Raw genomic sequence first — 57671 nt, forward strand, 5'->3', positions numbered from 1 at the left:
GATGTCAAGCCCTGGTAAGGTTCTTCGCGTTGCGTCGAATTAAACCACATACTCCACCGCTTGTGCGGGCCCCCGTCAATTCCTTTGAGTTTCAGTCTTGCGACCGTACTCCCCAGGCGGAGTGCTTATTGTGTTAACTACGGCACTGGGGGGGTCGATACCCCCAACACCTAGCACTCATCGTTTACGGCGTGGACTACCAGGGTATCTAATCCTGTTCGCTCCCCACGCTTTCGCGCCTCAGTGTCAGTTACAGTCCAGATAGCCGCCTTCGCCACTGGTATTCCTCCCAATATCTACGCATTTCACCGCTACACTGGGAATTCTGCTACCCTCTCCTGCACTCAAGTTCACCAGTATCAGAGGCATCACGGGGTTGAGCCCCGAACTTTTACCTCTAACTTAATGAACCACCTACGCGCCCTTTACGCCCAGTAAATCCGGACAACGCTTGCTCCCTACGTATTACCGCGGCTGCTGGCACGTAGTTAGCCGGAGCTTACTCTTCAGGTACCGTCATTTGTTCGTCCCTGAAAACAGAGGTTTACAACCCGAAGGCCTTCTTCCCTCACGCGGCGTTGCTCCGTCAGGCTTTCGCCCATTGCGGAAGATTCCCCACTGCTGCCTCCCGTAGGAGTCTGGGCCGTGTCTCAGTCCCAGTGTGGCCGTTCGCCCTCTCAGGCCGGCTACCCATCGTCGCCTTGGTGGTCCATTACACCACCAACTAGCTAATGGGACGCGGATCCATCTGATAGTGATAAATCTTTCCTAATCAGAACATGCGTTCCGATTAGCGTATCCGGTATTAGCAGCCGTTTCCAGCTGTTATCCCGGGCTATCAGGCAGGTTATCCACGCGTTACTCACCCGTCCGCCACTAAGTTTAAGTATCACTAGGTTTCAACTTAAACTCCGTTCGACTTGCATGTGTTAAGCACGCCGCCAGCGTTCGTCCTGAGCCAGGATCAAACTCTCCATTAAATATCTTACAATATTTAAAGAGTTGATTAGCTCTTCTTTTACTTGTTTAGGAATTACTTGCTAGCGTTTTTATTAACGCTTGACGAGAATTCATTTGTGGTTGTCACAGTCTCGAGTTACCTCGACTTACGACTAAACCAAGTTTGCATTCATCATCTACTGTTTAGTTTTCAAAGACCGCCTGTCCTCTCGGCCAGGAATTACATCTTACCATGTCCCTCGCTCTGTTTCAAGTGCAAGTTTTTGGTAATTTCGTTTAATTGTCTTCAAGCAAGTGGTAATTTTTCTCTGTCACCTCGCAGCGACATTTGTTAGTTTACCATAATGATTAGTCATTTACAAGTCTCATTTTGTTTTATTTTTTAATAATTTGCCCAATAAATTTAATAAGATTAATTAAACTACACTAACATACATCATTTTTTGTTTTTTTTCATTAAATAGTCAAGGTTTTATCAAGTGCTCAGGTTTTAATATGCTAAAATTAGGCAATATACACTTGTTTCCTTACAGTAATGGAGGTTTTGATGATAATTGATCATGGGAAAGGTTTGGTCTTTCGCCCTCCTGCGGAGGCTAATAGCCTAATATTACGTATAACCATTGGTTGTTCCCATAATGCCTGTGCCTTTTGCGCCATGTATCGACGGACGAAATTTCTAGTTCGCACAGATGACGAAATATTTCATTTAATAGAATTGGCAGCTGAAAAATACCCACTTACTCGCAGAGTATTCTTAGCCGACGGTAATGCTCTTGTTCTGAGCACTGAGCAGTTGCTTTCTATTATTTCTAAGTTAAAGTCTACTTTCCCTAAATTAACTAGAGTAGCCTGTTATGGTGGCCCTAGGGATATTCTCAGAAAAACTGTTAATGAGTTGACAGTCCTTAGAGAGGCAGGTCTAAAAATAGTTTATCTTGGAATAGAGAGCGGTGATGATGGGGTTCTTATTAGAGTTAATAAGGGGGTTAATTCAATGGAAATGGTTGCTGCCGGGCAGCGTGTATTAAAATCAGGCATAAAACTATCGGCAATGGTTATTCTTGGCCTCGGGGGAAATGAAAAGTCAGCCCAGCATGCCCTAAATACCGCTAGGGTACTTAATCTTATTAACCCAACCATATTAAGTACCCTTACCCTAACCCTTTATGAAGGTACTCCATTATGGGAGTCTGTACAAAAGGGTGAGTTCATACCCCTATCAAAGGAGGAAACACTATTAGAGCTAAGGCAACTACTTTCTAATATCCAGTTTTCCAGACCCTGCATTTTCCGCAGTGATCATGCATCAAATTTATTACCCCTATCGGGCACACTAAACAAAGATAAAGATAAATTACTCTCGGAGCTTAATGATGTCATTGATTTTTTCCATGGGCGCTAAAAAGATTAACAAATAATTAATACAGTCTTCATCAATATTTCCATTTCCTTTGTTATTCTAAATCTCGTGATTTTATACAAAGGAGCGACAACATGAAGTTTCAGTATTATAAACCAGGGATACCAGCTCATATGACACAATTAGAGGCATATTTTTTAACCAACGAGCAAACAATGACATTTAAAAATAACCTGCTGGAATTATGGTCCAAGGAGACAGATAGGCTGCTAGTGGCAATAAAGGGTAAAAATATTGTAGGAGCTGCATGGTTAAGGAAAGAATCAAACATGATTTATATTAAATATATCCAGGTAAACACCCCTTGCAGGGGTGTTGGCCGGAAAATGATCGAGTTCTTAAAAAATGAACAAGAGGTTCTGGAATGTCGTGCCGTTTATGAGGCTAAGGGTTTTTGGCACAAGTTAGGTTTTTCAGCTAAAGATAATTACGGTGCCAGATTTTCAATCCACCCATAGCATCATAAACAATCAGAGCCTCACCTTAGGTGGGGCTCTGATTGTCGAGAAACTACCCATATTCGGGTTTTAATAATCCCTCACGACTCCTCTCTCCGCAGTGGACAGCGCTAATCCCTTGCTTCGGGCCAAAATGGGCCGCCTTCGAGTAAACATCGTGTTTACCTCAGGCTTGCCCGGACGTCCATGTCCAGGCACCCATTTTCGCATCCTCAGCTTCGCGAAGCGCTGTTTCCACTGCTCCGAATGTCGCTGTTCGGGATTATTAAAACCCAGTTGTATCTTTTTCAACAGTCTGAGAGTCCCACCTAAGGTGGGGCTCCATTGTTTATCTGCGCCAGATATTCCTGAAGGATATATCTGCTAATAAATTTTGACCAGTCTCCCGTCCCTTTTTCATAATATAGCCAATAAATGTGCCAAGAAAGCCTTCCCAAATCAAAGCTATAGCCTTCGCTTCGCTTTTACTGTTTGCCCTCATGGCAACGCTGGCGTCTACAGCTTTACGCAGTTCGCTCAGCACCTTTGATAAATGGGCTGTAAGCTCGTCCGTATTTGTCAACCAACCACCGCCTCCAAAAGCTTTTCTATTATTTTATGGGGGTATCTTTTTCTCCACCCATATTGGCCTGGTTGGCAACCGAGTCTTTAATCTTATTAAAGCTGGCTTCTGCTACAATATCTTCGAACTCTTCTTTGGCATGAGAGAATACACCTTGAGCTCTCTCTGCAATATCAATAGCCTCTTCCATTGCTTTTCTGGCTAAGGGACGCATAGACTTTCCTAAGCTAGGGAGCAAAAGCAATCCCAGGAGAGCTGCCCCCGCACCCCAGCCAAAACTTTTACGATCGATACCTCTAAATGGTCCAGTAATACGATCTAATAGTGCACCCGTATATCCTGGCTGATTATTCATATTAAGACTTTGCATTAGTTCTGGTACGTCCATCCCCTGCTGCCAGGCTTCCTGCAATAATTCGTTTAGCATCATTCGCACTTGGGGGTCTCTAACCTGCCCCATTCTTTGGTTAATTCTTTCCATTCCCTTTAGCTCTGTTTGCAGTTGCCTTCTTAGCATATTCATATTTCTCTGGTAGTCGTAATCTTCCCGATCCATCCACCAGTCAAAATCTAACTCAGGCTGCCGCCTGCTCCTATAGGGCATCGGAGGTGGAGCAGGACACCAGCCGTAATAACGTCCCGGCCCCATACCTCTCCCCATGCCAAAGCCTGGCCCACGCCTAGGATATCCGGCACCATAGCCATAGCCTCTTCTACCCCGACCATAGCCATAGTTTTCTCCATAGTTTTCGCCGTATTCTTCAGGCTCCCCATAGTATTTTTCCTGCCACTCACGTCTTACCTTAAGGTCATTCATAATCTCCTTCTTAAGCTGGCCTACCATTTCCGGATCATATTGGCTAGCCATAGGCTGCTGCTGTTGTTCTCTGTTAAGCAAAATTTATCCCCCTTTCTTAAGCGTAAGAATATTTTTTACCGAAGATGGTACAATTATTACAATCCTTTGTATTATTGGAAATATTTTTTAAATTTTAATTTAGTATGCCTTTTGAGGAATTGTAAAAAATAATTTCAAACTGTAGAAAGAGGTGATAAGATGAAATGGTTATTAGCAAGCCCTCTAGTAACACTACCTCCCCTAGGATTAGTGGCAGTTGGTGCAGTAGTGGGAGTTGTGGGTGTACCAATTGTTAAGAAAACAGCTCGAAGCCTTGCTGTTTTATCAGTCAGAGGAGTACTAGCAGTTAATGACGCCATAAAAGATTCAGGCTCCCAAGTTAGAAAAGGCTGGGAAGATATGGTTGAGAAGGCTCGGGATAGTGAATATAATATGAGCTATAATTACACTACTTCCAATAATGATTTAGACCACACCGTTGTTAAAAGAGAAGAAATCAAACAAGAAAATTCTCTGGCAGATGTTAATAAAAATAATAACGTTATAGCCGCAGATGATAATTCCCTCTAAATTAGTAAAGGGCTGCCAAGGCAGCCCTTTACTAATTTACGATTTTTGGCTTCCTACTTAACCATGCGGCAGTAATAAACTTTTCTACAAGATATGTTAAGCCAGATGCCCCCAAAATGTTTCCTATAGCATTTAACCCAAGGGGACTAGTCTTGAAAATTTGCCTACCATAGGGCAAGTAAACAGCCCCTGCCAGCATAGCCGCAGACAAGGCTACGGAGCCTATTAAATAACTGTTTTGTTTACCTTTCTTTTTCTCCCCGCACTCCAAGGCAAATAAAAGCTTACTAGCCGCAAAGGAAGCCATGGTTACTGTTCTTGCCAGTCCAACATCCCCATACTTTAAGAAACGACGGTATGTTTCTAAACCCACCAAACCAGTGGCAAGTCCTCTGCTGACAATTTGATCACCTAAGCCATCTGCAAAAAAGCTTTGACTCGCTGGTCTTGGCGGCTTATCCATTAGTTTCTTACCCGGTGTCTCAACCCCTAGGGCTAAAGCCGGCAAACCATCCCCTAATACGTTTAAGAAGAGTAATTGAATAGGTATTAATGGCATGGGCATGCCTAATACAACCGATAGGAACACTAGAAGAACCAACCCAACATTGGTTGATAAAAGGTATCTTACTGACCTTTTAATATTGCTGTATATACCTCTCCCCTGCTCCACAGCCGAAACCAGAGTAGCAAAGTTATCATCCATTAAAACAATATCTGCAGCCTGTTTAGTAACATCTGTCCCGGCCTGACCCATAGCTACACCAATATTACTTTCCTTAACCGCCGGAGCATCATTAATACCATCTCCCACCATGGCAAGGACCTCACCCCGATTCTTAAAGGCTTTCACCAACCTTAACTTATGGCCTGGCAAGACTCGAGCAAAAACCCTTACTTCTTTCAATACTGCTGCTAGCTCAAGATCACTAAAACTGTCAATATCCTGGCCGGTAATAACCATATCCTTTTCCGTTATGCCAACCTTCTTAGCAATTGCCAGGGCGGTATGGGGATGATCTCCTGTAATCATGACTACCTTTATACCTGCCCGATGACAAGTAGCAATTGCCCCTTTGACCTCTGGCCGAGGTGGATCAACCATACCTACTAATCCTAACAAGACTAATGATTTTTCAGGATCGGTTTCCTTGGATTCATCCAGGGGACGGTAGGCAATGGCCAAAACCCTCATGGCCTCACCGGTCATATTTTCATTGGCATCAAGATATTCCTTGCGGAGATTAGCATTCATACGTATATTCCGGCCATTTTTCTGTACCTTTGTACACAGCTTAATTACTACTTCTGGTGCTCCCTTAACGAAGGCAACGGTTCCCTTTTCCTCCCTTTGGCAGACGACTGTCATTCTAAGCCTTTCAGCATCAAAGGGAATTTCCCTGACTCGCTTCCATTCTTTGCGGATTTCTTTGTAATTAATATCTTCCCTGAGACCTGCCAGCAACAGGGCCCCTTCCGTAGGGTCCCCCTCAATCAGCCAATTTGGCTGATTACCCTTACCAGGTTTCTTCCCAGACCATTTTAGGTTTGCATCATTACATAAAATCCCAGCAGATAACAATGATATTAAATCCTGGGAATCCTTATTGTCTTCTAATTGCCTTAAAGGTTGACCAACTTTATGGGCCTGCCACCAGGAACCACCTGTAAATACAGCTTGTACTTGCTGCCTGTTCTGAGTCAAGGTTCCCGTTTTGTCAGTACATATCATGGTTGCACTACCCAGGGTTTCTACTGCTGGCAAATGTCTAACTACAGCATTTTCTTTAGCCATTCTCCTTACCCCGGAAGCAAGGGCAATTGTAACCACTGCAGGTAGCCCTTCAGGAATAGCAGCTACCGCCAAGCTAACTCCCGTTAAGAACATTTTAAACAGTGAACCACCCCGCAGGATTCCCGCCAGTACAACTAATCCACTTACCACCAAACAATATTTCAAAATTACATTACCTACATCGGCCATACGATTCTGCAAAGGGGTGGGACCATTCTCCTGACTGTCTAGCATACCGGCAATTTTACCAATTTCTGTAGACATGCCAGTGGCTATAACTACTCCCACTGCCCGCCCCCTGGTTACATTTGTTCCCATAAAGGCAAGGTTTTCACAGTCCAGCAGCGGTATACAATCAGCGAGCTGACTTGAGTTTTTAACTACTGGATAAGGTTCGCCGGTAAGGGCTGATTCTTCTATTTCTAAGCCGTGAGCCTCTAAGAGCCTCAAATCAGCCGGCACCCCATCGCCCTGCTCCAGGAGAACAATGTCCCCGGGTACAAGCTCAATAGCCGGGATACGCTCAACTTTACCCATTCGTCTAACCTTGGCTGTTGGTGCTGACAGCTTACCTAGGGAATTTAATGCCCCTTCAGCCTTTTGCTCTTGCAGTGCACCCAATAACGCATTTATGGCTAATATGGCAACAATAGCAAGGGCATCGCCGAATTCCCCCAGTAGAGCGCAAACTCCGGCGGACGCCATCAAGGTTTTAACCAAGAAATCTTTAAGTTGACCCCAGAGTCTAGAAAAAAAACTTGGTGGTTTTTCCTCAACCATTCTATTAGGGCCAAAATAGGCCTTTCGTTGTAAAACATCTCTCTCTTCAAGCCCCTGTTCTAGGTCAGTTTGTAATCGACTAAGGGTTTCTGCAAAGGAAAGGCTGTGCCAATTGCTGCATTTAGAAAAATTATTATTACCCTCACCAGAGTGCATTAAGGACTCCTCTAAGGCGGCGGCAATTTCCTGTTCAGCCTTGAGGTGTCTCGAGCTTCTCTTGCTTCCCGGCCTTTTACCCGAGAGCAGCCGTAAAGAATTAAACCCCAAGGCCACTGAGGTTAGATCTCCATATACCTTGGCAGCCATAGGATGCAGCCAACCACTGGCACCTAAAGCTAGGCCCAAAGCATTTGCCGCTTGAACCAATGCTATATTTTGCTTAACCCTATGCTTAGCCCTATGGGATACCCTAAAGACCTCGGGCAAAAGGGATAGTGAGGCAATTACAACATCCGCATGATTGTTTGGCAGTCCAGTAAGGCAAATTCCAGCACTGGCTTCCTTTAGGAGAGATAAATCATCCTGATTACCTAAAACTAGGGCGACCCTTTTTCCTTGCTGCCGAAGCTTCTTTAAAAGACTCTCCCTTTCACTAAAGGTTAATTGATCCCACGAATCCTGAACCTGGGTAATGCCTAATAAATGCAAATCCCTGATTATTCTTCTCCAGTCTTGCCCATGTGAGGGTTTTATGCCAATTATACCCACTACCCTGGCCTGATGGGCTACAAATAGGGGGACTTGTCCCAGATGTTCCAATCTCTTAGCCTTAAAGACACCCCATTTTGTTTCTATACCAGCCTCGATTAGCTCCTGTTCATTTCCTACCAATAGCTGGCTGTTCTTTTCTTGATGGTTCTCCAGTCCCTCTAAGTGGGTTAGCTTATGCCAACGGACAGCTAATTCCCTTTTAAGTGCTGGGGCATAAACATGTTCATTTTCTTTAGTTACCTCAACTGCCATCTCCAGGAGCCTTTTTCTACTAATACCAGGCATGGGTAAAATATCCCCCACCCGATAAGAGGTCTGAGATAGCATATCTTTGCCAGAAAAGATAATTGTATCGACCCCATCAAGAATTTCAAGGGTCTTGTTATCTCTAAAAAAGATTCCCTCTTTACCTGCCCTAGTCATGGCAGCCGTAACCGCTGTAGGTGCAGCTATCCTCACTGGTGATGGATTTGCAGCCAATAATATTGACAAGGCCCTTTGGAATCCCCCTGTCCCTTTTAGTCCGGCTACAGCAGCCAAACCCAACATTGGCATAACTGCTTTATTGGAATATTCCTGACCCAGACTACTCCAATTAGACTTTTCATCATACTCCGGCCTATGTATGGAATCACCAGGCAGTTCAGGTAAATCAGGCAAGGCACTTTGATAACCCTTCAGCAACAGGCTTTGCCCCAATGAAGTAAGGTTCGCCAGCAACATTACCGCTAGCCCAGGTACACTTTCCCTTAACAAGGTCGTCCCAATTGCCAAGGCAGATATGACCAGGTCGTGATTAACCCTTCCCTTAGACAGCCCTTTTATACCATTCCGTAAAACTGGGTATCCAGAGACAAGGGTAGTGGCTGCAGCCAGGTTAAATATATGTGGGTGTTTAGCCAAGGGGGTACGTCCTATGAAATAGTGTTTTAAACCTAGGTAGGCTAATACTCCTCCACCCAGAGCCACATTTAATAATTGTCTCTTAATAGATAATTCATCTTGGTCCTGTCTGGAGATTTTATGGCTCTTTTTAGTGGTATTTCCTTGGAAACAGTTCTTAAGCCTATATTGCTCCAAGTTTGCAATGATATTAAATTCACTGATTTTACCCGGATTAAAAATTACCAATACACGACCTGTCAGGAAATTTGCCTCAACCAGATAAATACCCTGTATGGTTTTTAGATTATCCATGATTATTTCGGCCATGGAATGATCACCTTTAAGTCCGGGTAACAACAATCGAATTCTTCCTGGCAATCTGTGAATTACCGTTACTCTACCCTTAATGATATTGTGATTAACAGTTTTACCAATCGAGTTCATTATTCACCCCCTCTCTTTAAGTATTAGAGGCTATTTTTCTCTCATTTTGTTAATTTTAGTCACCAAGATTTTGTTAAATATAGTACCTAAACTTAACATCTTTATCTTTGTAATTTATAGAATTTTTTGAAAATTAACCATATAGTTCCATGCATAAGAAAAAAATAAAAATGCCACTATATGGTTAATGTTTATGGGGAGGAAGATAATGAGGCAGGTTACTATTAGACATGAGTTGCCAGGTCGGATTAGGTTGGAAATTGAATCCTTAAAGCGAAACAGTCTCCTTTGTGGTAGCCTGACGCAATATTTGGCAAATATCCCTGGAGTTAAAATTATCCAGGTTTCTTCCAGAACGGGGACTGTACTGGTTTATTATAGTGCCGCACAAGTTTCAGTCAATGCTTTAATAGGTGCTGCTGGCAAATATATTAATGAATTGTCGGGGGAATTGTCTGATGCAGCTGCGGCAATAGCCCTTGAAAGGTCTCCTATACCTGTATCAAAGGGGCTAGCCAATACAAAAAATTATAGAGAACCTCAAGAGCTGCCTATTCCTTTCCAAATAGCTCAAGTTGCACTAAGTGGAATGGTGTTATTAGGCTTGACAGTTAAAAGTCTTTTTGGCAAAACTGCAGCAGTTACTGGCACAAAATTGCTTAACCTCTCCTCTGTAACCACCGCTTTAGCAAGCTACCCACTCCTTCGCAGTGGGCTAACTGAATTAGTGCAAAAAAAGAAGTTAAATAACGATATTCTAATAAGTGCCGCAACACTGGTAGCCTTACTGATGGGAGAAGGTCTAACCGCTTTAGTGGTGGTTTGGTTGGTTAATCTCAGCGAACTTTTACAAACCCTTACCCTGGATCGTTCTCGGCGTGCCATTGGTGACCTATTAAAAAATAAAAATGAACAAGCCTGGCTACTTGTTGATGGAACCCAGGTTTCTGTTCCCGTGGAGAGTCTAAAAGTAGGTGATACCGTTGTTATCCATCAAGGTGGTAAGATTCCTGTTGATGGCATAATTGTCTCTGGTACCGCAGCAGTTAATCAGTCTCCTATAACAGGTGAATCTTTACCCGTCTATAAACAGTTGGACGATCAAGTATATGCCGGCACCGTTGTCGAGCAAGGCAGCATACACGTATTCTCTGAAAAGGTTGGGGACAGCACGGCTTTAGCTAGAATCGTACATCTGGTTGAAGAAGCAAATAACAAGAAGGCTCCCATTCAAAATATGGCAGATTCCTATTCCTACAAAATTGTTCCCATTTCCTTCTTGCTGGCATCCCTTGTCTTCCTCTTTACTAAAGATATACATAGAACCATGACCATCTTAATCGTTGCCTGTCCCTGCGCAGCCGGTCTGGCAACACCTACGGCCATAAGTGCCGCTATGGGCAATGCCGCTAGCCGAGGAATACTAATAAAAGGCGGCTGTTATCTTGAGGCTGCAGGTCGATTGGATTCAGTACTTTTTGATAAAACCGGCACCCTTACAGAAGGCCGTCCAGAAGTAAGTAGCTTCGTATCTCTGGATGAGCAATACACCCCAGAACAGATCCTAACTCTGGCTGCAGCCGGCGAAATGCACACAAATCACCCACTAGCTCTGGCGGTGGTAAATAAGGCCCAGGAACAAATGGAACAAATCCCGGAATATCAAAGCAAGGAAGTAGTGGTTGGAAAGGGACTAAAGGTTATAGTAAATAATGTGGAAACATTAATTGGCAACCATAGGTTAATGCAAGATGAAAAAGTTGATTATGGAAATGCCCTTCACTTTGCTAATGAAATGAGCACTCGTGGCGAGTCAATAATCTATGTAGCCCGCCATGCCAAACTAATTGGTTTAATCGGCGTGAGGGACACCCTGAGACATGAAAGTAAAAGGGCTATCAATGAGTTGAAAACATCTGGTGTTAATGAAATCGGACTTGTCAGCGGGGATAATTATGAATGTGCCTGGGCTGTGGGACGAGGCCTTGGCCTCAAAGATATTTGGTCAAATATGTTGCCAGAAGATAAAGTAAAGGTGGTCCAGGAAAAACAGCGTAACGGGAAAATTGTTGCCATGGTTGGAGAAGGGATTAATGATTCCCCTGCCTTAGCAGCAGCAGATATTGGAATTGCCATGGGGGTTAAGGGCACCGATGTGGCAGTTGAGTCTGCAGATGTTGTGCTGGCTGGTGACGATCCTGTTAAGGTAGCCCAATTAATCAAACTGAGCCGACGAACCATGACTGTAATTCACCAAAACTTTGCCTTTGCCATAGGGGCAAATGCCCTGGGAATCGCCTTAGGTACACTTAAAATAATATCTCCCTTCACAGCAGCATTACTGCACAATGCAAGTACGGTTGCAGTGGTAATAAATTCTGCCAGATTGATGAAATATGGCAAATGAATAATTCTGGGTTTTGATCCGGTACCACTATTTACTAAATAGTACCGGATTATTTTAATTTAATTTTAATCATCAGTTAAAAATTATTAAGTATAATTAGTTTTATAGAAATAGAATAATTTTTACAAATTTATAAGAACTAGTTCTAATATATTGACCAAAAATGATAAATAAGTTACAATAATGATAATCATTATCAGTTTTTTGGAGGTTGTCAATATGGTAAACCATGATTCCATCTGGGAACCTGCTGATTATAAAAGTGAAATGTTTTTAAATAATATTATCGAGGCTAGTCATCGTACTATTGATTGGTCAGTTAATTTATATTTTAAAACCATGGAGAAAGCAGTTCCTCTGTTCTGTGAAAAGTTAGTTCAGGATGACAAGTTTGATTTTTATCATGGCTTTGCCTCTCATATTTTTAATGAAACCGAGATGGGTCAACTGATTCATGAGATCGAAAATCATATTAATAAAGATATCCTTTCTCTACAGAATAAATGGCTCCCATCAGTTAAGTTTAAGCACGAGAAGGTAATCCCTTCCTTCGAAATCATTAATGAGTCAATATATCAGCATAAAATTACATTGCAATTAGCAAAACATGCTGAAAAAGCTGTCTGTGACCTTACCACCAAAGCTTTGATTGGTATATCTCCAGTCTCTCTACCCAAGAAGCTTGTAGCTAAGGCTACCCCTTCCATTGGAAAAACCATAAGCCGTACTATGGCCATTGATAAAACAAAATGCACCTGTGAATATCAGACAAATGTTGAAAACCAACTTCACTGCATTCTACAAATTATCCTGCAGGATCTCAAAGCGAACCTTAAACATCAACTAGCTGAACAACTCTATAGCTGGTATGATAAACTTAGTAGTCAGCCTTTCGATTATCAAAACCAGATAGTATAAACTTGAAACCGCCCTATGGCGGTTTTTCTGTTAAAATTTCAAACTTAGGATGATGACTAAACAAAAAACAAAACAAGACTCGTAAGTCTTGTTTTGTTATGTTTATTAGCCTTCGCTAACAAATTCTACGGTGCCACCAGCTTCACGTATTACACTCATAACATCAGATATACCGGTTCCACATTTACCCCCAAGTATTGGCAGTCTAAGAACTACACAAATTCCAGATGGAGAAGCCAATTCAATAATATTAAGCAGATTGATTTCAGCCCCTGCAGGAATAAATACACGAATTAATGTGCCTGGAAGGTGTGGACAGGGATCCTTCTTCTTAGGCGGACAATGTGGCTTTTTAGGGGGGCATATTGGCTCAGGGGGACATATTGGAATTTTAGGACATTCTGGCTCAGGGTGACATACTGGTTTTTTAGGACATACAGGTTTCTTTGGCTTAAAATAACCCTCGTCAAAGAACATAATTTTTCCTCCTTTTCCATTTTATAGTACTATATATGGAAAAATATGTTCTTTTGTGACAATATGGCTATTTAGATTTTAGAGTTACCCTAATCTCCTTACTTATAGCAACCTCTTTTTCATTAACCAGGCAACTTAGGGCATAGATCTCAACCCCTGCTTCCTTAGCCCTGTAGAGTTCTTGTGTAAAGAAAGGATCTGTGGCTTGATTGGGAGAAAAACATATGGCATCATCCCTTTGGATCACAAACAGTACAACTGACCTAAATCCCTCCTGTGCAGCTTGGGCCAGCTCCCTCAAATGCTTCGCCCCTCGCTGAGAGGGTGCATCAGGAAACTTTGCTAGGCCATCATCTACCAAGGTTACAGACTTCACCTCCAGTAAACACCTGGTCTTTTCACCCCTTAAATAGAAATCTATCCGACTTTCTCCATAACCTACTTCTCTCTTTATTTCTTGATTATTCCCAAACCAGTGTAAATCTCCGGACAGCAGTGCCTGATGAATTATATGATTAGGCAGCAGGGAGTCTACTGAAACCAGAGTATCATTATAGTTAGCCAAGAGTATTCTGAAGTCTGTCTTTTTGCCCGCTGGCATGGCAGTTACGTAAACAATATTTCCAGGAAAGAGCAGTTCCCTCATTCTGCCGGAACTAGGTACATGGGCAGGATGAACCTGCCCATGTACCTGAACTAATCCTACAAACCGGTTTTTTCTTTCCACAAATATTGCTTTAATCATTTGAGGCAAAGGAATACTAGTTTTATACTGACCACTCAAATTCCCAGTCTCCAATACGAACAATATCTCCTTCTTTTACGCCTGACTCAATAAGTCCCTGCTCCAATCCCATGGCCTTCATAATTCGCTGGAGTCGCTCCACAGACTCTTCTTCCTCCAGATAAGTCATGGCCACATGGCGCTCAATTTCCTTACCTGTGACACGCCAATTGCCATCAATATCTCTTTTAATATTAAATCTATCCTCCTGAGAAAAGACTGTTAGTTTATCCTCAATCGGTTCCTCAGGTTCCGCCTTAGGTATTTCATCTAATAGGTCCGCCACCCGGCGAACTACTATATCTAACCCTTGATTGGTTGCTGCTGAAATAGGATAAATCTCATAACTATCACCAAAGGCTTCTTTTAAACGCGCTAAATTTTCTTCCGCCTCGGGAGTGATATCCATTTTGTTGGCAGCAATAATTTGGGGGCGGCTTGCTAGTCGAGCATCATAAAGCTCAAGCTCGCGATTAATGGTTCTTATGTCCTCCACTGGATCACGCCCCTCTGTGCCTGCGGTATCCACCACATGGATCAACAGCCTTGTACGTTCTGTATGACGTAAAAATTCATGCCCCAGGCCTACTCCCTGGGATGCCCCTTCAATTAGTCCAGGAATATCAGCAAGTACGAAACTCCGGTCAAGACCTACCGATACCACTCCCAGATTTGGTACCAGGGTGGTAAAAGGATAATCTGCTACCTTGGGCTTTGCCGCTGATACCATGGATATAAAAGTGGATTTGCCAGCATTGGGAAAGCCGATTAAGCCAACATCAGCAATGAGTTTAAGCTCCAGCTCAATCATTAGCTCTTCACCTGGCTCCCCCTTCTCTGCTATGCGGGGAGCTTTATTAGTTCCAGAGGAAAAATGTACATTACCCCGTCCACCCCGGCCCCCCTTGGCAATTACCACCCGTTGACCATCTTCCACCAAATCAGCAATAAGTCTGCCTGTTTCAGCCTCCCTGACCACGGTTCCGGCAGGCACCCTTACCAGCAAATCATCACCAGCGGCACCATTCATATTTTTACCCATACCGTGCTGCCCACGTTCAGCTTTAAAATGCTTTTTATAACGAAAATCAACCAGGGTATTTAATCCCTCATCTGTGGTGAATATTACATCTCCCCCACGACCACCGTCACCACCCCAGGGTCCTCCAAAGGGCACATATTTTTCTCGGCGCATGGCAATGCAACCATTACCACCGTCGCCACCCTTTATATAAATCTTCGCACGATCATAAAACATATATTATCACCCGGTAAATATTATTTACCTGTTGGCCTTTCCTCAGACTGTTTTTTAGGAAAAATTAAATATATTTCTGCTTCTTTTTCAGTGACTGCTAGTTTACTGGAACTATTATAGGGCTCCAGCCAATGGGAGAGATCCATCTGCTCTTTAATATCCTGGGTAACCTCCGATGAAAGCACCGAAAAACAAAGTTTAAAACTAACCTTTCTCTCACTTTCACTGATAGTAAGTTTCATAACTCGCTCATGAATATCCATTGGTGTCAAATATTTTAGACCATGATTAATGGAGCGTTCCAGAGCAGATCCTGCTATTTCACTTGAGACACCCAGGGAGGACAAGTCAGATTGTATATCATAAACTAGTTCCACTTGCTTTTTGGCAGCCTCATTGGCGGCTATGAGTAAAACAGCCTTTATATCCGGGCTTTTCAGCCTGGTTATTCTACTGAGTTTTTCATAGTCACCGCACACCTTTATTATGTAATCCCTTACCCTCTCACCTTTGTTAAGCTGGAGTAAGCCGGAAATTACCTGTAGATGATTTAGAAAGTCATGCCTTTGCACCTGAATAACTTCTAAAAGGCTATCAGTTTTCATCTCAATACTTCCTTTCAATAACTATTGAGAAGTTATTCGACTGACTGGTATTGATTTCCTGCAGTTATAAATTTAAAAAACCAGCCTGACTTTTCAGGCTGGTTTCAAAAAGACTGAATTACTGAACAGCTACCTCGGGAACCACAATACTAACTTGTTTTTTGTCGCGACCCTTGCGTTCAAACTTAACAACGCCATCGGCCTTGGCAAACAAGGTGTCATCTCCACCGCGTCCAACGTTAAGACCGGGGTAAATCTTGGTGCCGCGCTGTCTTACAAGGATGCTGCCTGCAGAAACAAACTTACCGTCACCCTCTTTGACCCCAAGCCGTTTTGATTCTGAATCACGACCGTTCCGTGAACTACCGACGCCTTTCTTATGAGCCATACAATCCCACCTCCTATCGGTGATTCAAATTAAGAAACTAAGCTTCAATTTTTTCAACAACCACCTGGGTAAATGGCTGGCGATGGCCATTCTTGCGGCGGTAGTTTTTCTTTGCCTTGTATTTGAAGACAATAATCTTCTTGCCTTTACCATGGCGAACAACATCCAGAACTACTTTGGCTCCTTCTACTTTAGGAGTGCCAATTTTGACCTGGCCATCCTTTTCCACCAGCAGAACATCGGTTAACTCAACCTTCTGACCTGCTTCAGCTTCCAGCTTTTCAATGTATAGGGTGTCACCTTCCTGAACCTTATACTGTTTACCACCAGTAACAACTACTGCGTACATACCCACACCTCCCCGTTTCTAGGACTCGCCATAAAGGTACCGGCAGACCGGTTTGCAGACCTCTTTTGAGCGGTATGCAGGCAAAAAGACACCTACAAGTAAATATTTTATCATATGCCTAGCATTTGTCAACAAGCTTAATATTAGATAATCCTGGCCTTGGCGTAGGTTCGGTGTACTTTGGTGACCTCAACTGAAACCACCTCACCCACCAGATACCCCCCGCCCTCAATATCAATGATAAAACCATCCAGTCGGGCAATTCCATCATTCATGTTGGAGATATGTGGTTCTACTACTTTTACTTCAATAACCTCTCCTGCTTTAACAGGAAGTGTCTGGGAGGTAATCTCATCCTGATCCGAAAGTGGCCTAATAGTCACCTGTTCCAAATGGTGAGTTGCAGATCCCCTAATATACAGGTTTTTACCAGTTCTTTGTTCTAGTTCCCGAAGATTTGCTCCTCCTGCCCCGATGAGCCTGGCAGCAACAATCGGATTAGCTTCTACCAAAATTGTTTCAGCCATAGTCTGTTTAGCCATCTGGTATATTTGCGTCTTCAGATGAATACTAACAGTTTCCTCGGAAAGGACCTTTCCCCTCCCTTCACAATAGGGACAGGATTTCTGTAACACCTCGGCCAAAGACGGACGAACCTTTTTACGGGTCATCTCCACCAAACCCAGTTGTGTTATTCCCAATATATTAGTCTTTGTTTTATCTTTCTTTATTTCTTCTTCTAAGGTGGCAAGAACCTGGTTTCTATGTTCTTCTTCGACCATGTCAATAAAATCAACGATAATTATGCCGCCTATATTCCTTAGCCTAAGTTGTCGTGAGATCTCCACCGCTGCTTCTAAGTTTGTTTTTAGTACAGTATCTTCAAGGTTGGTACTGCCGACAAATTTGCCAGTATTTACGTCAACGGCAGTTAACGCTTCAGATTGGTCTATAACCAGGTAAGCTCCGCATTTTAGCCAGACCCTTCTTTTTAATGCCTTTTCCAACTCGACTGAAATACCATAATCCTCAAAGATATTTTCCCGCTCATCTAGAAATACCTTTAGTTTAAGTTTTGGATCAATAATGTCCAGTATTTCCAGGACCTTGTCATATTCACTTCGTGAATCTATTGTCAGCCGGTCCACGTCTTCACTGAATATATCCCTTAACATCCTCTGCACCAGCTCCAGATCCCTGTGCAGTAAATTAGGGGCTGCTGTGTTGGTTGATCTACTTTGAATCTTTCTCCAGAGCTTATGAAGCAGTAAAATATCCTGCCGGAATTCTTCCTCACATACTCCCTCGGCCACTGTTCTTACTATTACACCCATACCTTCAGGCTTAACCCTGTTGGCTAGTTCCTTTAGCCTTTCTCGTTCCTTTTCCGATTCTATTCGACGAGAAATGCCAATATAGTCAACTGTAGGCATTAATACCAGATATCTGCCCGGAAGAGTAACATGGGTTGTAACCCTAGGTCCCTTTGTACCTATTGGTTCCTTAACAATTTGAACAATAATCTCCTGGCCCTGCTTTAAAATATCGCCAATATTTAAGTTGAGTCCCGGGTTATTGCCTGCCTCGGGATTCCTTGAAGGCTGTGCGTCCTCAACATAGAGAAAAGCATTTTTTTCCAAGCCAATATCCACAAAAGCAGCCTGCATGCCTGGAAGAACATTTTCCACTCTACCCTTAAAAATATTACCCACTAATCTTTGATTAGGCGAACGCTCTATATAAACCTCTACGGGAATCTTATCCTCTAGAACAGCAACCCTGGTTTCCTCTTCCCTGACATTAATTAGAATTTCTTTTAACATAACCGACATTCCTCTCCTGCACCGGTGGTCAGGCTTCCCAAAGGGAAATTGGTCCGGTTTTCCCGTCAGCAAAGAGTTCTACTCTACGTATTCGGAACTCCTCCGGCTTAACAGGAACTCCCCCATCCTGATATAACTTCAACAACACATCATTTGGTCTCACATTTCCTTGACTACCTATCAACAACTCCATTTTTATTTCCATTATATGTCCTTTAACAGAACCTGTTAGATTAAAAATTCCCCCGCGTATGTCTGTTTCTTTAACCTTCCCCTTCACTTCCCTAATAACTGGCAGGGCTCCGGAATTCATTATATTATTTATACTAGTTTTTAGTTCCGGCTCTGAGTAGCCAGTGGGAAGAGTTGCTGTAGCTCGATATTCTGCCCGTGCTAGCAGGGCCATTAAAGCCGGCCCCTTCTCCCTTAATTCTCTAATATCAAGAATTTCATAACCTTCCGGCATATTACTACCCAGTTTTTCAGCCAATTCCAGTGGGCTTATGTACCCGGTTAACTCCATATCCAAATACTCAGCCATGCCTCCAATTCCTACAGGAAGAGGTGCAGCAAAGCTAAATTTTGGATGGGGATTAAACCCTTCAGAAAAAGCTACTGGCAATCCTGCTCTCCTGGTACAGCGATCGAAAAACCTTACCATGTCAAGATGTGAGCTAAAACGAGCTGGACCATCCTTACTAAACTTCACCCGGTATCGGGGCAATTTCCGCACCTCCCAGGATATCTGGTTTCATTTCCATAGTGGGGCAAAGGCCACAGCCAGGACATTGTCCAGAGCGACAATCCATTGTGGGCAGGCTACCCATAGCCTTTTTATGCTCCCTGATTAAAAATTTCTTACTTACCCCTGCCTCAATATGATCCCATGGTAAAACTTCCCCATAATCAATAGGTCTATAGGCATACCATTTTGGATCAAGCCCTTGTTCCTCAAAGGCTTCCAGCCATAGACGGAATTTAAAGTGCTCTGACCAACCATCAAACCTTGCCCCTCGGGCCCACGCATCTTCCAATACCATTCCTAGCCTACGATCACCCTTAGCAAACACAGCCTCCAGGAAACTGGTCCCAGGGTCATGCCAGTTGTAGGAAATTCTCTTATCCCTAAGCTTTTCCTTGAGATACTTTTGCTTTTCCTTTAACTGCTCTAAACTGTCCTGGGGCTCCCATTGAAATGCCGTATGGGATTTAGGAACAAAGGAAGAAGTACTGACAGTAACCTTGAGCCGCCCCCTGGGAACGCCGGACTGGTAACCTATTTGCACCACTTTTTTAGCCATATCTGCAATGCCATCCAAATCTTCATAGGTTTCTGTAGGGAGACCAATCATAAAATATAACTTTACTGAGGACCAGCCATTTTGAAATGCAGATGTTACAGCATCAACCAAATTTTGCTCTGTTACATTCTTGTTGATAACATCCCTTAATCTTTGGGTACCGGCCTCCGGGGCAAAGGTCAGTCCACTTTTCCTAACCTTTTGAACTTCTTTAGCCAAATCTATCGAAAATGCATCTAGCCTTAAGGAAGGTAAGGATACATTTACTCCCCGCTCACCATATATATCCAAAAGATTTCTTACTAAAGGTGCAACCCCAGTGTAATCAGCAGTACTTAGGGAGGTTAAAGATATTTCATCGTGACCCGTGCTATTAATCATTTCTTCAACCTGACGGGCCAAAGTCTCGGGCTTTTTCTCCCTGACAGGTCGGTATAAAACCCCTGCCTGACAAAAGCGACATCCCCTGGTGCAACCCCTTAATACCTCTACCATCACCCGATCGTGCACTACCCCCATTGACGGTACAATGGGGTTGGTGGGAAAAGGTACATTTTCAAAATCCCTAATAACTCTTTTGCCTATTTTTTGAGGCACTCCTTTTTGCTTTGGAAGAACCTCCTTTACTGTTCCATCTTCATTGTAGGATACTGTGTAGAGAGAAGGGACATAAATTCCCGGAACCTTCTTAACTATTTCTAGGAGCATCTTAGGACGGTCTAACCCTTGTTGTTTTAAATCCTTAACTGTATCAATTAGTTCAAGGATAACCTCCTCACCTTCTCCAATCACAAAGAGATCAATAAAGTCAGCTATAGGCTCCGGATTAAAGGCGCAGGGTCCACCGGCAATAATTAAAGGCATAGTAACATCCCGGTCAGCTGCACGTATGGGCAGACCAGCCAAATCGATCATATTAATAATATTACTGAAGCTCATTTCATACTGCAGGGTAAATCCTATGATATCAAAATCCACAAGGGGCCGTTGTGATTCGAGGCTGAAGAGCAAAAGTCGTTCCTGTCGCAGTTCCTTCTCCATATCAGTCCAGGGGGCAAATACCCTCTCCATGAGGGCATCTTTTCTACTATTTACTACATGATATAAAATTTGCAGACCAAGATGAGACATTCCCACTTCATAGACATCTGGAAAAGCAAATGCCATTTTTATGTCTACCTGATCCCAATCCTTTTTCACAGCGTTCCATTCTCCACCTGCATAGCGACTTGGTTTTTGAACCCGGGAGAGAATTTTATCTAATTGATGCATCTTTCTGCCTCCATTATTGCAATAGCCATTAGTAGCTTATAAGTATTATTGCCAAAAAGCCTGCGGAAAAATATTCCTGTTGGATCTTTCTACATTTGATATATTAAATCCTGCAAATGTGCCCATAAGGATAAAGTAAAAAGAAAAGCCTTGCTAGCTGCCTGTTTACACTAGGCGGCTGCATTAGCTTTGGGATGCCTCTGCTATTTCTCCCTATTAATTAATGCTCCTAAGCCATATTCCATACCGTGATTGAATAATGCATTAATGACTTGAACCTCTGTAACCTGACCCAGGTAATTCATCTGTCCATCTACTAAAGTAATTAAATGAAATCTCTGGGGAACGAATAGTTTTACTACTTCCCTTAAAGTAATGTCTTCTCTAGCTACCAGATGCTCAGCAGGCAATACCCCTGCCTGGGCTAATTCTTCATTTTTTTGTGCCAGGTGCCTAATAAACAAATAGGGCGCTATGCTTTTTTCACGGGTAGCAGAGTAAAATACAAACATTGATATTATTACCACATCCAACCCATTAAAACCAATCATAACACCTATAATGCCTAAGCAGGCTATCAAAACAGCCATAACTTGTCCAGTCTTTGCCGCTATATATGTAGCCTGAGACATTCCAACCTGGCCGGCGAGCAAAGCCCTGAATATTCTACCTCCATCCAAGGGAAGTGCCGGTAAAAGATTAAATATCGCCAGCATAAGATTTGTTTGTATAAAAAACGGCCCTAAGTCTTCAGACCAGAGGCCGTAATTTTTTAGACCCAGGGCAATGCCAATAAGCAGCAGGTTGGAAAATGGTCCGGCTAAAGCTACGGCGATTTCCTTGGCAGGTGTTATACTGACCTCACTCCCCACCCTGGCCACTCCACCAAAGGGAAGTATCTCAATATCTATCACCCGCACACCATAAAATCTGGCTGCAATGGTATGGGCGAACTCGTGAAATAAAACTACTGCAAAGACAATTAATCCCTTTTCCAACACTCCTGCCACAAAGAACAGCCCTAACAGGGCTATAAACCATAAATTAAAATATATGTCTATTCCAAAAATGCGCCCTATCCTCATTGTCCCTTCCCACCTTGTTCATCTCCACCCGGACTTATTTTTATATCACTGCTTCCCCCCGCCTCCAGGGGCTTGGCATCATCTACTGTAACAGTAGATAGGTTGATTTTCTTCAAAGGATCGATTAATTTATCATTCTCCCGTACCTCAAAGTGGAGAATTGCCTCTCCCACCGACTGTTCTGCCACCTCACCGATTACCTCTCCTAATTCTACCTGCTGGCCTTCACTTAAAGATATATTTGTCAAGCCGGCGTATAGGGCATACTCTCCTTTACGGTGCTCAATTAAAACGAATTCCCCGTAGGTCTTGTCATGCCCAATACGGCTAACACTTCCACTTTGCACCGACCTAACTGCAGAGCCCACAGGTGCACTAATATCTATCCCCGGATTAAACCTCTCCAGATTATCCACCTGATCCTTTACCCAGCCAAATTCTTGCACCACCATTCCAGATACAGGCACAGCCCATGAAGCATCACCGCTAATATCTCCTGCGGTTGGCAAAACCGGGTTAGTTAACTCGTTAAACATAGGCCAGTCCATGTTTACAGTTCTCAAGCCAATTTGAACAGCCTTGTCCAGAGCAGGGGTTACATCCCATTCAGTTGTTAAGGCTACCCTTAAACCATCTTTTGTCTGCAAACTCCAAGGATGAGTAGATTCCTTAATTACTAATAGAACCGCAAAAATGCCTAGGGCTACCACTACACGATAAAAGGTTTTAATTCCGCTAGGTTTAGATTTTTTGCGATTCCACTGATTATTGGCCCTGTATTTAGCCCCGTAATTTGACCAATCATCAGAACCAAAGGAGTTTCCCAGGGGCTCGTACCTTTTCTTCTTAAACCGACTGAAGTTAAAATCATATTTACCAATTCTCACCTTTTATCCCTCCCAAGGGTATTCTTTCATTTAGCTATTAAAGTATATTGAGCGGGAGGGACAAATATGACAAGCCCTTCTTTATTTGACTTGACTTACCAGACAAAAAACCGTCCCTCTGGGGACGGTTTTTTGTCTCAAAATAGTATCTTTTGGCGGCGCATGTAGACGTTTAATAGAATCCCAATGGCAATCATGTTGGTCATCATGCTGCTACCTCCATAGCTGAAGAGGGGTAGTGGCAATCCCGTTACCGGCATTATGCCCGTGACCATCCCAACATTGGTTAAGATGTGAAAGGTAAGCATTGATACTACACCGGTGGCCAGCAGGGCACCATTTAAATCCTTGGCCTGGGAAGCTATTCGGATACCCCTGTATAAAAGAATAAAAAAGAGAATTAATAGTAGGGTTACACCAATAAAACCCATCTCCTCACCAACCACCGAAAAGATAAAATCTGTATGTTGTTCCGGCAGAAAATTTAACTGATTTTGGCTGCCGTTATAAATTCCTTTGCCCTCTAGACCTCCGGAGCCTATGGCAATCTGAGACTGTACTACGTGATAGCCAGCACCTAATATATTATCTTTATCCCAGGGGTCTAAAAAGACTAGTAGCCTGCTCAATTGATATTCTTTGAGAGGAATCCAAACTCCAAAGTGCATATGAGCTGCCGCCCAGCCCACAGCAGCAGCGGCACCCCCAACAAAGATCCCTGATATTAGTTTCCAATTATCAGATGCAACAAAAAGCATTCCAAACATTATGGCAATAAAAACAAGAGATGTTCCAAGGTCTGGTTGTCTTAGAATCAGCAATAGGGGTATTCCTATATGCAAGAAACAAGGCAATAGCTCTTTTAGGCTATTAAGTTTTCCCTCTCGCCTAGTCAGAAAATCGGCAAAGGTAATTATAATAAATATCTTGGCAAATTCTGAGGGCTGCAGTGCGAAAAAACCCAAATTAATCCATCTCGTAGCCCCCTTGGCACTATGTCCCAGGGGAGATAGCACCGCCAGCAGCAAAATGATATTTATAAGGTATATCGCTTTACGATGGCGTCGAAAATCTTCATAGGGAATTGTGAGGATAGCAAATATCAAGAATACGCTCAAGATAACCCAAATTATTTGCTTTTTGACATATTCGCTAAAAAATAATTTGCCATATTGAATAATCGATATACTGGTAGCTCCCTGGGAAGTTTCACCATTTAGACCCGGAGCGTCCTTTTGCCAAATTTCCTGATGCTGTTGGAAATCCATCGGACTGCTTACCAGGGTGGCACTGCTGATGGTAACCAGGCTAAAGGAGATAATTAATAACACTGAAAAAACAAGGGTATAATCCAGATTGCGCATAAACCGCTTGTCTACCATCGCATTCCACCTCCTAAATTTATTTAACCTATAAATTATATTACAATGTACACCAAAACAAAAGTGTTGATAGTTATTGATATATTCAAAATCCCTACTAAATTTTATACAATATTATTTTATAATTTAAAAGGAGGTGCTTATGCACCCCCTTATTATGCTGGACTTTTATTTGCCCTTTTCATTCTTTTTACGGGTATATTGGCAACCAGGGCTACCTGGTTTTCACTGCTGTCTAGACTGACCTCCAAAGCCTTCTCATCGATTTCCATATAATTTGATATTACCTTAATCAAATCATTTTTTAGTGACGAAAGTAGCTCGGGAGAAACATTGGCCCGGTCGTGTACTAAAACCAGCCTAAGTCTTTCCTTAGCCACATTTTTGCTGCTAGATGAATCCCGGCCAAATACCCTGCTTAAGAAATCTAACACTCCGGTACCCCCTTTCTACTTTAGTCCAATCATTCTCCGTAGTGTATTTATAAAACCCCCTGGTTCCTCTAAATTCATCAGAGGAACTGATTCGCCCAGTATCCGACGGGTAATGTTCCGATAAGCCTGTCCACTCTGGGATTTCTCATCCCTAACCACTGTCTCCCCTTTATTTGTAGTCACAACAACCTGATCATCTTCAGGAACAACTCCCAAAAGGTCAATGGCCAAAATCTCAATCATATCATCAATGCTCATCATATCACCATGTTTGACCATTTTAGGTCTGAGGCGGTTAATTATGAGCTTGGGGTCTCTTAATTCGGCTGCCTCCAGCAATCCTATAATACGGTCAGCATCCCGCACAGCAGATACCTCGGGGGTTGTAACAACAATTGCTCTGTCTGCACCCGCTATCGCATTTTTAAAACCCTGCTCAATCCCTGCAGGACAGTCTATAATGACAAAATCAAATTCCTTTTTAAGTTCCTCGCACAGAACCATCATTTGCTCCGGGTTTACTGCTGTCTTATCTTTAGTTTGGGCGGCCGGCAGCAGATGCAGCCCCTCAAAGCGTTTATCTTTAATCAATGCCTGGCGTATACGGCAAACACCACTGGTTACATCAACAATGTCATATACAATTCTGTTCTCCAGCCCAAGCACCACATCAAGGTTTCTCAGCCCAATATCAGTATCCACCAGGCATACCTTTTTACCCGTTGCGGCAAGTCCTGTACCTATATTTGCAGTGGTGGTGGTTTTGCCAACCCCCCCCTTGCCGGATGTGATAACGATGACTTCACCCATACTTAATAAGTCCCCCTTACTATGTCACTACTGCTGACTAGAACCTTATATTCGGCTAACTTTCGCTCCCTATTTCATCTGAGCGTTAAAGGTTTCAATGGTAACAACATCATTCTTAATTCTTGCCACTTCTGGGTAATCCGGGTCAGATTCTTCCTCTTCCGGGGGCCTGGTAATATGATTGGCAATCCTTAGTTGGGTTGGCCTTAGCCTGAAGGCAAGTACCAATGCATCATTATCCCCCTGGGCACCAGCATGTACGACACCCCTTAGGGCACCCATCACTATAATGTTACCTGCTGCAACAATTTCGGCACCAGGATTCACATCACCCATCACCACCACATTCCCGTCATGGCAAATACTTTGCCCTGAGCGCAATGTCCTTTGTACCAAAATGGTATTATCATCCACCAATCCTTCTAATTCAATGGGAAACCCAGAATCAACAGATGGCTTTGTCGAAGACGAATTATTAACAGTCTCCCTGGTCAAATTATTTACCTCCCGCACTACCACTGTTAAGTTGAATTCTACGTGGGATAACCAAATCCTTCTAAAGTTGGATAAAAAAAAGAGGCTAAATAGCCCCATATTATTAGAATTTTAGACATATTTGGATTTATTCGGGACTATAGGCCGTTGTTGGCGGTGTGCCTTCTATTCCCAAATTAAAATATTTGGATATGATATCCTTGGCCACCGGACCAGAAGCCGCTCCACCCTTTGCTCCATAATCTATAACTGTAGCAACCGCAAGCTCTGGCTTGTCAAAGGGTGCATAGGCAACAAAGACCGCATGGTTATCCCTGCCAAATACTTCGCCTGTTCCAGTTTTACCGGCCACATCGATTGGGAAGCCTCTAAATATTCCAGAGGCAGTACCTACCGTAGTAACCATGTGCATTCCTTCCTGGGCTACTAAAATGGCCTCATGCTTAACATCGACATCAGCTACCTTGGTAGGTCTGTATTGTTCGATTACTTGTCCATCCGGGCTACTGACCTTCTCCACCAAATAGGGCTTCCATCTTGTCCCTCCGTTGGCAATGGCAGCCGTATAGACAGCTAATTGTAGAGGTGTATATTCATTATAGCCCTGACCAACAGACGTATTCAAGGTATCATATACCTGCCAATCTAAATCCCATTTATATTGGTCATACTGATTCTGTACCACCCTTAATTCCTTTTGCTTCGCATTTTCCAGCTTTTTGATTTCATCGGGATCAGTGGCCCCGGCCAGCAGCGGTTTGTATTTCTCTTCAATTGCCTCGAACTTAGGTCCGTATACTGCTTCTAGATAAGCTTTATTACGTTTATATTTATATTCTGGAGTTGGGACATTGCCTGCCGGTTCGCCCGGTATTTCTATGCCTGTTCGCTCACCAAACCCAAACATTCGTGCATACTTGCCTATGGTTTCAATCCCCAGCATCCGGTGACCTATGGTCCAAAAATAGGTGTTACAGGATTCAGAGATGGCCTTGCGCATGTCTACCCGCCCATGTCCGCTTGGTAACCAGTCATTAAAGGTTCTATTGCCGAAAACATAGTGACCGGGGTCCTGAATAGACCACTTAGGATCTACCTTGCCGGAATCCACGCCGGCTACGGCAAGGACCATTTTAAAGGTAGATGCCGGAGGGTAAAGCTGCAAAACCCGATTTGGTAAAGCCCCGGATTTTTGTAAATCATCCCACTGTTGTTGACTTAGCCCGTCAATCCAGATGGAAGGTTCGTAGGTAGGGTAACTGGCCATGGCCCTTATGGCTCCTGTTCTTACATCTATGGCTACTGTCGCTCCACCCTTGGATTCATAACCGTTTTTCCTCATAAACAGCACCTGTCTTTCCAGGGCTTCCTCCGCGGTTTTCTGAAGCTCGGCATCAATGGTAAGGTGCAGGTTGTTACCAGGCACCGGTTCCCTGACACCTAGATCCCGCACCGGTCTGGCTTGGGCATCCACCTCAACCTGGCGGGCACCGTTTATGCCCCTTAGAAATGGCTCAAAGGCATTTTCCAAACCGTCCTGGCCATACATATCTCCTAGTCTATAGCCATCCTCCTGGTGCTCTTGGAATTGTTTTTCTTTAATTTCCTGTACATAACCCAGCACATGGGAAAGCATCGAGCCATGGGGATAATAACGTACCGGTTCAACGTCTATCACAACCCCAGGAAGATCTAGCCTTTGCTCCTCCAATATGGTAACGGTTTCTAAGGGAACATTAGAGGCAAGTCGCACAGGCTGAAATAGTCTAAGCTGCTGGGCCATTAATTTATCCATTACATCCTGTGGTTCCATGCCCAGAATTTCAGCCACTCGATCGACAACCTGTTCCGTGTCCTTAAGGCCCAGGTAAACTAAGGATACAGTATAAACAGGCTGGTTTCCTACAATTTTAACACCCCTGCGATCATATATTTCTCCCCTGGGAGCAATTATCGGGTTAATCCTCATATGGTTTTGCTTAGCCAAGGTTTCAAAGCGCTGGGATTCAATTAGCTGCATATAGGCTAGTCGTCCCACAAGAACAGAAAATATAATACACACAATAAAAAGCAACAGCCTGGTCTTTTTCTCAATAATTTTTCTTTCCATAAGGGCTCCTCCCTAAATATATTGATTAGGGTTCCCGGAATCTGAGCCATCCTCTTTCATTAGAACGAAAAAACTTCCAATAGGTCAGTGGAACTAATAAAGCAGTATAAATTGACGTGGGTATTATTACCTGCAATATGGCAAAAAAGGCTGGCACCTGTATATCCAAATAATAAAGTAATATATAATTGGCTCCATGACTAATAACACTGGTAACAAAGGTCATTAGGGATACTATTACCACACTCTCGTTATAAAATCTAGCTTCGGCCAAACCGGCCAGATATCCCGCTGCCATTTTTGTTAAGGCATTTAGTCCAATGTAACTGCCGGAAAAAATATCCTGGGCAAGTCCCCCTAAAAAACCCAAAAAAGCCCCCTCCTTGGAACCCCGGAGGAAGCCATTAAAAACAACAAGCATTAAAATTAAATCAGGCTTAACACCTGCTACCTGTAAAAAGCTAAACACGGTGGCCTGCATTAACATTGCCAAAAGAATAAGGCCTATTAGCACAAAGGAACGCAATTAACCACCCTCCGTGGGAGGAAGAATGTCTGGATTTAATACCGTTGTAATAATCAATACTTCCTCTAATCTCTGTAACTCAGCAAAAGGTACAACAGTTGCTGTTTTGAACAAACCAGCAGGCTCATCAGATATATCTATTATTCTGCCTATAGGTATACCCTTTGGAAAAGTCCCCCCGACTCCCGAGGTAATCACCACCTGGCCAGCATTAAGTTCTGTATCCTTTGGCACATGAATTAATCTGGTGGCCCCTCCCCCGGAGGTTGTACCCTCTAGAACGCCAGGAACCCTGGTTTCCTGCACCATTGCCCCTACTCCACTGCGGGGATCAGTGATAAGCATAACTTGAGCCGTATTTCGGGAAACAGCTACGACTTTACCAATCAGGCCAGCCCTTGTTACCACCGGCATATTTTTTAATATACCATCCCGCTCACCTTTATTCAAGGTTATAATCCCAAACCAATTTCCCGGGTCCCGACCAATAATACTTGCGGTAGTAGACCTAAAGTTCTGCTCATGTTGTTCACGGTAATCAAGTAGTTCTCTTAACCTCTGATTTTCCTGCCTGAGCTCTTCCAGGAGAAGAAGCTGTCCCCTTAGCTCTGAGACTTCTTCTCTTAATTCCTTATTTTCTCCGCTCAGTCCTCCTAATGCAACAACTGAATAAACACTCTGATTGACGGTTTCACTGATTCCCATCAGCACACCTTGAATAGGTGCCAAACTGTCCTTGATTGCTGCTTCCATGGGAGTCAGTTGGGGACGTTCCACATGGGTGAGGCGCATTACCCCCAGTGTAATACCAACCAGAATTAGCAGGAAAAAGACACTTCTATAACTTATCATTCGGGGCAATACTACCACACCTTCTAGGCCAGCTTTTTAGGCTGAATTAATACTCGTCTTAAAACATCAATATTTTCCAATACCCTTCCCGAGCCATAGGCCACCGCCAGCAGCGGCTCTTCAGCCATATGCACGGGCATCCCAGTTTGATCACTCACCAGGTGATCAAGACCCCTTAGGAGGGAGCCTCCCCCTGCCATAACAATACCCCTGTCCATAATATCAGCGGCCAGTTCTGGAGGTGTCTTCTCCAAGGTGACTTTAATGGCCTCTAGGATAGCCTCAACCGGCTCAGACAAAGCCTTAAATATCTCAGTAGAGGTAATCTGCAAGGTCTTAGGTAATCCGGTAACCAAGTCACGGCCCCTTATTTCCTCAGTTTCCTCTTGTTCCAATGGGTAGGCAGTTCCAATATCAATTTTGATTTGCTCTGCGGTGCGCTCACCGATCATTAGATTATATGTACGTTTTACATGCTGAATGATGGCATCATCCATTTCATCTCCGGCAATTCTAATGGATCTGCTGGTCACTATTCCGCCCAGTGAAATAACTGCCACTTCAGTGGTTCCACCACCAATATCCACAATCATATTACCTGTAGGTTCATGTACAGGTAGCCCAGCACCAATAGCGGCCGCCATAGGTTCCTCAATGAGATATGCTTCTCTGGCTCCAGCTTGTAAGGCTGCCTCACGTACTGCCCTTTCTTCCACAGCTGTCACCCCCGAAGGTACACTTACCACAACCCTGGGTTTAAAGATAAATGACCTTTGGCGCAGGGCCTTATTTATAAAATATTTTATCATACTTTGGGTTACATCAAAATCGGCAATTACACCGTCCTTCATGGGACGTATGGCAACAATGTTGCCGGGTGTTCGACCAATCATTTGCTTGGCTTCTTCACCCACAGCCAAAACTTGACCCGTCTCCCTCTGTATAGCTACCACTGAGGGCTCTCTTAACACAATGCCTTTACCCTTTACATAGACCAGGGAGTTGGCAGTACCCAAATCTATCCCCATATCCTTGGAAAACATACCAAGTTTCAATTCAAACGTCCCCCTTAGGTATTTCAAATAAGTCCTTTGGACTTTAGACTAATAAACTTATTATCTCCAATTATTATATGGTCTAGGACATCTATTCCTATTATTTCTCCCGCTTCAATTAATCTTTTGGTCAGGCTGATATCTTCTCTACTTGGTGTAGGATCTCCACTCGGGTGGTTATGTACTAAAATAACTGCAGCAGCACTCCGGCGAATAGCTATTTTATACAATTCCCTTGGATGCACCATCGATGCATTTAAAGTGCCAATGGAGATAGTTTCCCTGGAGATTACTTGATTTTTAGTGTTTAGCAATAGTGCCTGAAAGAACTCCCGATCTAGATCCCTTAGTTCTTCCATCACCAGGGAACAAACATCTTCAGGACATCGAATTACCGTCCTATCCTCGGAGGGTAAGCTTGCTAACCTCTTACCCAACTCCAAGGCAGCCTTCACCTGTACTGCCTTAACGGCCCCAATGCCCTTTATTGTACTTAATTCTTCTATGGTGGCTTGGGAAAGGTTTCTTAGATCCCTAAACCTCCCAATGATCCCTGCTGCCAACTCTAGAGCTGACGCCTTTGCAGTTCCGGTACGCAGGATAATAGCTAGTAAATCAATATCAGACAGACTGCCGGAACCCTCCTTAATCATTCTCTCTCTCGGCCTCTGCTCAGGTGGCAATTCACGTAAAACCGGATAACTCATATTATCTCTACTCCAAACCTTCTTAGTACATCCGCTAGTTTGGATACCGGCAAGCCTACTACATTATAGTAACAACCTCTAATACTATCAATAAAAACTGAAGCCTTTCCTTGTACAGCATACCCCCCGGCCTTGTCCATGGGTTCACCGGTATTAACATATCGTTCGATTTGTTCTCTGGTCATTGATTTAAACCTAACGGCAGTAGCCTGGTGGGTTACCACAGCTTGGCCTGTTGCCGCATCTATTACTGCTATTCCAGTGAACACTTCATGACTTTTTCCCTGGAGGGTTTCTATCATCTTTACTGCGTCTTCCCGGTTTATTGGTTTGCCCAAAACTTGGCCTGCATTAAAAACCAACGTATCAGCCCCAATAACCAAACCGTCCTGAATATCTACTGCAACGGCAGCAGCCTTACGCTCAGCTAACCGCTCCACCTGTTGGGCTGGGGAAATATGTTCTTCCAGGGTTTCATCTACTTCGCTGACCCTGATAACAAAATCAATGCCAAGATTGGCAAGAAGTTCCTGTCGCCTTGGTGACGCTGATGCAAGTATAATTGGCTGCAAACAAAACCCTCCCATAGTAACAAATAATATGTTATAACCTACGGTAAGCCAGAAAACCCAGTAGTATGCCAATTCCGGTCATTGCTCCGAGAGACATGGTTAAACCAAAGGTAAGCTTTAGAAAATGTAAATTAAATGTGGTATTACTAAAGCCTATGGTTGTATAGTTTTTTAATATTGGAAGATAGGCTGCTAAAGCATCTCCCAGTGCACTACCTGCTACGCCGCCGGCCAGCAGAATAATCAATAACACTCCCGGCCCTTTTCCAGTTTTAAAAGTTCTACTCATTTTTTCACCTATAAGGAAAGTAATGGAAGGTACTTCCCTATAAGTTTAACATTCGGAGTTTTGTCTGACAAGCAATTACAGATACTTTAATTGTCCCCTATAGTCTGATAAATATCCTAAAAAAATAATATAGCTTTTAATCTTACTCATGGATCACACCAAAAGGTCCTGCTGTTAGACTCTAACAACAGGACCCCAAAGAAATTAAAATTAGACTAGCAATGCACCCTAGGGGGGGCACCTGTGAGGCTAGTTACTATTTTTCCCTAAGGGCTAAGTTGAAGGTGAGAATTTCTAACTTTACAGACAAGTCAACATTTCTAACCTCCACATAATCCGGTACATTTAGAGATATGGGTGCGAAATTCAAAAGTGCTTCCAAGCCACTTTTGATCATTATATCGGCAATATCTTGGGCTGCTTTGGAAGGAACGGCAATAATTCCTATTCGCACGTTATATTCCTTAACCATCTCAGGCATTTCCTCCAAAGGAAGAACCTCCAGATCCGCAATACGCTTACCGATCTTCGTTAAATCATTATCAAATACCCCAACAATGGAGAAACCCCTATCTTTAAATTCCCTATATGTTACCAGTGCAGAGCCTAGATTACCGGCCCCCACCATGACTAAATTCCATGGTTCTGATAAACCCAAAATCTTTACGGTGTAGCGTATCAAATCCTTAACATTGTAACCTACACCCCTTGTGCCAAATTCACCAAAGTATGCCAGATCCTTCCTAACCTGGGCAGGACTTACCCCAACACCTTCGGCAATATCCCCTGATGATACAGTGGTAATCCCTTTCTTGTCCAACCTTTTTAAAAACCTGGAATATATAGATAACCGGGTAATTGTTGCTTCTGGAATTTTAAGTGCCTTCACCAGGTCCCCTCCTCTTACTATAAAAACAAATTTTTATATTAATAAAATTATTAGTTAATGTTTTTAATAATATTATAGTAGTAAACTGCCGGGTTGCAAAGATGATTTGTGAACGTTGTGTCAAAACAAATTTTAGAATTTTATAGCAGGTCATCTAGATGACATTGTTCTCTAATTATTAAGAAGCATATCTCGACAATTTTATATATATTTTAACATCTTTCTATGTGTCATGACAATTTATTATGCTAAATATGATATTAGTATATTGTATATTATTCAGCCTATCTTTCCACAAGCATAAATTAAATTCTTTTTGATTAATGCTTAGGCTATATCTTTACTTATTAAAAACTGTCTGGCTTCTGCAATCATATAAAGGGAACCAGTAATACAGACTAACTCTTCGCTACCCGCATTATTAAGGGCTAATTCCACAGCTTTTTCAACACATTCTTCCACCATAACATCCTTAACATACTCCCGGGCATATTGGGCTACCCTTTGCCAATCTCCTGCCCTTGGGCTGTTGGAGCGTGTTACTATGATAGTTTTTGCCAGGGGAGCCAGCTCTGCGACCACCTTTGCCCGCTCCTTATCCGCCAACATACCTAAAATCATAATTATGGAACGTCCAGAAAAATATTTTTCCAATGCTCTCCTAAGTACAATCGCCCCGGCTAGGTTGTGGGCACCATCTATAATCGTCATAGGTTTGTGCGTAAGGATCTCTAGTCTTCCCGGCCATTTGACCATACTTAAACCCTCTTCAATGGTTTGAGGAGAGAGACATTCTCCCTTAAGGGATAGCAAAACTTCAACTCCTGCAATTGCAGTGGCTGCATTTATTTGCTGATGTTCCCCTATAAGGGGCAAGTTAATATGATAGGTATCCTTTAATCCATACACTGTAAATTTTTGTTGCCCTGCCAAAAAGCTTTTATCTGAAACCCAGGTGGCTTGTTTACCAATCTGCACCAGGGGACAATCCTTCTCTTTGGCTACTTCCCTAATTATTTCCAGCGGAGAGCCCTCGGCAGCGGTAATGACTGGAGTATTCTGTTTTATTATACCCGCTTTTACCCTGGCTATTTCCTCTACAGTTCCACCAAGGTAATCCACATGATCGAGGGAAACATTAGTAATAACTGAAACTAATGGGGTAACTATATTGGTTGAATCAATTGCACCGCCCATACCAACTTCCAAAACTACATAATCAGTAGCTTCCCTCTCAAAGTAAACTAATGCCAGGGCAGTACTCACTTCAAACTCCGTTGGATGCTCATAACCATCGGAAACCATTTCTTCTAAAAAGGGCTTTATATAGCTGATTAATTCCACTAGTTTAATTTCCGGGATAGCCACTCCATTAATCACAAACCTCTCGGTATAGCTATGCAAGTGAGGTGAGGTAAACCTTCCCACTTTATAGCCTGCCGCTCCTAAGATGCTGGCAACCATAGCAGTTGTGGAACCTTTTCCATTGGTACCGCCTATATGAACAATTTTTAGGCGGCGGTGGGGATTACCCAACCGCCGCAATAATTCTTCAATTCTACCGAGACCCAAATTAATTCCAAACTTGGTAAGTCCCTTTAGATAATCTATTGACTGCTCATAGATCACTTAAAGCCCTTCCTTCACATATTACGATGTCTTTACAAGTTATTAGTGACAATGTTCTATTAATAAATAGCGTACAGCTTCCTTGAAATTCTCCACCGCCTCTTCCTCGGTGGCTCCCCTGGAAGCACATCCAGGAATATCCGGTGTTACGGCATAAAAACCTCCATCTTCATGATCCGCTTCCACCTGTACCCTAATTCTCACCTTTAGTTCCCCCTCTAAACCTCCCTGGGGAAGGGGGGACATAGCTTCTTCAAATTTTAGAGCCATAAGTATACCTCCCTCTATTAAGGCTAGGTTAGGAACACCGCTAGCCTATCCTTCAAAGCTGCAGACTTTGTGGCCAGTTCCTGTTCCTTGGCCTTCTCTTTCTCAATAACATCTGCGGGAGCCTTGTCCAAGAAGCCTTGGTTGCTAAGTTTGCCCTGTACCCTGGCTAAGTCGGTTTCAATACTTTTTAATTCCTTAGTTAAACGTGCAACTTCCTTGTCGATATCTATGAGTCCCTTTAGGGGTACAAAGATTTCTACACCCTTAGTTACGGCACTGGCAACTTGATCCGGTTTTTCCTGCAAATCCTTCAATACAGTTACTTCAGCATTAGCAAGTCCCTGGACATAGGCTTTATTTCTTTCTAATACACTTCGAACATAGTCTTCTCCGGCCACAAGGATTACCTCAGCCTTCTTACCAGGTGGTACATTCATTTCTCCCCGAATACGACGTACCGCAGTAATAGCTTCAATGAGTATAACCATTTCCTGCTCAGCCCCGGAATCCTTAAGCTTTTCCTCAGGCTTCGGCCAGTGGGCCAGCATAATTGTAACACCCTGATGTGGCAGCTTTTGCCAAATTTCCTCTGTTATAAATGGCATAAAGGGATGCATTAGTTCTAAACTTTCCCTTAGAACTTTAACCAATACCTGCTGGGCCGTTACCCTGTCCTCGGGCGTAGTTTTACCAAAGAGCCTTGGCTTTGCTAACTCAATATACCAATCGCAGAATTCACTCCAGGTGAACTCATACAACACCCTGGCCGCCTCTCCCAATTCATAACGCTCTAAGTATGCCGTAACTTCAGCGGCAGTCCCTTGAAGCCTGCTGAGGATCCAGCGATCCGCCAGGTTATACTCCCCACCTTGGGCACCTGGGTTATAATCTGCAAGATTCATCATTACAAAGCGGGAGGCATTCCAAATTTTATTCGCAAAGCTCCTTGCTCCATCCAACCGTTCAAAATGGAAGCGAAGGTCATTGCCTGGAGTATTACCTGTAATTAGCATGAAACGTAGCGAATCGGCGCCGTGACTATCAATAATGTCTAAGGGATCGACCCCATTACCTAAGGACTTGCTCATCTTCCTACCTTGGGAATCCAACACCAAGCCATGGATAAATACTTCCTTAAAGGGCTCCCGCTCCATAAAGTTTAATCCTGAAAAAATCATCCTGGCCACCCAGAAAAAGATGATATCTCTACCAGTAACAAGAACAGAGGTTGGGTAAAAATGTTCTAATTCCGGAGTCTTATCAGGCCAGCCAAGGGTAGAAAAGGGCCAAAGGGCAGAAGAGAACCAGGTATCCAATACATCTGGGTCCTGTTCCACCTTACCGCCACACTTACCACATTTAGTAATCTGTACAGTGGACGCAACCATATCTTCACAATCTTGGCAGTAATAAACGGGAATACGATGTCCCCACCAAAGCTGTCTGGAGATGCACCAGTCACGAATATTCTCCATCCAATTCAAATAGATTTTGGTAAATCTTTCGGGAATAAAGGATATTCTTCCATCCTTTGCGGCTTCAATGGCAGGGAGAGCCAAGGGCTTCATTTTAACAAACCACTGCTTTGAGAGCATCGGTTCAATGGCCGTATTACAACGGTAACAATGACCTACAGCGTGGCTCATATCCTCTACCTTTACCAGCGCTCCCAACTCTTCTAAATCCCGTACAAGCCTCTTGCGACATTCCCACCGGTCCAAACCTTGATACTTGCCCGCCTGTTCGTTCATCTTACCCTTTTTATCAATGACCTGAATTTCCGGCAAACCGTGACGGCGGCCAATCTCAAAGTCGTTAGGGTCGTGGGCCGGTGTCATCTTCACCGCACCAGTTCCAAAGGTAGGATCACAATAGGCGTCAGCTATTACCGGCAGTTCCCGACCAACGATGGGCAGAATTAAAGTTTTACCAACCAGATGCAGGTAGCGATCATCCTCCGGGTTAACTGCTACAGCCACGTCACCAAGCATGGTTTCAGGCCTTGTGGTAGCTATAATGATATAATCCTCCGGGTTATCCTGGGAGAGATACTTAATATAATACAGTTGACCTGGTTTGTCCTGGTGTTCAACCTCAATATCCGAAATAGTTGTCTGACAGTGGGGACACCAGTTGGTAATGTAGTAGTCCCTATATATTAAACCTTGTTCAAATAAGCGTACGAATACTTCCAGCACTGCCTTTGAGCAGCCTTCATCCATGGTGAAGCGTTCCCTATCCCAGTCGCAGGAAGCACCCAGCCTCCTTAGCTGCGTGGTAATACGATTACCATATTGTTCCTTCCAGGCCCAGACCTCATCTAAAAACTTCTCCCGTCCCAAATCATACTTGGTTTGGCCTTCCTTAGCTAATTTTTCTTCCACCTTAGCCTGGGTAGCTATACCGGCATGATCAGTTCCTGGCACCCATAGGGCATTGTACCCCTGCATCCGGCGCCACCTAGTCAAGATATCCTGGAGGGTGTTGTCCAATGCATGTCCCATATGCAATTGGCCCGTTACATTCGGCGGAGGCATGACAATACAAAAGGGGGTTTTCTCCTTTTCCACTGTTGCTCCAAAATATTTTTTACTCTCCCATTCTTGATACCATTTGTTTTCAACCTCACTTGGGTTGTAGACTGTAGGAATATTCGTTTCCGACACTGAAGTTTCCTCCTTGATATGATAGTAAAAAAATAAACTTCCATCCAATCAAGGACGGAAGTTAGTTCCGCGGTACCACCTTGTTTCTACCAAATAGCTAGTACTTTATTGGGTAGCAACTCCTACGGCTATAACGGGCCTTCCCGTCCGGACCTACTTAGGTTCAGTCCAGCTTCTCCGGGGCGACATCTAGAAAACTTCGGACAGAAAGCCTTACAGCCAAGGGCCTTCCTCTCTGGGTCCAAAACCTATTTCCGGATCTCCCCTTCTTCGACTTTACTACCCAATATATTAATGTTTTTCCTGCTTTATGTCAATAAATCTACCTGGTTGCTCTTCTGCCAATCACTTGTCTTTTTGCATTCGGCAGGTTAACACCCACAATTCCTCCAATGATGCCTGCTAAAACCATAGACCCGATGATCAATATGAACTCTGTCACAGGCATACCTGCAACTACAGAGAGAAACACAAATAACATTCCATATAATAACCCCACTGCAGCACCATGGATACATCCCCTAATTCCAGCTTCCTTGCCGGCACCCTTACCTCCTAAAAATGAAGAAACTAGCATGGTTAGCATAATGGCCAAGGCAAAGTCATAAATAGGCATGCTGGTCACAGCCACCACAAAGGCTAAGATTAGAAATACTGCCAAAGTTGCACTTAGAGATGCAATTATACCAATACCCAACGCCCTAGTTTTTATTAGCATGTCCCCTTTCACACCCTGTTTACTCCATTGAAGAAAAGTTACCCTGTTCATTTTATTAAACCTCCCGGTAATTTTAATACATCTTTATGCCATTTTATTTATTTTATTCCATTTATGTAAAAATTGGGTTATATGTTCTCTTAACCTAATAAATATATAGGGGATTTGTTTACCCCTAATAATCGGGTGGCAAATAATTTAGTCCAGAAGTTTTAGTAGGAGGTTGATATTGTTGTCCAAGTATTGGAAATGGCTGTTCCTAATCCTCATTCTCTCTATTGTTGCCGGAACAGGCACCTATGGAGTAAAGACCTATTTTTTTAGGCATGGTCCAGAGAAACCCTTCCCCATAAAAGTGGTTGAAGCCCAGCGCTCGCCCCTGGCCATACCCCACTACATTGCCATAGCCCAAGGTTTTTACCGGGAACAAAACTTGGCCTTGGACTCTAATGTGTCCAGACCAGCAGAGGCAAATCAATGGAGCCTGGAAGAAAAGGGGGATATCATTCTATGCAACCTAAGCCAGCAATTTTTTACCCAACCGTTGGGTACAAATACAAACCAGATCGCTTTCGCTTCACTTGCAAGAAAGGACGGTACCTTTTTGCTGGGTAGAGAGCAACAGACTGATTTTTCCTGGGAAACTTTGAAAAGGAGATCTATTTTAGGGGATGCGCCAGATGAACAATCAAATATAATTCTTGAGGAAGCTTTGAAGCAAAACAAGCTCACCTTACAACAGCAGGTTATTATTATCCAAAATGTCCCCTTAGAACTTAAAGTAGGTGCCTTTCAAGCTGGAGTAGGGCATTATGTGCAGATGTCTGAGCCTTTAGCCTCAATTGCTGAAGAAAGGGGAGAGGGTTGGGTAGTGGCAGCCCTAGGGGATGCTGTGGAACCAATTCCTTCTTTAATATTTGCTGCATCCCCATCATATTTAAAGCAACATGGTGGGGAGATTCAAAGGTTTGTTAATGGATTATGTAAAGGCATGCTATGGTTGGATTATCACTCTTCGTCGGAGGCAGCCACGGTGGTAGCCCAATATTTCCCTGAAATAGATAAACAAACCCTAGAAAAAATAATTGATAGATATAAGAAATTGTCCCTTTGGGATAAAAGCCCGGTGATCCCAAAGAAGGATTATGAAAATCTTCAGAACTACGTACAGCGTTCCGGTGAGTTAACTAACCCCGTGACTTATAAGGACGTTGTGAGTAACAGGTTTGCCCAAAAGGCCGCTAACACAGTTAAATACATTCCCCCGGAACTGCAAAGGGAAAAAACCCTGTGGGAAAAAGTGAAAACCCTTGATTTCAAATAGTTCTAATAAGGTTAGGCTAGCCGGGCAGAATAAGGATAACAACAACATTCTGGAGGTATAACATTGCGGGTTGCCATTATTGGTGCCGGGGTTTCCGGCCTATCCTGTGCCCACGAATTAGAATATTTAGGCATTTTCCCTGATATTTTTGAAGAGCGCTCCCGCTCGGGGGAACTTTTCCCCCACGTGGCTGGTTTATTACATCTAATGAATAGGCCGGTCCGGGATCAAATTAAATGGTTAAAAAAAGACTATCATCTTTCCATTGAGCCCCTTCACGCCTGGAAAAAAATCACTATGCACGCACCTACCCTAACAAGGGTAGTCAAATCAGCCAAATTCGGTTATTTCCTTGAGCGTGGCCAAGGTGAAAAGTCACTGGAAACACAGTTATCCAGCGACCTTAAAACAAAGATCAATTTTAACTGCCGGGCAAATTATTCAGAGTTGGCTAAAGAATATGATTACGTGGTTGTAGCCAATGGCAGCAGGGAAATTCCCGCCACCCTTGGTATCTGGAAAAACATCTTTTCCGCCATGGTTAGGGGTGCCGTTGTATTGGGGGAATTTGACACTTCTGAGCTAGTTATGTGGGTTAACACCGACTATGCCCTTGGTGCCTATGCCTATCTAACCCCTTTTACTAAAACCAGAGCCAGCCTGGTTTTAATACATGCCAACACCACCGCCAAGGAAATGGAGAGACATTGGAAGACTTTTCTTTGCCGGGAAAAAATTGATTACCACATCACAGAAAGCTTCTTATTACCCCATATAGCCGGAACTGCTTATCCCCATCAAGTGGGTAATATACTTCTGGTGGGAATATCAGGCGGTTTCATGGAGGCCTTCTTAGGCTTTGGCACAGTTTCTTCCATCCGCAGCGGAATTTTAGCTGCCAGGGCCATAGCTACCAACAGCCCCTTTGACGGGCTGGTAAAGAAGCTGGACCAGGAAATGAGAAGATCCGTTCGCATCCGGGAAGCTTTAAACACCATGAGAAATGCGGATTACGATCGTTTGGTGTCCCTGGGTACTTTGCCTATCATAAAGCAGATAAACTACAACACAAATATTCCCATTCTAAATGTTGCAGGTAGCGTATTGGAACTTTTTCGTAAATCAGTAGACTTAACAGAAAAAAGTATTCTCCCGCCTTCACCCAAAAAAAAATAAGCTAAGTCGTCTTTTGGGCTTAGCTTATTTTGCTTGCTTCGGATAACCCCTTAACTTGGCTACTATAATTAAAAATATGGGAATTACTAAGGACACTGAATAGAGCCACAGGGTCAAAGGAAACTGCATAAAATATCGTAGCAAAGGTACATTGGTGATGTAGATATTGGCGGCTATGATTATAATGAAACCGTAGCTGAGTAATATCATACGATAACCTTTAAACCCAAATAATTCCCTGGTTAAACTGGCGGCCGAATAAGAAAAAGCTGCAATAAAGATAAAAAATCCAGTAAACCAGATAGTCATCATAAAGGGATCCATCCGGGTAATGAAACCAATTTCAATGGACCTAACCATCATCAGGGCCGGCAATAGGCTAGCCTCGGTGGTCTTTAACCCTAAGATGGGGATGCTTAAAGTACCAATCAGCAGTGCTATGCCAACAGTAATAAAGGCAGGAATTCCATAGCCTACTAGCTTCTCTTTATGACTTATTAGGGGAATTAGCGCCAATATAAGCATTGGGTAGGTCAGTTCCCCGGCAGTTAAAACTGCTCCCTCTATTGGCGGCAGCAATCCGTGCTGCAGCATAGGCAGGTACTCGTCCCAATTTATGTTAGGTATATTTAGCAAAGCTACCAGCGGCAATAATAATAGCCCCAGTGGTAACAACAGCTCATTCATTCTGGCGGGAACCGATATGCCAAGATAAGATACATAAAGGGCAGGAACCAGCACAACCATGTGCCATACAAAGGGAGGACTTTCTGGCTTAAAGGATGTTGAAATAATTATCGAGAATTGAATCGTCACCATAACACAAAAGACCAGAAAGCTAACAATGTATATTAAGGCAAGGAGTCCTCCCAGATACCTTCCCAGCAATAGCCTGCTAAATCCCACCAGGGAATGATCGGGAAATATTAAGCATAGTCCGATGATAATACGATAAATAAAGTACCCTATAAGGGCCGCCAACAAAGCAGACATCCAGGCATCCCGGCCGGCATGCTGGGCTACCTCAGAGGGCAAAAACACATCTACTGTGGATAGAATACAGGTTAGCAATAAAAATACTGCCTGCTTAGCGCTAATTATATTGGCCCTGTTCATACAATTCACCTATTTTTGTCGTGATAGTTAGCCCTGTTCTAACAATGGTTGTATTTACTGTCACCTCAAACTCAGCCTCGGGGAAAACCTGCTCATCCCAGCGGTCCTTAATTCTGCTCCAGGCCTTATGATCCGCAATTTCTACCTGACGGCCAAACCCGAAGTAATCATTTTGAATACCCTGGGCATGTTTTATCCCATTTAATATTTCATTCTTTAGTGCTTCACTTAAAATTGGCCTTAATTCTGCAATTATCCTGGGATCCTCTAAATCTAATACTTGTCCAACCAAACTGATATTGGCGTAGCAATCTACTGCCACCTGTATACTGACCTCTTCATCATTAACCTGGGGCTTCACCGACGGGTGAATTCCGATTAGCTCAGCAGCTATTTGCCGGCCTTTGAATTCAAAGCTTAAGAGTGGATTTTTCAAATCCCTATTCAAAAAATTAAAGGCCCTAACTTCAACGGGACTAACCCTATCCACCATCTTCTCTCCTTTAAAAACAGCCGCCCCGGAGCCATGATATTTAACCCGGGCTTCCTTTGACTCTTGCACCGGCTTACGGATTCCCACAATTGGCACCAGGAAATTTCCTTGATCCAAAAGACTGTTAAAGGCCTCCCTCACCCTAATATTAGTGGTGTTACCATGAACCTCAAAGGAATCCCTTACTATCGTAACTATTGATCTCATTGGCACCTTTTCCGCCCCATCTTTAATTTCCATAAAGTCTTTACTTGGCAGCTTAGTTAAAGCTAAATAGGCTTCCTCCCTAATCTCGTTATCCCTCATTAAAAATTCCACCAGTTGAAAGATTCCCCTTTTGGCCATCTCCTCTGTGACAACATAAATATCGCAATGGCCCCAGAAGATCCTTCTACCATTTTTCGCCATATCCCGAACGGCCTCAAATACATTGTTGCCCTGGCCATCAAATATCAGGTAGGTGGCCTCCTCCTGTCCCCCTGCGGCTCCCTTGGCAAAGGCCCCGGCCTTAGCCACCTGAGTATGTACTTCATATAGTTCCTTCTCAGGGTCATAATCAAATAAAGCACCCATTACAAAGTACATTCGATCAATATCCCTGTGCTCCACATCCACGCAGCCCGACCCAAAAATTAAAATACAGGCAATAAGTAATATAATTAGCCTTTTTCGGCTACTCATCAGCCCTTGACTCCCCCTTTGGAGGCAAACTACCAATCCTCTTAGTATCTATATCGGGCACTGACTGGGGCCGACGTGTCATAGCCCAGTATGGGTAACGAAAAATGGTATCCTTAAAATCTTTGGATTGGCTGGGTGTAAAGGGTGCCAAATAGGGGATGCCAAAGGAGGTAAGGTGAGTCATATAGCCCCAGATCATCATGACACCTGCCACCAGACCAGGCAAGCCAAACTGGGAGGTCGCCAGCATCAGGGGAAAACGCAGCAATCTAACGGGAATTGAAGCCGGGTACCTTGGCAGTGTAAAGGATGCTATACCAGTAAAGGCTACAACAATAACCATACCCGGTGAAATTAGACCTGCCTCCACCGCCTGCTGTCCTATAACTAAGGCACCTACAATGCTAACGGCCTGACCCACCGCCTTTGGCAGACGTACACCTGCCTCTCGCAGAAGCTCAAAGGTTAATTCCATCCCCAGGGCCTCAACGATAACGGGAAAGGGTGTCCCTTCCCGACTGCCTGCAATGGTTAGTGCCAAGTCAGTGGGCAGCATCTCCCAATGATGAGTAATCAAGGCCACATATAATGACGGTAAGGTGAGGGTAATGATGAAGCTAATATATCGGATCCAGCGAACAAAGGTGGCAAAATAAAAGTTCTGATAATAGTCATCTCCAGCCTGCATAAATTGAGCAAAGGTTGCAGGAACAGTAATGGCCCAGGGATAACCATCTAAGAGGATAGCTACTCTACCCTCCAGCAGGCAGGATGTGATCGACTCAGGTCTTTCACTTTTTAATACAGTTGGAAAAACCGACATGGGTGAATCAGATATATACTCATGCAGGGTTTCTAAGCTGGTTATTGCATCAACATCAATGGTTTCCAGTCTTCTTTTAACTTCCTTTAAAATTCCCGGATCAGTTATCCCCTGTAGATAAGCTACAGAGATGGTGCTGCTGGTCCTTGTCCCCAAGGTGATTTCCTCAAAACGAAGATTCCTGTTCTTCAACCTCCTTCTAATCATGGTTATATTAATGCCTAAGGATTCTATCAAAGCTTCCCTGGGCCCCTCTATATTAACCTCCGTCTCCGGCTGTTGAATACTTCTTTTCTCATAGCCCACTGTCCCAGCAATAATTGCCCTGTCGGAACCAGCAACAAAAATAGCCGTGTCACCGTGAAGTATGCATTCCACTACTTTATTAAAATCCGTAGTAACCTTTATCCTGGGGGTAGCCAATACAGAATAGGCCAGCAGCTTGGGATTTTCTATAGTATCTTCTGGTGCCTCCTGCAGCTTAGCAATAATACCCTCGTTAATAATTTTCTTATCAACCATATTTTCCAGGTACACCACCAGGGCCCCTTTAGCGCCCATGCCGATGATTAATCTTCTACGAACAAGGTCCGAAGTATTGCCAAAACTTTTTTTAAGCTCAGAAAGGACATTATCTAGGTCAGCATCCACCGTCTGCTGCTGATAACTCTGACCTGGTAATTCGGATTTCTTTTCAGCCGATTTTACTAATTGTTTTGCTAACCATTTAAGCATTGCTGACCCCTCATAACATAGGTTTATCCAGGTTATTGTATCACCATCTACCTTTTTTTATTAATAATGGCAATAATGCCAAATAAACACATAAAAAGACCCTGTATAAATCCTCCAAGAAATGAAGGGCTAATACAGGGTCTCATAATCTTATGTAATACTATTCATTAACCCAACTATCCAGCAGCAATAGCAATTCATCCTTGCCCCGGCCAGTCTCGGCAGAAAAGGGAATGATCTGCTGTCCAGGCGTTAGGGACAAACTCTTCTTTATTACCCCCTGCTGCTTAGACCACTGGTTGTTGGATAGCTTATCAATCTTGGTTGCCACTATTACCGTGGGTACCTGATAGTGAATAAGCCACTGGTACATCTGTTTATCTTGGGCTGTAGGTGTGTGGCGACAATCCAAAAGCAGGGCAACCCCTTTCAGGCTCTCCCTGTTCTTTAAATAGCCCTCAATCATCTTTCCCCACTTAGACCTTACTTCCTCGGGAACCCGTGCAAAACCATAGCCAGGCAGGTCAACCATTAGGAAGCTGTCGTTAATGGTAAAAAAATTTATAAGCTGTGTTCTCCCCGGAGTTTTACTGGTCCTGGCTAATCCCCTTCGGTTAACAAGCTTGTTAATCAGGGATGATTTGCCTACATTGGATCGGCCCACAAAGGCCACCTCAGGGAAATGCCCCGGGGGATAGCCCCCGGGGTTTACTGCACTGGTTAAAAACTCAGAAGACACTATTTTCACGACGGTAACTGGGTTCCTCCTTGCTCCTGAACATCCTGGTGCTCCACTGGAGTAAAGTTGGGATTATCAGCTAAAGCGGCCTCCGGGGAAAAGACTGGTGCATCCCCTTCCTCCTTAGGCAGCATGGCAATTTCCAACACCTGATCCAGATGCTCTACCAGTTTAAATTCAAGCTGCTTTTTGATATTTGCAGGAATATCCTCCAGGTCCTTTTTATTATCCCTGGGCAGAATTATGGTTTTAATGCCCGCCCTATGGGCTGCCATAACCTTTTCCTTGATACCGCCTACCGGCAGTACCCGGCCCCTAAGGGTAATCTCACCTGTCATAGACACATCATGACGTACTTTGCAGCCGGTCAGAACCGATGCCATGGCGGTGGCCATAGTGATACCGGCTGATGGGCCGTCTTTGGGAATGGCACCTTCGGGAATGTGAATGTGCAGATCCCATTTTTCAAACAATTCAGCAGGAATTGCCAAGTCCTGGGCCCTACTCCTCACGTAGCTGTAGCCAGCCTGGGCAGATTCCTTCATTACCTCACCAAGCTTACCTGTTAACGTCATACGGCCTGTTCCTTTGTAGGTGGTCACCTCAATAACCAAGGTATCACCCCCTACCTCAGTCCAAGCCATACCCGTTACAGTGCCGATTTCATCATTTTGCTCTGCAACACCATAGCGGTAACGAGGAATACCTAGGAACTGTTCCAGGTTTTGTGCACTTATCTTAACCTTTTCAGCCTCACCGGCAACAATTCTTTTAGCAGTCTTACGGCAAAGGGACGCAAGGTTTCTCTCCAGGTTACGGACACCTGACTCCCTGGTATACTCCCGAACAATCTTGCGAATTGTATTATCTGAAACATTCAGCATACCATTGGAGAGCCCATGTTCTTTAATTTGCTTGGGCAGCAGGTGACGTTTGGCAATCTCCAGCTTCTCTTCCTCAGTATACCCAGAAATCTGAATAACTTCCATTCGATCCAGCAGTGGTCGAGGTATTGACCACATGTTATTGGCAGTGGTAATAAACATAACATTAGACAAATCAAAGGGAGCTTCAATATAGTGATCGCTGAAGGTGCTGTTTTGCTCCGGATCTAAAACCTCCAGTAAGGCTGATGCCGGATCACCGCGAAAATCACTGGCCATTTTATCAATTTCATCAAGTAAGAATACAGGGTTTTTAGAACCTGCCTGCCTCATGCCCTGGATGACTCTGCCCGGCATGGCACCTACATAGGTGCGACGGTGACCGCGGATCTCGGCCTCATCCCTTACACCACCCAGGGATATTCTAATAAACTTACGTTCTAGAGCTCTGGCAATGGATCTGCCCAGCGAGGTTTTACCAACCCCTGGAGGTCCCACTAAGCAAAGAATAGGTCCTTTCATCTTCTTGGCCAGCTTGCGGATGGCTAAATACTCAATGATTCTTTCCTTGGGAGTCTTTAAGCCGTAATGATCATCATCAAGAATTTTTTCCGCTCCCTTGATTTCCAGACGATCACGGGTTCCCTTGCTCCAGGGCAAACTTAAAATCCAATCTAAATAATTACGTACCACAGAGGCCTCGGCTGCCATTGGAGGCATTTTCTCCAGGCGTTCAACTTCCTTTAGTGCCTTTTCTTCAACTTCCTTTGGAAGTTTAGCCTTGGAAATCTTCTCCCTCAGCTCTTCACATTCCGCTACCCGCTCATCCTTTTCGCCAAGTTCCTTTTGGATGGCCTTCATTTGCTCGCGCAGGTAGTATTCTTTTTGGGTTTTCTCCATTTGTTTACGAACACGTATGTTAATCTTACGCTCAAGCTCAACAATCTCAAGTTCTTTAGCAACAATGGCACAGAGCTTTTCTAGCCGCTCAACAATATCAATGGCTTCCAGAACTTTTTGCTTATCTTCAATACGCAGGGCCAAATGGGAGGCAATAATATCAGCCAGTCGGCCTGGTTCTTCTAAATTTACCACTGAAACTACAGTTTCCGGGGGAATTCGTTTGGAAAGCTTAACATACTGTTCAAATTGGTAAACCAAACTCCGCATCAAAGCCTCAATTTCAGAGGTTTTTTCAAATTCTTCGGAGTATTGATCAATTTCAACCCTGAAATAGGGCTCAAAATCTTCATATTTTCTGATTTTGGCCCGGGCAATGCCTTCCACCAGTACCCTGATAGTACCGCCTGGAAGCTTAAGTAGTTGTTTAACCTCAGCTACAGTTCCAACCTGGTAGATATCATCTACAGTGGGCTCATCGGTTTGAGCTTCCTTCTGGGTAGCTAAAAAGATAATTCTGTCTTGGACCATGGCTTCCTCGATGGCCTGAACAGATTTTTCACGACCCACATCAAGGTGAATAACCATATATGGGAAAACAAGAATACCCCTCAAGGGAAGCAAGGGTAGAGATTTTATTTCGGAATTCACTGCCGCACCTCCTCCAATATTTAAATCATATGACGACTGACTAGTGAATCAGAATAAAGTAATCATATCATAAAAGGCAAAAATACTGCCACAACAATAATTTCCAATAATAGAAAAAACCCAGCATTAGCCGGGTTTTAAAACTTAGAGAGAGGTATTTTATTCTGCCTTACTTACAAATATTTTTCACCATTCACATAAATTCTTTTATCTTTCAGAATTTAACAGGTTTTGGTGAGAAAGAAATGCTGCCGCTGCAGGCATCTCCAGTGGAGCAGGAGTCGCTTCCCATTGAAGCTCTTTTTCTAAAGCTTCAATGAGAGAGCCCTTGATAACCTCATCCAGGTTATCCACTGGTATGACCTGGATACCCTCCATATTTTTGAACATTTCCTGATAGTTTTCCCTGGGAATAAACACTTGCTTTACTCCAGCCTGTCTAGCCGCCTCTACTTTAGCCACCACTCCCCCCACGGGTTTTACAAGGCCACGGATGGAAATTTCTCCAGTCATGGCCACCGTATTGTCTACCACAACCCCTTTGATAGCTGAATAAACTGCCGTGGCGATGGAAACTCCGGCTGATGGTCCGTCTACTAAACCACTGCCTAGAAAGTTAATATGTATGTCGTAATTCCTATAGTCAACTTGCATTACCCTTCTGAGCACTGTTAGGACATTCTCCACGGAACTGCGTGCCATACTCTTGCGCCTAACTCTTTTCCCATTTCCGCCGATTTCCTCTTCCTCCACCACCCCGGTTACGGTGATAGTTCCCTTTCCCTCTTCTGCGGGAATAACAGTGGCTTCAACCTCTGACAAAATGCCCATATTGGGTCCGTAAACAGCCAAACCATTTACTACACCTACCTGGGGCTGGGAGTTAATCTTCCTTTCGGGCCTTGGGGTATACTGACCGCTGTGAACTACCCATTCAATATCCTTGATTAATATTTCTTTTCTTTCCTCTGTTAAGGCAATGCCACCGGATATTTGAATTATATTCACTGCCTCACGTCCGTTGGTAGCATACCTTTTAACCACATCCAGTGCACCCTCTTCAAGGGGCAAGCCAATTTTTTCCGAAGCATTAGCAGCTATCTTCTCTATCTCATTCTGCAGTAAGGGTCTGAAATAAATTTCCAAACAGCGGGACCTGATAGCTGGTGGAATTTCATCTGGAGTTCGGGTAGTAGCACCCACCATACGAAAGTCCGCAGGCAGTCCATTTTGAAAGATATCATGAATGTGACTAGGAATATTATTATCCTCAGAGCTGTAATAGGCGCTTTCTAGGAATACCTTGCGATCCTCTAACACCTTTAATAATTTATTCATTTGTACCGGGTGAAGTTCTCCAATCTCATCAATGAACAACAATCCCCCGTGGGCTTTAGTTACTGCTCCCGGCTTTGGTTGAGGAATCCCCGCCATACCCATAGGTCCAGCACCCTGATAAATGGGGTCGTGGACCGAGCCAATCAATGGATCGGCAATACCCCTCTCGTCAAATCTGGCGGTGGTAGCATCCAGCTCGATAAACTTTGACTTTTCCTTAAAGGGTGAGCTGGCTGTCTTTTTTGCCTCTTCTAAAACTAACCTGGCAGCTGCCGTTTTGCCAACTCCTGGTGGTCCATAGACAATAACATGCTGTGGGTTTGGACCGCACAGGGCAGCCCTAAGGGCTTTAAGGCCTTCCTCCTGGCCGATAATCTCACTAAAATCCTTGGGGCGTGTTTTTTCCGCCAAGGGCTCAGTCAAAGATATGGCCCTAAGTCGCTGGAGCTTCTCTAACTCCTTGCGAGACTCCTTTTCAACGGCAGTCTTATTACCCTGCTGTGCTTTTAACAAATTCCAAAAGTAGAGTCCAATTACAACTGCAAAAAATACCTGTATGAAGGTGAGAAAACCTCCAAGGCTGGTAAGTTCCCCCATAACTAATGCCTCCTTTAGCCGTACTTCTCTTTGTATTATTGCTAATTAGACCACTTTTTACACATAAAATCTTTAAGAAATCCGGCTTCACTCAAGTACTGTTCATGAATAGAGCCATATAAAAAAATAACCATGGGATATCCCATGGTTATTCACTAGTCTTTATGCTGTTTCTTCCTTCTTTTTTTTACGATCAACAGTAATTAACAGGGGGTCGCCCTTCTTTAAAATAGCATCCTTTGTAATCACTACCTTAGAGATATCATCCCTGGAAGGTATGTCATACATAATATTTAGCATTGCCTCTTCCATGATTGACCGTAGGCCCCTGGCACCTGTATTACGCTTAAGGGCTTCCTTGGCAACCTCCCGAAGGGCATCCGGTTGGATTTCTAAGCCTACCCCATCTAGATCAAACAGCTTTTCATACTGTTTTGAAAGGGCATTCTTTGGCTCTGTAAGAATTCTCACCAGGGCCTCTTCATCCAGAGCGTCAAGGGTTACAATCACAGGTAGACGCCCAACAAATTCGGGAATTAACCCAAATTTCAAAAGATCCTCCGGTAAGATATTAGCCAAGATTTCACCAATCTTTAATTCCTTCTTGGTTTGAATCTCTGCGCCAAAGCCTAATTGCTTTTTGCCAACACGATTTTGAATTAATTTTTCAATGCCGTCAAAGGCACCACCGCAAATAAACAATATATTAGTGGTGTCAAGTTGAATGAATTCCTGGTGGGGGTGCTTACGACCACCCTGGGGAGGAACGCTGGCAACAGTTCCCTCGAGAATTTTTAATAATGCCTGCTGAACACCCTCGCCCGAGACATCCCTTGTGATCGAGGGATTTTCGGACTTTCGGGCAATCTTATCAATTTCGTCAATATATACAATGCCCTTTTCAGCTTTTTCAACATCATAGTCCGCAGCCTGAATAAGTTTGAGCAAGATATTCTCCACATCTTCCCCCACATATCCGGCTTCGGTTAAAGAGGTGGCATCTGCAATGGCAAAGGGCACGTTTAACAACCTGGCCAGCGTTTGGGCCAACAGAGTTTTACCAGAACCGGTGGGACCCAGCATAACAATATTACTCTTGGATAGCTCCACTTCCTCAACCTTGCCCCCAAGATTAATTCTCTTGTAGTGGTTATAAACAGCCACAGCCAGTTGTTTTTTAGCACTTTCTTGCCCAATAACATATTGGTCAAGAATAGACTTAATTTCTTTAGGCTTAGGCAGGTCACCCATATCTAGACTGAGGTCATCGCTTAATTCTTCCTCAATGATTTCATTACATAATTCAATGCACTCATCACAGATATATACTCCGGGTCCGGCTACAAGCTTTTTGACCTGGTCCTGCATTTTACCGCAGAAAGAGCATTTGAGCTGGCCTTTCTCGTTAAACATGTTTTCACCTCTCTTATCTTTACTTCCTATACGGCATCACCTCGTCGATAATACCATATTCCTTTGCATCATCTGCTGACATAAAGAAATCTCTTTCAGTGTCCCTGGCAATTCTATCTAGGGACTGCCCAGTATGATGGGCCAGTCTTTCATTTAGGATATCCTTCATCCTTAGAATTTCCTTAGCATGGATATCAATATCCGTTGCCTGACCTTGAACCCCACCCAAAGGCTGGTGAATCATTATTCTAGCATAGGGAAGTGAGTAACGCTTACCCTTAGCTCCTGCCGCCAGCAGGAAAGAGCCCATGCTGGCTGCCTGACCCAGGCAAATTGTTGATACAGGGCATTTGATATACTGCATGGTATCGTAAATGGCCATCCCAGCAGTGACAACACCACCGGGGGAATTGATGTAAAGATGGATATCCTTTTCAGGATCCTCTGCCTCCAGGAACAGAAACTGAGCAATTACCAGGTTTGCAATATAGTCGTCAATTGGGCCACCAATAAAGATAATACGGTCCTTTAACAACCTAGAATAAATGTCATAAGCTCGCTCGCCCCGGTTTGTTTGTTCTACAACGATCGGTACTAAACCAGACAAGAACCATCGCCTCCTTAGATTCTTAGAACATGTAGAAAATTATATGGGCTTACAAAACAGCATATTCTGTTTACTCAGCAGTTGTGCCTTCTACTACCTGAGCATTTTCAGATAAGAAGGAAACGATTTTCCGCCTTACTATGTCTTGCATAATATTTCCCATTTCACCCTGCATCTCAAGGGTTTTACGTACAATCTTAGCATCTTGCTTAACATAAGATGCAATTTTTTCAATCTCTTCACTAACTTCTTCTTCTGATGCTTCGATCTTCTCAGCTTTGGCAATGGCATCAAGAACCAATTCATTCTTGACTGTTTTCTCAGCATCAGGACGCATACGCTCCCGCATGTCATCTATGCTGCTGTTAGTGTATTGGAAATACTGATCCATATTAATACCCTGCTGCATTAATCGTTGGCCTACACTATTCAGCATCTCTTCAACCTTCTGGTCGATCATTACTTCAGGCACTTCAACGGACGCATTATTTACGGCTGCATCCACAGCACCGTTGTCCACTGCAGACTTTGCTTTTGTTTCGGCAGCTTCCTTTAATTTATTCCGAATGTCAGACTTTAATTCCTCAAGGGTATCAAATTCACTTACGTCTTTCGCAAACTCATCATCAAGGGGTGCCAGTTCTTTGCGTTTTAACTCTTTAATGGAAACTTTGAAAAGGGCAGGTTTCCCGGCCAGATTTTCGGCATGATATTCTTCAGGGAAGGTAACATTAACTTCTTTTTCTTCACCAAGCTTTGCACCTACAAGCTGCTCCTCAAAACCTGGTATAAAGGTGCTGGAGCCAATGTTCAGGGAGTAATTTTCGGCACTGCCGCCCTCAAAGGCTTCGCCCTCGGAATAACCGGCAAAGTCTATGATGGCTGTGTCGCCGTTTTGCACTTCGCCTTCTTCCACTGTTACCAGCTTAGCATGACGATTTTGCAGACGCTCCAACTCTTTGTTTACATCTTCATCACTAACTTCTACTGAAGGGCGTTTAACCTCAAGACCTTTATATTCACCAAGGGTGACTTCCGGTTTAACTTCTACAGTGGCCTTAAAAATAAGGTCTTTGCCCGGCTCCCCTTGAACAACATCAATTTTAGGCTGATCTATTGGCTCAGTCCCAGTCTCCTTTAATGCTTCCATATAAGCTTCGGGAAGTAAAGTCTCAGCAGCCTCGCCAAACAGTGTCTCTGCCCCAACAAATCTCTCCACCATTGCTCTGGGGGCTTTACCTTTACGAAATCCAGGTATGTTTACCTGCTTCACAACTTTGCGGTAGGCCTGATCCATAGCCTTGTCAACCTTAGCAGCTTCCACTTCAACTTGTAATAGGACGGTGTTTTTTTCTATTCTTTCTGCGGTGGCCTTCATTATCCAGTGTTTCCTCCTTAAATACTCGTTTTGATATTTTCTGTGCTATTTTATGAGATACACCCTCCCTTTTGGCCGTTAGAAATTCCTGGTCTTACTATCTTGCCCTGAACTTAGTCATTACATTTTATCTAGTTCTACGAAGGATGACTAACTCCTGCTAAAGCTAAATTAATTCCAGCCAAAAAGGGTAAATTTTTCCATTTGGTTCAGTAATTAAAATACCAGGGCATAACCCTGGTAATCCAGATTTGCCCCAATTATACCATAATGTTAATTGTTTGCAAAACATTTACTAAGTAAAGCTGGCAAAACCAATATACACTCCAGCATAAGTTATTTAATGAAAAATTTACATTGTTAAATATGCAATATACTTTAATTAGATAATTGAAAAAACACAGAAGATTGTGGTAACATTACTTAAATGGAGGTTGCAAATTATGTCACATACTTGCTCGATTTGTAAAAAAGAAACTGATAAACTTCTAGAGTGTTCTATTTGTGGCGACGAGGTATGCCCTTCCTGCCAGGAACAGTGCAGTGAGTGTGGCCGATGGGCCTGTCATAAACATGTTATCTGCATTTATAGGCAAGTGCAGGTATGTACTGAATGTTATGCTGAAAAATTGAATAATGAATAAGTCGGATTAATATCCGGCTTATTTTTTTGTAATTCTTTCTAAACATGTGTCATAAGTTGATGATTGCCAATAGAATATACCAAATAATGCCATGATTTTATAAGGAGGTTAAACCTATGTCTGATGATTTAAAAGACAATAACGTTATTAATGATACTGATAATCCGACAGAAACCCCTGAGCTACAGCGTTCATGTTCTAGAGACCAGGGCTTGCTCACAGAATTTCAGGTATTTGTTTTAGATCCAAACACAAGTGGGTCTGTAGCCATCCCCATCGCCCTATCACCCTTATTCACAGAAGTCGCTGAGCTAAGTGCCCTAACCACCCCCCCTAGCTTCCTAGTAATTGACGAATACACAGACCGGGTTTGGCTAAATGCCACTATAGGCTGGCAGGCCATAACTAACGGCACAGGTGTTGACAGGGTTGAAGTTTTATTTAGCATATATCGGGACTCACTGCCCCCCACAGGCACACTAATTTTTTCTACCCTTGATAGCGGTCAGGCAGATCCTGAGGATAATTTCGTAACTACCCATCTCAGTCATGTGGATTTAAATCCCTTTGATGTATCACCCACCTGCCCCATCCCGCCGACAGGCCCCTGTATAAGATTAGTAAATTATTTTCTCACAGCCGAATTGCCCTTGGCAGGCAGCGCAGCAAATATAATCGGACCTATCACATTTACCGGAGCAGAGATAGAACGCAATCGCAACTGCTGTTTTACACTCCCTCCTACTGTCGCTCCCTAACATTAAACAATTAAAAGGCGATATAAGATTCGTGTGTATCACGAACTTATATCGCCTTTAAGTTGGTGCGGATGAAGGGACTTGAACCCCCACACCTCGCGGTACCAGATCCTAAGTCTGGCGCGTCTGCCAATTCCGCCACATCCGCATGTTTTAGTTGAAAATGGTGATCCATCCGCGACTCGAACGCGGGACACCCTGATTAAAAGTCAGGTGCTCTACCAACTGAGCTAATGGATCATGTAATATCTGGCTGGGGCGGCTGGATTTGAACCAACGAATGCCGGAGTCAAAGTCCGGTGCCTTACCGCTTGGCGACGCCCCAGCAATGCTATGTCATAAATTGGGGTGGATAATGGGACTCGAACCCACGGCCTCCAGAGCCACAATCTGGCGCTCTAACCGGCTGAGCTATACCCACCATAATACTTTGACAACCCGCGAAAACTATAATACCAAATGGCTAAACCAATGTCAAGACTCATTATGCCATGTAAAACCAAAATTTATTAATTTCTTATTATCGGTTATCGGCAGATTTTTATTATACTTAGTATAACAGCAGATGTCAATTATTATTAAGTTTTTTTATATCTTATTGGGGTGAATCTTCTAGGGTTAAATTTTCCTTAAATAAAATATCCTTTAAAGTGGTAGCTCCCAGCTTCAGCTAATAATTGGATTGGTTAATTTATGGTGATTGGATATTCACCTGTCACCATTTATTCTGCTATTATTAAGTGAAACATTTATTCTAAGTCTTTAGGAGGTTGTGTTTTTTGCATAAATCGGAATTAAAGCAGGGGATAAAGGCTGCTCTGCCTGTGATCTTTGGCTATTTCCCCGTCGGCCTGGCCTTTGGCGTCCTGGCTGTTCAAGCAGGAATGAGTGTAGCCGAAGTTTTTATGATGTCCCTACTGGTCTATGCCGGTTCCTCTCAATTTATTGCCGCCGGAATGCTGGCAACCCAAGCTTCCATCGGGGCAATAATTTTAACTACCTTTTTAGTTAACTCCCGACACCTGCTAATGACTGCCTCCCTGGCACCCTTCGTAAAAAACATAAAGGCCAAGCTATTATCAATTCTGGGCTTTTGGGTAACAGATGAGACCTACGCCATTTCCATCGCTGCTGTGGCCAAGGAAGAAAAAAGTCAGTGGTATTTCTGGGGATTGTTCCTAACTGCTCATCTGGCTTGGATTTCCAGTACAGTATTGGGGGCTATGGCAGGTAATTTCATACCTGACCCACAAAGATTCGGCCTCGATTTCGCCCTGCCGGCCATGTTTGTGGCATTATTAATCCTTCAGGTAAAGCATAAAAAGGTAATTGCCATAGGGCTTGTGGCAGCATTTCTATCCATTGCCATTAAGCTAAATATACCTGGTAGCTGGAATATTATTTTAGCAACATTGATTTCTGCAACGTTAGGAGTGATGATAGATAAATGGATGCAAAAGTCCTTCTCCTCATCATCGGCATGATGCTGGTTACTTATATACCAAGGATGATGCCCTTAGCAATATTATCCCGTATTAATATATCAAAGGGGGTTCTTAACTGGCTAAGCTATGTTCCGGTGGCAGTCCTTTCTGCACTATTGGCACCGGAAATACTACTTAAAGACGGTCAACTGGCTATAAACCTAGCAAATACTTATCTTATCGCCGCCATTCCCTGCTTTATGGCAGGAATATATACTAAAAATATTTTCTTAACAGTGGTAACCGGCATGGTCTCTGTGGTCTTGCTAAATCAGTTCTAGTATTTTATATGATTCAGGAGATGCTAGCCAATGGCCAATAGTATTGTAACGGACTTGCAACTTATCGATCCCTTCCATACCCTTGATAGAGTTACACTATCTGAAATTGCACCTTACATACAACAGTTCCATTTCCGGGCAGGGGATAGGGTTTTTCGCCAGGGAGACCCCAGCCTGGGCTTTTTGTTTGTAATAATACAAGGCAAGGCAGAGGTAACTGTAACCAATGATCGGGGGTTAGAAACAATAGTGGGCTATAGAAACCCAAAGGACTTTTTTGGTGAAACCGCCTTCTTCAAAGATAGCAACTACTCTGCCTCAGTACGTGCCAGGGAACCTTTGGATTGTCTGGCCTTCCCCAGGGATACCTTTGAACAGCTAATGAAAACTCACCACAGCATAGCAAGATTTTTTGACCACATGCTCCTTAAAAGAATGCGCTCCTTATATGAAGAGATTGTAAATGAACAATCTTATGAAGCCTATGGAACATCCGAATCAGGTTTGTTCCGTCGTCGGGTCAGCGAAGTGATGTCCAGTCCGGTAATAACCTGTCGGACAGGGCAACCGGCATCTGAATTGGCGAGGCAAATGAACGACCATAACATTAGTGCCATAATTGTTATCAATGAGCAAAATGAACCTGTTGGTATTATCACAGAGAAAAATCTTGTTTTAAAGCTAATTGTCAATCCGCGCAATCCAAAGGAATGTACTGCCGGGGATTTAATGGAAACCAACCTGGTAACCCTGCCCCCTCAAGCTTACCTGCACGAAGGGTTACTTGCAGTAATCAAGGGTGGGGTTAAACATTTAATTGTGGTGGAGAATAATCGCCTAATTGGCATCGTGACCCTAATGGATTTAGTTAAGGCTAGAAGTACTGGAACCCTGTGGGTAGTGCGTAACATTGAAGCCCAGCAAACATTACCCGGCCTGGAGGAAGCAGGTAGAGAAGTAGATTTACTGCTCAGCGCCCTGGTGGCAGAAAAGGCTCCCGTTCCCATTATATTTGAAATAATGTCTGAAATGCACGAACGCCTAACTAGACAAATAATTATACTCTGTGAAGACGAAATGGAGCAGGAAGGGTTTGGCTCACCCCCCTTGCCCTATTGCTGGCTAAACCTGGGCAGTGCCGGCAGGCATGAGCAAACCCTGCGTACAGATCAGGATAATGCTATAGTTTATGCTAATCCTCCCCTTGAGCAGGCCCAGGCAATACAGGATTACTTCTTGCGTTT

Annotated in this window: 50 protein-coding genes, 4 tRNA genes and 1 rRNA gene (1 of these 55 running past the window's edge); 11 read left to right on the forward strand and 44 right to left on the reverse strand. The window is 43.5% G+C overall.

Annotated elements, in window-relative coordinates; translation table 11 throughout:
- Window positions 1-980 (reverse strand): 16S ribosomal RNA (locus tag P6N53_RS03195); the annotation flags it as partial.
- Window positions 981-1507: 527 nt separating this feature from the next.
- Here P6N53_RS03195 and P6N53_RS03200 point away from each other — a divergent pair.
- Window positions 1508-2365 carry a radical SAM protein gene (locus P6N53_RS03200; RefSeq protein ID WP_304541137.1) on the forward strand — a complete coding sequence of 286 codons (858 nt, stop codon included), beginning with the start codon at window positions 1508-1510 and terminating at the stop codon, window positions 2363-2365.
- 92 nt (window positions 2366-2457) lie between these two features.
- A complete protein-coding gene (locus tag P6N53_RS03205; protein WP_304541138.1) occupies window positions 2458-2841 on the forward strand; it encodes a GNAT family N-acetyltransferase in 384 nt (127 codons plus the stop codon).
- A 328-nt stretch (window positions 2842-3169) separates the two neighbouring features.
- Here the strand turns inward: P6N53_RS03205 and P6N53_RS03210 are convergent, their stop codons facing one another.
- Window positions 3170-3403, reverse strand: a complete 234-nt coding sequence (locus P6N53_RS03210) for a hypothetical protein (protein WP_304541139.1) — start codon at window positions 3401-3403, stop codon at window positions 3170-3172.
- Between the two features lie 28 nt (window positions 3404-3431).
- Window positions 3432-4301, reverse strand: a complete 870-nt coding sequence (locus P6N53_RS03215; protein WP_304541140.1) for a hypothetical protein — start codon at window positions 4299-4301, stop codon at window positions 3432-3434.
- 159 nt (window positions 4302-4460) lie between these two features.
- On the opposite strand from P6N53_RS03215, the gene P6N53_RS03220 reads away from it, so the two are divergent.
- Complete coding sequence (locus P6N53_RS03220; RefSeq protein WP_304541141.1) at window positions 4461-4832, forward strand: hypothetical protein; 372 nt, start codon at window positions 4461-4463, stop codon at window positions 4830-4832.
- 31 nt (window positions 4833-4863) lie between these two features.
- Here P6N53_RS03220 and P6N53_RS03225 read toward each other — a convergent pair whose 3' ends face one another.
- Window positions 4864-9447 (reverse strand): HAD-IC family P-type ATPase, encoded by a 4584-nt coding sequence (locus P6N53_RS03225; RefSeq protein WP_304541142.1) that lies wholly within the window; start codon window positions 9445-9447, stop codon window positions 4864-4866.
- Between the two features lie 208 nt (window positions 9448-9655).
- On the opposite strand from P6N53_RS03225, the gene P6N53_RS03230 reads away from it, so the two are divergent.
- Both P6N53_RS03230 and P6N53_RS03235 read left to right on the forward strand, forming a co-directional pair.
- The gene (locus P6N53_RS03230; protein ID WP_304541143.1) at window positions 9656-11854 is read left to right on the forward strand and encodes a heavy metal translocating P-type ATPase; all 2199 of its coding nucleotides are present in this window, start codon (window positions 9656-9658) and stop codon (window positions 11852-11854) included.
- 219 nt (window positions 11855-12073) lie between these two features.
- Window positions 12074-12772 carry a hypothetical protein gene (locus P6N53_RS03235; RefSeq protein WP_304541145.1) on the forward strand — a complete coding sequence of 233 codons (699 nt, stop codon included), beginning with the start codon at window positions 12074-12076 and terminating at the stop codon, window positions 12770-12772.
- A gap of 105 nt (window positions 12773-12877) precedes the next feature.
- On the opposite strand, the gene P6N53_RS03240 is transcribed toward P6N53_RS03235, so the two are convergent.
- From P6N53_RS03240 to P6N53_RS03370, 27 genes are all read right to left on the reverse strand, one after another.
- A complete protein-coding gene (locus P6N53_RS03240) occupies window positions 12878-13249 on the reverse strand; it encodes a hypothetical protein (protein WP_304541147.1) in 372 nt (123 codons plus the stop codon).
- A 67-nt stretch (window positions 13250-13316) separates the two neighbouring features.
- Window positions 13317-14033, reverse strand: a complete 717-nt coding sequence (sfsA, locus tag P6N53_RS03245; protein ID WP_304541149.1) for a DNA/RNA nuclease SfsA — start codon at window positions 14031-14033, stop codon at window positions 13317-13319.
- On the reverse strand, window positions 14017-15291 hold the full coding sequence (gene obgE, locus P6N53_RS03250) for a GTPase ObgE (RefSeq protein WP_304541151.1): 1275 nt from the start codon (window positions 15289-15291) through the stop codon (window positions 14017-14019). The genes sfsA and obgE overlap by 17 nt, the downstream gene beginning before the upstream one ends.
- A 20-nt stretch (window positions 15292-15311) precedes the next feature.
- Window positions 15312-15896 carry a Spo0B domain-containing protein gene (locus P6N53_RS03255; RefSeq protein WP_304541153.1) on the reverse strand — a complete coding sequence of 195 codons (585 nt, stop codon included), beginning with the start codon at window positions 15894-15896 and terminating at the stop codon, window positions 15312-15314.
- A gap of 118 nt (window positions 15897-16014) precedes the next feature.
- Window positions 16015-16284, reverse strand: a complete 270-nt coding sequence (gene rpmA / locus P6N53_RS03260) for a 50S ribosomal protein L27 (protein ID WP_304541155.1) — start codon at window positions 16282-16284, stop codon at window positions 16015-16017.
- A 37-nt stretch (window positions 16285-16321) separates the two neighbouring features.
- Complete coding sequence (rplU, locus tag P6N53_RS03265; RefSeq protein WP_304541157.1) at window positions 16322-16633, reverse strand: 50S ribosomal protein L21; 312 nt, start codon at window positions 16631-16633, stop codon at window positions 16322-16324.
- Window positions 16634-16776: 143 nt separating this feature from the next.
- The gene (locus P6N53_RS03270) at window positions 16777-18456 is read right to left on the reverse strand and encodes an Rne/Rng family ribonuclease (protein WP_304541159.1); all 1680 of its coding nucleotides are present in this window, start codon (window positions 18454-18456) and stop codon (window positions 16777-16779) included.
- 28 nt (window positions 18457-18484) lie between these two features.
- Window positions 18485-19189 carry a TIGR03936 family radical SAM-associated protein gene (locus tag P6N53_RS03275; protein ID WP_304541161.1) on the reverse strand — a complete coding sequence of 235 codons (705 nt, stop codon included), beginning with the start codon at window positions 19187-19189 and terminating at the stop codon, window positions 18485-18487.
- On the reverse strand, window positions 19155-21029 hold the full coding sequence (locus tag P6N53_RS03280) for a TIGR03960 family B12-binding radical SAM protein (RefSeq protein WP_304541162.1): 1875 nt from the start codon (window positions 21027-21029) through the stop codon (window positions 19155-19157). The genes P6N53_RS03275 and P6N53_RS03280 overlap by 35 nt, the downstream gene beginning before the upstream one ends.
- A gap of 203 nt (window positions 21030-21232) precedes the next feature.
- Window positions 21233-22114 (reverse strand): M50 family metallopeptidase, encoded by an 882-nt coding sequence (locus P6N53_RS03285; RefSeq protein ID WP_304541164.1) that lies wholly within the window; start codon window positions 22112-22114, stop codon window positions 21233-21235.
- On the reverse strand, window positions 22111-23001 hold the full coding sequence (locus tag P6N53_RS03290; protein ID WP_304541166.1) for a murein hydrolase activator EnvC family protein: 891 nt from the start codon (window positions 22999-23001) through the stop codon (window positions 22111-22113). Before P6N53_RS03290 ends, P6N53_RS03285 begins: the two co-directional genes overlap by 4 nt.
- A gap of 137 nt (window positions 23002-23138) precedes the next feature.
- On the reverse strand, window positions 23139-24383 hold the full coding sequence (gene rodA / locus P6N53_RS03295) for a rod shape-determining protein RodA (protein ID WP_304541167.1): 1245 nt from the start codon (window positions 24381-24383) through the stop codon (window positions 23139-23141).
- A gap of 155 nt (window positions 24384-24538) precedes the next feature.
- On the reverse strand, window positions 24539-24817 hold the full coding sequence (gene minE / locus P6N53_RS03300) for a cell division topological specificity factor MinE (protein WP_304541169.1): 279 nt from the start codon (window positions 24815-24817) through the stop codon (window positions 24539-24541).
- Window positions 24818-24832: 15 nt separating this feature from the next.
- On the reverse strand, window positions 24833-25627 hold the full coding sequence (gene minD, locus P6N53_RS03305; protein WP_304541170.1) for a septum site-determining protein MinD: 795 nt from the start codon (window positions 25625-25627) through the stop codon (window positions 24833-24835).
- A gap of 69 nt (window positions 25628-25696) precedes the next feature.
- A complete protein-coding gene (gene minC, locus P6N53_RS03310) occupies window positions 25697-26122 on the reverse strand; it encodes a septum site-determining protein MinC (RefSeq protein ID WP_304541172.1) in 426 nt (141 codons plus the stop codon).
- Window positions 26123-26249: 127 nt separating this feature from the next.
- Complete coding sequence (gene mrdA / locus P6N53_RS03315; protein ID WP_304541174.1) at window positions 26250-28232, reverse strand: penicillin-binding protein 2; 1983 nt, start codon at window positions 28230-28232, stop codon at window positions 26250-26252.
- A gap of 25 nt (window positions 28233-28257) precedes the next feature.
- Complete coding sequence (mreD, locus tag P6N53_RS03320) at window positions 28258-28758, reverse strand: rod shape-determining protein MreD (RefSeq protein ID WP_304541176.1); 501 nt, start codon at window positions 28756-28758, stop codon at window positions 28258-28260.
- Window positions 28759-29610 carry a rod shape-determining protein MreC gene (gene mreC, locus P6N53_RS03325; protein WP_304541379.1) on the reverse strand — a complete coding sequence of 284 codons (852 nt, stop codon included), beginning with the start codon at window positions 29608-29610 and terminating at the stop codon, window positions 28759-28761.
- 23 nt (window positions 29611-29633) lie between these two features.
- A complete protein-coding gene (locus P6N53_RS03330) occupies window positions 29634-30665 on the reverse strand; it encodes a rod shape-determining protein (RefSeq protein WP_304541178.1) in 1032 nt (343 codons plus the stop codon).
- Window positions 30666-30688: 23 nt separating this feature from the next.
- Window positions 30689-31372: a RadC family protein gene (gene radC / locus P6N53_RS03335; protein ID WP_304541180.1), complete on the reverse strand. Its 684-nt coding sequence runs from the start codon at window positions 31370-31372 to the stop codon at window positions 30689-30691.
- Complete coding sequence (locus P6N53_RS03340) at window positions 31369-31944, reverse strand: Maf family protein (RefSeq protein ID WP_304541182.1); 576 nt, start codon at window positions 31942-31944, stop codon at window positions 31369-31371. Before P6N53_RS03340 ends, radC begins: the two co-directional genes overlap by 4 nt.
- A 31-nt stretch (window positions 31945-31975) precedes the next feature.
- Window positions 31976-32233, reverse strand: coding sequence for a DUF4321 domain-containing protein (locus tag P6N53_RS03345; RefSeq protein ID WP_304541183.1), 258 nt, complete (start codon window positions 32231-32233; stop codon window positions 31976-31978).
- A 256-nt stretch (window positions 32234-32489) separates the two neighbouring features.
- Window positions 32490-33122 carry a redox-sensing transcriptional repressor Rex gene (locus P6N53_RS03350; protein ID WP_304541185.1) on the reverse strand — a complete coding sequence of 211 codons (633 nt, stop codon included), beginning with the start codon at window positions 33120-33122 and terminating at the stop codon, window positions 32490-32492.
- Between the two features lie 327 nt (window positions 33123-33449).
- Window positions 33450-34751, reverse strand: coding sequence for a bifunctional folylpolyglutamate synthase/dihydrofolate synthase (locus P6N53_RS03355; protein ID WP_304541187.1), 1302 nt, complete (start codon window positions 34749-34751; stop codon window positions 33450-33452).
- A gap of 42 nt (window positions 34752-34793) precedes the next feature.
- Entirely contained in the window at window positions 34794-35021 is a 228-nt protein-coding gene (locus P6N53_RS03360; protein ID WP_304541188.1) for a type II toxin-antitoxin system HicB family antitoxin, read from the reverse strand.
- A gap of 23 nt (window positions 35022-35044) precedes the next feature.
- Window positions 35045-37687 carry a valine--tRNA ligase gene (locus tag P6N53_RS03365; RefSeq protein WP_304541189.1) on the reverse strand — a complete coding sequence of 881 codons (2643 nt, stop codon included), beginning with the start codon at window positions 37685-37687 and terminating at the stop codon, window positions 35045-35047.
- 322 nt (window positions 37688-38009) lie between these two features.
- The gene (locus P6N53_RS03370) at window positions 38010-38456 is read right to left on the reverse strand and encodes a TIGR04086 family membrane protein (RefSeq protein ID WP_304541190.1); all 447 of its coding nucleotides are present in this window, start codon (window positions 38454-38456) and stop codon (window positions 38010-38012) included.
- Window positions 38457-38637: 181 nt separating this feature from the next.
- Here P6N53_RS03370 and P6N53_RS03375 point away from each other — a divergent pair, with 181 nt between their 5' ends.
- Together P6N53_RS03375 and P6N53_RS03380 are read left to right on the forward strand one after the other, a co-directional pair.
- A complete protein-coding gene (locus tag P6N53_RS03375; RefSeq protein WP_304541192.1) occupies window positions 38638-39729 on the forward strand; it encodes an ABC transporter substrate-binding protein in 1092 nt (363 codons plus the stop codon).
- A gap of 63 nt (window positions 39730-39792) precedes the next feature.
- A complete protein-coding gene (locus P6N53_RS03380) occupies window positions 39793-40905 on the forward strand; it encodes an NAD(P)/FAD-dependent oxidoreductase (RefSeq protein ID WP_304541194.1) in 1113 nt (370 codons plus the stop codon).
- A 24-nt stretch (window positions 40906-40929) separates the two neighbouring features.
- On the opposite strand, the gene P6N53_RS03385 is transcribed toward P6N53_RS03380, so the two are convergent.
- From P6N53_RS03385 to tig, 9 genes are all read right to left on the reverse strand, one after another.
- Window positions 40930-42021 (reverse strand): GerAB/ArcD/ProY family transporter, encoded by a 1092-nt coding sequence (locus tag P6N53_RS03385; RefSeq protein ID WP_304541196.1) that lies wholly within the window; start codon window positions 42019-42021, stop codon window positions 40930-40932.
- Window positions 41999-43195: a Ger(x)C family spore germination protein gene (locus P6N53_RS03390; RefSeq protein ID WP_304541198.1), complete on the reverse strand. Its 1197-nt coding sequence runs from the start codon at window positions 43193-43195 to the stop codon at window positions 41999-42001. The genes P6N53_RS03385 and P6N53_RS03390 overlap by 23 nt, the downstream gene beginning before the upstream one ends.
- Window positions 43188-44753 carry a spore germination protein gene (locus P6N53_RS03395; protein WP_304541200.1) on the reverse strand — a complete coding sequence of 522 codons (1566 nt, stop codon included), beginning with the start codon at window positions 44751-44753 and terminating at the stop codon, window positions 43188-43190. Before P6N53_RS03395 ends, P6N53_RS03390 begins: the two co-directional genes overlap by 8 nt.
- Before the next feature lie 160 nt (window positions 44754-44913).
- Complete coding sequence (gene yihA / locus P6N53_RS03400) at window positions 44914-45501, reverse strand: ribosome biogenesis GTP-binding protein YihA/YsxC (RefSeq protein ID WP_304541202.1); 588 nt, start codon at window positions 45499-45501, stop codon at window positions 44914-44916.
- Window positions 45498-47927, reverse strand: a complete 2430-nt coding sequence (gene lon / locus P6N53_RS03405; protein WP_304541204.1) for an endopeptidase La — start codon at window positions 47925-47927, stop codon at window positions 45498-45500. The genes yihA and lon overlap by 4 nt, the downstream gene beginning before the upstream one ends.
- Window positions 47928-48134: 207 nt before the next feature.
- Window positions 48135-49862, reverse strand: a complete 1728-nt coding sequence (gene lonB / locus P6N53_RS03410; RefSeq protein WP_304541205.1) for an ATP-dependent protease LonB — start codon at window positions 49860-49862, stop codon at window positions 48135-48137.
- Between the two features lie 162 nt (window positions 49863-50024).
- Window positions 50025-51275 (reverse strand): ATP-dependent Clp protease ATP-binding subunit ClpX, encoded by a 1251-nt coding sequence (gene clpX / locus P6N53_RS03415; RefSeq protein ID WP_304541206.1) that lies wholly within the window; start codon window positions 51273-51275, stop codon window positions 50025-50027.
- Window positions 51276-51294: 19 nt separating this feature from the next.
- Window positions 51295-51882 (reverse strand): ATP-dependent Clp endopeptidase proteolytic subunit ClpP, encoded by a 588-nt coding sequence (gene clpP / locus P6N53_RS03420; RefSeq protein ID WP_304541207.1) that lies wholly within the window; start codon window positions 51880-51882, stop codon window positions 51295-51297.
- Between the two features lie 70 nt (window positions 51883-51952).
- Window positions 51953-53260: a trigger factor gene (gene tig / locus P6N53_RS03425; protein WP_304541208.1), complete on the reverse strand. Its 1308-nt coding sequence runs from the start codon at window positions 53258-53260 to the stop codon at window positions 51953-51955.
- Between the two features lie 760 nt (window positions 53261-54020).
- Here tig and P6N53_RS03430 point away from each other — a divergent pair.
- The gene (locus P6N53_RS03430; RefSeq protein ID WP_304541209.1) at window positions 54021-54662 is read left to right on the forward strand and encodes a hypothetical protein; all 642 of its coding nucleotides are present in this window, start codon (window positions 54021-54023) and stop codon (window positions 54660-54662) included.
- 63 nt (window positions 54663-54725) lie between these two features.
- Here the strand turns inward: P6N53_RS03430 and P6N53_RS03435 are convergent.
- From P6N53_RS03435 to P6N53_RS03450, 4 genes are all read right to left on the reverse strand, one after another.
- Window positions 54726-54810: transfer RNA gene (locus P6N53_RS03435), tRNA-Leu, on the reverse strand.
- A 16-nt stretch (window positions 54811-54826) separates the two neighbouring features.
- Window positions 54827-54902 (reverse strand) — tRNA-Lys (locus P6N53_RS03440).
- Between the two features lie 10 nt (window positions 54903-54912).
- Window positions 54913-54987: transfer RNA gene (locus P6N53_RS03445), tRNA-Gln, on the reverse strand.
- Window positions 54988-55006: 19 nt separating this feature from the next.
- Window positions 55007-55083, reverse strand: a tRNA-His gene (locus P6N53_RS03450).
- A 358-nt stretch (window positions 55084-55441) separates the two neighbouring features.
- Between P6N53_RS03450 and P6N53_RS03455 the strand changes: the two genes are divergently transcribed.
- The 3 genes in view from P6N53_RS03455 to P6N53_RS03465 are tightly spaced (at most 30 nt apart) and all read left to right on the forward strand, a layout consistent with a single transcriptional unit that may run on beyond the window.
- The gene (locus P6N53_RS03455; protein WP_304541211.1) at window positions 55442-56146 is read left to right on the forward strand and encodes an AzlC family ABC transporter permease; all 705 of its coding nucleotides are present in this window, start codon (window positions 55442-55444) and stop codon (window positions 56144-56146) included.
- Complete coding sequence (locus P6N53_RS03460; RefSeq protein WP_304541213.1) at window positions 56110-56427, forward strand: AzlD domain-containing protein; 318 nt, start codon at window positions 56110-56112, stop codon at window positions 56425-56427. The genes P6N53_RS03455 and P6N53_RS03460 overlap by 37 nt, the downstream gene beginning before the upstream one ends.
- Before the next feature lie 30 nt (window positions 56428-56457).
- Window positions 56458-57671, forward strand: the 5' portion of a protein-coding gene (locus P6N53_RS03465) for a DUF294 nucleotidyltransferase-like domain-containing protein (protein ID WP_304541215.1). 706 nt of this gene lie beyond the right edge of the window; 1214 of the gene's 1920 nt are visible here — the first part of the coding sequence; its start codon is at window positions 56458-56460; its stop codon lies off the right edge, out of view.

The organism is Desulforamulus aquiferis, from assembly GCF_030577015.1.
Lineage (GTDB): Bacteria > Bacillota > Desulfotomaculia > Desulfotomaculales > Desulfotomaculaceae > Desulfotomaculum > Desulfotomaculum aquiferis.

Coding starts and splice junctions, on each gene's coding strand:
- P6N53_RS03200 (WP_304541137.1), top strand. CDS start 1,508: ATGATAATTGATCATGGGAAAGGTTTGGTCTTTCGCCCTCCTGCGGAG.
- P6N53_RS03205 (WP_304541138.1), top strand. CDS start 2,458: ATGAAGTTTCAGTATTATAAACCAGGGATACCAGCTCATATGACACAA.
- P6N53_RS03220 (WP_304541141.1), top strand. CDS start 4,461: ATGAAATGGTTATTAGCAAGCCCTCTAGTAACACTACCTCCCCTAGGA.
- P6N53_RS03225 (WP_304541142.1), bottom strand. CDS start 9,447: ATGAACTCGATTGGTAAAACTGTTAATCACAATATCATTAAGGGTAGA.
- P6N53_RS03230 (WP_304541143.1), top strand. CDS start 9,656: ATGAGGCAGGTTACTATTAGACATGAGTTGCCAGGTCGGATTAGGTTG.
- P6N53_RS03235 (WP_304541145.1), top strand. CDS start 12,074: ATGGTAAACCATGATTCCATCTGGGAACCTGCTGATTATAAAAGTGAA.
- P6N53_RS03240 (WP_304541147.1), bottom strand. CDS start 13,249: ATGTTCTTTGACGAGGGTTATTTTAAGCCAAAGAAACCTGTATGTCCT.
- obgE (WP_304541151.1), bottom strand. CDS start 15,291: ATGTTTTATGATCGTGCGAAGATTTATATAAAGGGTGGCGACGGTGGT.
- P6N53_RS03255 (WP_304541153.1), bottom strand. CDS start 15,896: ATGAAAACTGATAGCCTTTTAGAAGTTATTCAGGTGCAAAGGCATGAC.
- rpmA (WP_304541155.1), bottom strand. CDS start 16,284: ATGGCTCATAAGAAAGGCGTCGGTAGTTCACGGAACGGTCGTGATTCA.
- rplU (WP_304541157.1), bottom strand. CDS start 16,633: ATGTACGCAGTAGTTGTTACTGGTGGTAAACAGTATAAGGTTCAGGAA.
- P6N53_RS03270 (WP_304541159.1), bottom strand. CDS start 18,456: ATGTTAAAAGAAATTCTAATTAATGTCAGGGAAGAGGAAACCAGGGTT.
- P6N53_RS03280 (WP_304541162.1), bottom strand. CDS start 21,029: ATGCATCAATTAGATAAAATTCTCTCCCGGGTTCAAAAACCAAGTCGC.
- P6N53_RS03285 (WP_304541164.1), bottom strand. CDS start 22,114: ATGAGGATAGGGCGCATTTTTGGAATAGACATATATTTTAATTTATGG.
- rodA (WP_304541167.1), bottom strand. CDS start 24,383: ATGGTAGACAAGCGGTTTATGCGCAATCTGGATTATACCCTTGTTTTT.
- minD (WP_304541170.1), bottom strand. CDS start 25,627: ATGGGTGAAGTCATCGTTATCACATCCGGCAAGGGGGGGGTTGGCAAA.
- mrdA (WP_304541174.1), bottom strand. CDS start 28,232: ATGGAAAGAAAAATTATTGAGAAAAAGACCAGGCTGTTGCTTTTTATT.
- mreC (WP_304541379.1), bottom strand. CDS start 29,610: ATGATAAGTTATAGAAGTGTCTTTTTCCTGCTAATTCTGGTTGGTATT.
- radC (WP_304541180.1), bottom strand. CDS start 31,372: ATGAGTTATCCGGTTTTACGTGAATTGCCACCTGAGCAGAGGCCGAGA.
- P6N53_RS03345 (WP_304541183.1), bottom strand. CDS start 32,233: ATGAGTAGAACTTTTAAAACTGGAAAAGGGCCGGGAGTGTTATTGATT.
- P6N53_RS03360 (WP_304541188.1), bottom strand. CDS start 35,021: ATGGCTCTAAAATTTGAAGAAGCTATGTCCCCCCTTCCCCAGGGAGGT.
- P6N53_RS03370 (WP_304541190.1), bottom strand. CDS start 38,456: ATGAACAGGGTAACTTTTCTTCAATGGAGTAAACAGGGTGTGAAAGGG.
- P6N53_RS03385 (WP_304541196.1), bottom strand. CDS start 42,021: ATGAACAGGGCCAATATAATTAGCGCTAAGCAGGCAGTATTTTTATTG.
- P6N53_RS03390 (WP_304541198.1), bottom strand. CDS start 43,195: ATGAGTAGCCGAAAAAGGCTAATTATATTACTTATTGCCTGTATTTTA.
- P6N53_RS03395 (WP_304541200.1), bottom strand. CDS start 44,753: ATGCTTAAATGGTTAGCAAAACAATTAGTAAAATCGGCTGAAAAGAAA.
- lonB (WP_304541205.1), bottom strand. CDS start 49,862: ATGGGGGAACTTACCAGCCTTGGAGGTTTTCTCACCTTCATACAGGTA.
- clpX (WP_304541206.1), bottom strand. CDS start 51,275: ATGTTTAACGAGAAAGGCCAGCTCAAATGCTCTTTCTGCGGTAAAATG.
- tig (WP_304541208.1), bottom strand. CDS start 53,260: ATGAAGGCCACCGCAGAAAGAATAGAAAAAAACACCGTCCTATTACAA.
- P6N53_RS03430 (WP_304541209.1), top strand. CDS start 54,021: ATGTCTGATGATTTAAAAGACAATAACGTTATTAATGATACTGATAAT.
- P6N53_RS03460 (WP_304541213.1), top strand. CDS start 56,110: ATGGATGCAAAAGTCCTTCTCCTCATCATCGGCATGATGCTGGTTACT.